Annotated in this window: 51 protein-coding genes (2 of these 51 running past the window's edge); 32 read left to right on the top strand and 19 right to left on the bottom strand. The window is 72.1% G+C overall.

Annotated features, from left to right (window positions below):
* The 7 genes from BSB02_RS25345 to BSB02_RS25315 form a co-directional block, all read left to right on the top strand.
* A protein-coding gene (locus BSB02_RS25345; protein ID WP_240506647.1) for a molybdopterin molybdotransferase MoeA crosses the window boundary here: on the top strand, positions 1–839 show its 3' portion. It extends 418 nt beyond the left edge of the window; 839 of the gene's 1,257 nt are visible here — the last part of the coding sequence; its start codon lies beyond the left edge, outside the window; its stop codon occupies positions 837–839.
* Positions 840–920: 81 nt separating this feature from the next.
* Positions 921–2,591 carry a thiamine pyrophosphate-binding protein gene (locus BSB02_RS25340; RefSeq protein WP_084962570.1) on the top strand — a complete coding sequence of 557 codons (1,671 nt, stop codon included), beginning with the start codon at positions 921–923 and terminating at the stop codon, positions 2,589–2,591.
* Between the two features lie 8 nt (positions 2,592–2,599).
* Positions 2,600–3,823, top strand: coding sequence for a formyl-CoA transferase (gene frc / locus BSB02_RS25335; RefSeq protein WP_084962568.1), 1,224 nt, complete (start codon positions 2,600–2,602; stop codon positions 3,821–3,823).
* Positions 3,823–5,982: an acetate--CoA ligase family protein gene (locus BSB02_RS25330; RefSeq protein ID WP_084962566.1), complete on the top strand. Its 2,160-nt coding sequence runs from the start codon at positions 3,823–3,825 to the stop codon at positions 5,980–5,982. The genes frc and BSB02_RS25330 overlap by 1 nt, the downstream gene beginning before the upstream one ends.
* A 171-nt stretch (positions 5,983–6,153) precedes the next feature.
* Complete coding sequence (locus tag BSB02_RS25325) at positions 6,154–7,560, top strand: Nramp family divalent metal transporter (RefSeq protein ID WP_084962564.1); 1,407 nt, start codon at positions 6,154–6,156, stop codon at positions 7,558–7,560.
* On the top strand, positions 7,560–8,021 hold the full coding sequence (locus tag BSB02_RS25320) for a hypothetical protein (protein WP_084962563.1): 462 nt from the start codon (positions 7,560–7,562) through the stop codon (positions 8,019–8,021). Before BSB02_RS25325 ends, BSB02_RS25320 begins: the two co-directional genes overlap by 1 nt.
* 4 nt (positions 8,022–8,025) lie before the next feature.
* Entirely contained in the window at positions 8,026–8,904 is an 879-nt protein-coding gene (locus BSB02_RS25315; RefSeq protein ID WP_338064359.1) for a TerC family protein, read from the top strand.
* Positions 8,905–9,026: 122 nt separating this feature from the next.
* Here the strand turns inward: BSB02_RS25315 and BSB02_RS40710 are convergent, their stop codons facing one another.
* The 3 genes from BSB02_RS40710 to BSB02_RS25300 all read right to left on the bottom strand — a co-directional run bounded on the left by BSB02_RS40710 (position 9,027) and on the right by BSB02_RS25300 (position 11,476).
* Positions 9,027–9,200 (bottom strand): hypothetical protein, encoded by a 174-nt coding sequence (locus BSB02_RS40710; protein ID WP_158088719.1) that lies wholly within the window; start codon positions 9,198–9,200, stop codon positions 9,027–9,029.
* Positions 9,201–9,293: 93 nt separating this feature from the next.
* On the bottom strand, positions 9,294–10,025 hold the full coding sequence (locus BSB02_RS25305) for a GntR family transcriptional regulator (protein ID WP_084962559.1): 732 nt from the start codon (positions 10,023–10,025) through the stop codon (positions 9,294–9,296).
* Between the two features lie 83 nt (positions 10,026–10,108).
* Positions 10,109–11,476: an MFS transporter gene (locus BSB02_RS25300; protein ID WP_084962557.1), complete on the bottom strand. Its 1,368-nt coding sequence runs from the start codon at positions 11,474–11,476 to the stop codon at positions 10,109–10,111.
* 88 nt (positions 11,477–11,564) lie between these two features.
* Here BSB02_RS25300 and sucC point away from each other — a divergent pair, with 88 nt between their 5' ends.
* The 6 genes from sucC (at position 11,565) to BSB02_RS25270 (ending at position 18,517) form a co-directional block, all read left to right on the top strand.
* On the top strand, positions 11,565–12,686 hold the full coding sequence (gene sucC, locus BSB02_RS25295; RefSeq protein ID WP_084962555.1) for an ADP-forming succinate--CoA ligase subunit beta: 1,122 nt from the start codon (positions 11,565–11,567) through the stop codon (positions 12,684–12,686).
* Positions 12,686–13,570: a succinate--CoA ligase subunit alpha gene (gene sucD, locus BSB02_RS25290; protein WP_084962553.1), complete on the top strand. Its 885-nt coding sequence runs from the start codon at positions 12,686–12,688 to the stop codon at positions 13,568–13,570. Before sucC ends, sucD begins: the two co-directional genes overlap by 1 nt.
* Before the next feature lie 61 nt (positions 13,571–13,631).
* On the top strand, positions 13,632–14,399 hold the full coding sequence (locus BSB02_RS25285; protein ID WP_084962551.1) for a hydroxypyruvate isomerase family protein: 768 nt from the start codon (positions 13,632–13,634) through the stop codon (positions 14,397–14,399).
* Complete coding sequence (locus tag BSB02_RS25280; RefSeq protein ID WP_084962657.1) at positions 14,396–15,256, top strand: 2-hydroxy-3-oxopropionate reductase; 861 nt, start codon at positions 14,396–14,398, stop codon at positions 15,254–15,256. Before BSB02_RS25285 ends, BSB02_RS25280 begins: the two co-directional genes overlap by 4 nt.
* Positions 15,253–16,974 (top strand): glyoxylate carboligase, encoded by a 1,722-nt coding sequence (gcl, locus tag BSB02_RS25275; RefSeq protein ID WP_084962549.1) that lies wholly within the window; start codon positions 15,253–15,255, stop codon positions 16,972–16,974. Before BSB02_RS25280 ends, gcl begins: the two co-directional genes overlap by 4 nt.
* A gap of 13 nt (positions 16,975–16,987) precedes the next feature.
* Positions 16,988–18,517, top strand: a complete 1,530-nt coding sequence (locus BSB02_RS25270; RefSeq protein WP_084962659.1) for an aldehyde dehydrogenase family protein — start codon at positions 16,988–16,990, stop codon at positions 18,515–18,517.
* Here the strand turns inward: BSB02_RS25270 and BSB02_RS25265 are convergent.
* Entirely contained in the window at positions 18,499–18,909 is a 411-nt protein-coding gene (locus BSB02_RS25265) for a DUF6703 family protein (RefSeq protein ID WP_084962547.1), read from the bottom strand. The two genes, BSB02_RS25270 and BSB02_RS25265, sit on opposite strands and share 19 nt — an antisense overlap.
* A 317-nt stretch (positions 18,910–19,226) precedes the next feature.
* Between BSB02_RS25265 and BSB02_RS25260 the strand changes: the two genes are divergently transcribed.
* The 3 genes from BSB02_RS25260 (at position 19,227) to BSB02_RS25250 (ending at position 22,232) form a co-directional block, all read left to right on the top strand.
* The gene (locus BSB02_RS25260) at positions 19,227–20,456 is read left to right on the top strand and encodes a BtrH N-terminal domain-containing protein (RefSeq protein WP_206184872.1); all 1,230 of its coding nucleotides are present in this window, start codon (positions 19,227–19,229) and stop codon (positions 20,454–20,456) included.
* A 12-nt stretch (positions 20,457–20,468) separates the two neighbouring features.
* Positions 20,469–20,759: an antibiotic biosynthesis monooxygenase family protein gene (locus tag BSB02_RS25255; RefSeq protein ID WP_084962546.1), complete on the top strand. Its 291-nt coding sequence runs from the start codon at positions 20,469–20,471 to the stop codon at positions 20,757–20,759.
* A gap of 87 nt (positions 20,760–20,846) precedes the next feature.
* On the top strand, positions 20,847–22,232 hold the full coding sequence (locus BSB02_RS25250) for a glycine--tRNA ligase (protein ID WP_206184871.1): 1,386 nt from the start codon (positions 20,847–20,849) through the stop codon (positions 22,230–22,232).
* 79 nt (positions 22,233–22,311) lie between these two features.
* Here the strand turns inward: BSB02_RS25250 and BSB02_RS25245 are convergent, their stop codons facing one another.
* Positions 22,312–23,235 carry a dienelactone hydrolase family protein gene (locus tag BSB02_RS25245; RefSeq protein WP_240506646.1) on the bottom strand — a complete coding sequence of 308 codons (924 nt, stop codon included), beginning with the start codon at positions 23,233–23,235 and terminating at the stop codon, positions 22,312–22,314.
* A 162-nt stretch (positions 23,236–23,397) separates the two neighbouring features.
* Between BSB02_RS25245 and BSB02_RS40705 the strand changes: the two genes are divergently transcribed.
* From BSB02_RS40705 to BSB02_RS25210, 8 genes are read left to right on the top strand one after another with little or no spacing between them, the layout of a single operon-like run.
* The gene (locus BSB02_RS40705) at positions 23,398–23,553 is read left to right on the top strand and encodes a hypothetical protein (RefSeq protein WP_158088718.1); all 156 of its coding nucleotides are present in this window, start codon (positions 23,398–23,400) and stop codon (positions 23,551–23,553) included.
* Positions 23,550–24,533, top strand: a complete 984-nt coding sequence (locus BSB02_RS25240) for an AAA family ATPase (protein ID WP_084962542.1) — start codon at positions 23,550–23,552, stop codon at positions 24,531–24,533. Before BSB02_RS40705 ends, BSB02_RS25240 begins: the two co-directional genes overlap by 4 nt.
* On the top strand, positions 24,530–25,501 hold the full coding sequence (locus BSB02_RS25235) for a DUF58 domain-containing protein (protein WP_084962540.1): 972 nt from the start codon (positions 24,530–24,532) through the stop codon (positions 25,499–25,501). Before BSB02_RS25240 ends, BSB02_RS25235 begins: the two co-directional genes overlap by 4 nt.
* Positions 25,498–26,439 (top strand): VWA domain-containing protein, encoded by a 942-nt coding sequence (locus BSB02_RS25230; RefSeq protein ID WP_084962538.1) that lies wholly within the window; start codon positions 25,498–25,500, stop codon positions 26,437–26,439. Before BSB02_RS25235 ends, BSB02_RS25230 begins: the two co-directional genes overlap by 4 nt.
* Positions 26,436–27,281, top strand: a complete 846-nt coding sequence (locus tag BSB02_RS25225) for a S1C family serine protease (RefSeq protein WP_084962536.1) — start codon at positions 26,436–26,438, stop codon at positions 27,279–27,281. Before BSB02_RS25230 ends, BSB02_RS25225 begins: the two co-directional genes overlap by 4 nt.
* A gap of 4 nt (positions 27,282–27,285) precedes the next feature.
* A complete protein-coding gene (locus tag BSB02_RS25220) occupies positions 27,286–27,951 on the top strand; it encodes a response regulator transcription factor (RefSeq protein WP_084962534.1) in 666 nt (221 codons plus the stop codon).
* Positions 27,948–29,129: a sensor histidine kinase gene (locus tag BSB02_RS25215; protein WP_143591109.1), complete on the top strand. Its 1,182-nt coding sequence runs from the start codon at positions 27,948–27,950 to the stop codon at positions 29,127–29,129. Before BSB02_RS25220 ends, BSB02_RS25215 begins: the two co-directional genes overlap by 4 nt.
* A 48-nt stretch (positions 29,130–29,177) precedes the next feature.
* Positions 29,178–29,750, top strand: coding sequence for an LGFP repeat-containing protein (locus BSB02_RS25210; RefSeq protein ID WP_084962530.1), 573 nt, complete (start codon positions 29,178–29,180; stop codon positions 29,748–29,750).
* Here the strand turns inward: BSB02_RS25210 and BSB02_RS25205 are convergent, their stop codons facing one another.
* Positions 29,751–31,103, bottom strand: coding sequence for a cytochrome b (locus BSB02_RS25205; RefSeq protein ID WP_084962527.1), 1,353 nt, complete (start codon positions 31,101–31,103; stop codon positions 29,751–29,753). It lies immediately after the preceding gene.
* A 230-nt stretch (positions 31,104–31,333) separates the two neighbouring features.
* On the opposite strand from BSB02_RS25205, the gene ppdK reads away from it, so the two are divergent.
* Positions 31,334–33,982, top strand: a complete 2,649-nt coding sequence (gene ppdK / locus BSB02_RS25200; protein ID WP_084962525.1) for a pyruvate, phosphate dikinase — start codon at positions 31,334–31,336, stop codon at positions 33,980–33,982.
* A 44-nt stretch (positions 33,983–34,026) separates the two neighbouring features.
* On the opposite strand, the gene BSB02_RS25195 is transcribed toward ppdK, so the two are convergent.
* Complete coding sequence (locus BSB02_RS25195; protein ID WP_143591107.1) at positions 34,027–34,425, bottom strand: hypothetical protein; 399 nt, start codon at positions 34,423–34,425, stop codon at positions 34,027–34,029.
* Positions 34,426–34,546: 121 nt separating this feature from the next.
* Here BSB02_RS25195 and BSB02_RS25190 point away from each other — a divergent pair, with 121 nt between their 5' ends.
* Together BSB02_RS25190 and BSB02_RS25185 are read left to right on the top strand one after the other, a co-directional pair.
* Positions 34,547–35,770: a deoxyguanosinetriphosphate triphosphohydrolase gene (locus BSB02_RS25190; protein WP_084962521.1), complete on the top strand. Its 1,224-nt coding sequence runs from the start codon at positions 34,547–34,549 to the stop codon at positions 35,768–35,770.
* Between the two features lie 69 nt (positions 35,771–35,839).
* A complete protein-coding gene (locus BSB02_RS25185; RefSeq protein WP_084962519.1) occupies positions 35,840–36,979 on the top strand; it encodes an NAD(P)/FAD-dependent oxidoreductase in 1,140 nt (379 codons plus the stop codon).
* On the opposite strand, the gene BSB02_RS25180 is transcribed toward BSB02_RS25185, so the two are convergent.
* The gene (locus BSB02_RS25180) at positions 36,951–37,790 is read right to left on the bottom strand and encodes a M23 family metallopeptidase (protein WP_143591124.1); all 840 of its coding nucleotides are present in this window, start codon (positions 37,788–37,790) and stop codon (positions 36,951–36,953) included. The genes BSB02_RS25185 and BSB02_RS25180 overlap by 29 nt on opposite strands.
* Before the next feature lie 162 nt (positions 37,791–37,952).
* Here BSB02_RS25180 and dnaG point away from each other — a divergent pair, with 162 nt between their 5' ends.
* Both dnaG and rpoD read left to right on the top strand, forming a co-directional pair.
* Positions 37,953–39,797 (top strand): DNA primase, encoded by a 1,845-nt coding sequence (gene dnaG, locus BSB02_RS25175; RefSeq protein ID WP_084962516.1) that lies wholly within the window; start codon positions 37,953–37,955, stop codon positions 39,795–39,797.
* Positions 39,798–40,122: 325 nt separating this feature from the next.
* Positions 40,123–41,226, top strand: coding sequence for an RNA polymerase sigma factor RpoD (gene rpoD, locus BSB02_RS25170; protein WP_420855883.1), 1,104 nt, complete (start codon positions 40,123–40,125; stop codon positions 41,224–41,226).
* Positions 41,227–41,279: 53 nt separating this feature from the next.
* Here the strand turns inward: rpoD and BSB02_RS25165 are convergent, their stop codons facing one another.
* The 7 genes from BSB02_RS25165 to BSB02_RS25135 all read right to left on the bottom strand — a co-directional run bounded on the left by BSB02_RS25165 (position 41,280) and on the right by BSB02_RS25135 (position 49,612).
* The gene (locus tag BSB02_RS25165) at positions 41,280–42,092 is read right to left on the bottom strand and encodes a transporter substrate-binding domain-containing protein (RefSeq protein WP_084962512.1); all 813 of its coding nucleotides are present in this window, start codon (positions 42,090–42,092) and stop codon (positions 41,280–41,282) included.
* Positions 42,089–43,432: a hypothetical protein gene (locus BSB02_RS25160; protein WP_084962510.1), complete on the bottom strand. Its 1,344-nt coding sequence runs from the start codon at positions 43,430–43,432 to the stop codon at positions 42,089–42,091. Before BSB02_RS25160 ends, BSB02_RS25165 begins: the two co-directional genes overlap by 4 nt.
* Positions 43,429–44,085 (bottom strand): FHA domain-containing protein, encoded by a 657-nt coding sequence (locus tag BSB02_RS25155; protein ID WP_084962507.1) that lies wholly within the window; start codon positions 44,083–44,085, stop codon positions 43,429–43,431. Before BSB02_RS25155 ends, BSB02_RS25160 begins: the two co-directional genes overlap by 4 nt.
* Positions 44,085–45,371, bottom strand: coding sequence for a VWA domain-containing protein (locus BSB02_RS25150; RefSeq protein WP_084962505.1), 1,287 nt, complete (start codon positions 45,369–45,371; stop codon positions 44,085–44,087). Before BSB02_RS25150 ends, BSB02_RS25155 begins: the two co-directional genes overlap by 1 nt.
* Positions 45,368–46,216: a PP2C family protein-serine/threonine phosphatase gene (locus tag BSB02_RS25145; protein WP_084962504.1), complete on the bottom strand. Its 849-nt coding sequence runs from the start codon at positions 46,214–46,216 to the stop codon at positions 45,368–45,370. Before BSB02_RS25145 ends, BSB02_RS25150 begins: the two co-directional genes overlap by 4 nt.
* Complete coding sequence (locus BSB02_RS25140) at positions 46,213–48,321, bottom strand: serine/threonine-protein kinase (RefSeq protein ID WP_084962502.1); 2,109 nt, start codon at positions 48,319–48,321, stop codon at positions 46,213–46,215. The genes BSB02_RS25145 and BSB02_RS25140 overlap by 4 nt, the downstream gene beginning before the upstream one ends.
* Before the next feature lie 118 nt (positions 48,322–48,439).
* Positions 48,440–49,612, bottom strand: a complete 1,173-nt coding sequence (locus BSB02_RS25135) for a hypothetical protein (protein WP_084962500.1) — start codon at positions 49,610–49,612, stop codon at positions 48,440–48,442.
* A 148-nt stretch (positions 49,613–49,760) separates the two neighbouring features.
* Between BSB02_RS25135 and efeO the strand changes: the two genes are divergently transcribed.
* Both efeO and efeB read left to right on the top strand, forming a co-directional pair.
* Positions 49,761–50,933 carry an iron uptake system protein EfeO gene (gene efeO, locus BSB02_RS25130; RefSeq protein WP_206184870.1) on the top strand — a complete coding sequence of 391 codons (1,173 nt, stop codon included), beginning with the start codon at positions 49,761–49,763 and terminating at the stop codon, positions 50,931–50,933.
* Positions 50,930–52,126, top strand: a complete 1,197-nt coding sequence (efeB, locus tag BSB02_RS25125; protein WP_084962496.1) for an iron uptake transporter deferrochelatase/peroxidase subunit — start codon at positions 50,930–50,932, stop codon at positions 52,124–52,126. Before efeO ends, efeB begins: the two co-directional genes overlap by 4 nt.
* On the opposite strand, the gene BSB02_RS25120 is transcribed toward efeB, so the two are convergent.
* Genes BSB02_RS25120 through BSB02_RS25105 form a run of 4 tightly spaced genes read right to left on the bottom strand, consistent with a single transcriptional unit; the run spans position 52,119 to position 56,120 of the window.
* A complete protein-coding gene (locus BSB02_RS25120) occupies positions 52,119–53,180 on the bottom strand; it encodes a LacI family DNA-binding transcriptional regulator (protein WP_084962494.1) in 1,062 nt (353 codons plus the stop codon). The genes efeB and BSB02_RS25120 overlap by 8 nt on opposite strands.
* Before the next feature lie 12 nt (positions 53,181–53,192).
* Entirely contained in the window at positions 53,193–54,035 is an 843-nt protein-coding gene (locus tag BSB02_RS25115; protein ID WP_084962493.1) for an ATP-binding cassette domain-containing protein, read from the bottom strand.
* Complete coding sequence (locus BSB02_RS25110; RefSeq protein WP_084962491.1) at positions 54,032–55,030, bottom strand: ABC transporter permease; 999 nt, start codon at positions 55,028–55,030, stop codon at positions 54,032–54,034. Before BSB02_RS25110 ends, BSB02_RS25115 begins: the two co-directional genes overlap by 4 nt.
* A 1-nt stretch (position 55,031) precedes the next feature.
* On the bottom strand, positions 55,032–56,120 hold the full coding sequence (locus BSB02_RS25105; protein WP_240506645.1) for a sugar ABC transporter substrate-binding protein: 1,089 nt from the start codon (positions 56,118–56,120) through the stop codon (positions 55,032–55,034).
* Between the two features lie 141 nt (positions 56,121–56,261).
* On the opposite strand from BSB02_RS25105, the gene BSB02_RS25100 reads away from it, so the two are divergent.
* A protein-coding gene (locus tag BSB02_RS25100) for a carbohydrate kinase family protein (protein ID WP_084962490.1) crosses the window boundary here: on the top strand, positions 56,262–56,386 show its start. 835 nt of this gene lie beyond the right edge of the window; the window shows 125 of its 960 coding nt (coding positions 1–125); its start codon is at positions 56,262–56,264; the stop codon falls past the right edge of the window.

Here is a 56,386-nt window from a genome sequence, read left to right as displayed (position 1 = left end):
GAGAGGCCCCCGAGCGATGGGTGGAGCCGCTCGACGAGCACGACCTCCAGGCCGGGCGGCACATCCGGCGGCGCGGGGAGGACATCCCCCAGGGCGAGGCCGTGCTGGGCGCCGGGGCCACAGTCACGCCCGCCGTGCTGGGCCTCGCCGCCGCCCTCGGGCACGACACGCTGGCCGTCTGGCCCCGCCCGGCCGTGAGCGTCCTGGTCACCGGCGACGAGGTGGTCCACGAGGGCCTGCCGGGCCCGGGGCGCGTTCGGGACGCCATCGGCCCCGTCCTGCCCGGCCTCATCGAGTGGGCGGGCGGCCGGGTGGCCGCAACGGCCTTCCTCCCCGACGGCGCCGACCCCCTCCGCCGGGCCCTCCACGACGCCCGAGCGGACGTGGTCGTCGTCTGCGGCGCCTCCTCCAGGGGCCCGGCCGACCACCTCCGCTCCGTCCTCGCCGAGCTCGATGCCCACGTCATGATCGACGGCGTCGCCGTACGCCCCGGCCACCCCCAGCTCCTCGCCCGCCTCGGCGGCGGCCTCGTCGTCGGCCTGCTCGGCAACCCGTTCGCGGCCCTCGGCGCGGCCCTCACGCTCCTCGCGCCGATCCTGCGCCGGATGGCCCACCGCGACGAGCCGTACGAGACGAGCACGCTCGCCGGACCCGTGCGGACGCACCCCCACGACACGCGCCTGGTCCCGGTGCGCCGGTCCGCCGGGGGCGCGGTCCCGGTCGGCCACGACAGGCCCGGCTCGCTGTGGGGAGCGGCCCTGGCGGACGCCCTGGCCGTGGTGCCGCCGGGCTGGGACGGCGGGCACGTGGAGCTCCTTCCGTTGCCCATGGGGGTCTAGACAGGCCGGTGAAGTCAAGGTAACCATTGCCTTCATACGGTATGCAGTATGCGGAAGACAGTCGCCGGGAAGGGTGGCACGATGTCGGAAACGATCTCTGGCGGTCATCTCGTGGCCAAGGCGCTCAAGGCCGAGGGCGTGGATGTGATCTACACGCTCTGCGGAGGCCACATCATCGACATCTACGACGGCTGTGTCGATGAGGGCATCGAGGTCATCGACGTACGGCACGAGCAGGTGGCCGCCCACGCGGCCGACGGCTACGCGCGCGTCACCGGCAAGCCCGGCTGCGCGGTGGTGACGGCCGGCCCCGGCACGACCGACGCGGTCACCGGCGTGGCCAACGCCTTCCGCGCGGAGAGCCCGATGCTGCTCATCGGCGGCCAGGGCGCCCTCGGCCAGCACAAGATGGGCTCGCTGCAGGACCTGCCGCACGTCGACATGATGAGCCCGATCACCAAGTTCGCCGCGACCGTCCCCAGCACCGAGCGGGTGGCCGACATGGTGTCGATGGCCTTCCGCGAGTGCTTCCACGGCGCGCCGGGCCCGTCGTTCCTGGAGATCCCGCGCGACGTGCTGGACGCGAAGATCCCGCTGGAGAGGGCCCGCATCCCCAAGCCGGGGCACTACCGGGCCTCCACGCGCCAGCAGGGCGACCCCGAGGCCATCGAGAAGCTCGCCGACATGCTGGTCCACGCCGACAAGCCCTGCATCCTGCTCGGCAGCCAGGTGTGGACCTGCCGGGCCACCGACGCGGCGATCGACTTCGTGCGCGCCCTCAACGTCCCGGCCTACATGAACGGCTCCGGCCGCGGCACGCTGCCGCCCGGCGACCCGCACCACTTCCAGCTGTCGCGCAGGTACGCCTTCACCGAGGCCGACCTGATCGTCATCGTCGGCACGCCGTTCGACTTCCGGATGGGGTACGGCAGGCGGCTGTCCCCGACGGCCACGGTGGTGCAGATCGACCTCGACTACCGCACTGTCGGGAAAAACCGGGACATCGACCTTGGCATCGTCGGCGACTGCGGCCTCATCCTCGCCGCGACGGCCCAGGCCGCCGGTGGCCGGCTCAACGGCTCGGCGACCCGGCGCAAGGAGTGGCTGGAGGAGCTGCGCGCGGTCGAGACCCAGGCGTACCACAAGCGCCTGCCCCGCCAGCTGTCCGACGCCGAGCCCATCGACCCCTACCGCCTGGTCCACGAGATCAACGAGTTCCTCACCGAGGACACGATCTACATCGGCGACGGCGGCGACATCGTCACCTTCTCCGGCCAGGTCGTGCAGCCCAAGTCGCCCGGCCACTGGATGGACCCCGGCCCGCTGGGCACGCTCGGCGTCGGCGTGGCCTTCGCGATGGCCGCCAAGCAGGCCCGCCGCGACAAGGAGGTGCTGTGCCTGTTCGGCGACGGCGCCTTCAGCCTGACCGGCTGGGACTTCGAGACCATGGTCCGCTTCGACCTGCCGTTCATCGGCGTGGTCGGCAACAACTCCTCGATGAACCAGATCAGGTACGGCCAGGCCGCCAAGTACGGCGAGGACCGCGCCCGCGTCGGCAACACGCTCGGCGACGTCCGCTACGGCGAGTTCGCCAAGCTGCTCGGCGGCCATGGCGAGGAGGTGCGCGACCCGGTGCAGATCCGCCCGGCGCTGGAGCGGGCGCGGGAGTCCGGCAAGCCCTCGCTGATCAACGTCTGGGTCGACCCGGACGTCTACGCCCCCGGAACCATGAACCAGACGATGTACAAGTGAGGCCCCGCATGAAAGCTCTCACCGGAGTCCGCGTCCTGGACATGACCCACGTGCAGTCCGGCCCGAGCGCCACCCAGCTGCTGGCCTGGCTCGGCGCGGACGTCGTGAAACTCGAGGCGCCCACCGGCGACATCACCCGCCAGCAGCTGCGCGACCTGCCCGGCGTCGACAGCCTCTACTTCACGATGCTGAACTGCAACAAGCGCAGCATCACGCTCAACATGAAGACCGAGCGCGGCAAGGAGCTGTTCGCCGAGCTGGTCAAGCAGGCCGACGTGCTGGTGGAGAACTTCGGCCCCGGCGCGGTGGACCGCATGGGCTTTCCCTGGGAGCGGTTGCGGGAGCTCAACCCCCGCCTGATCTACGCCTCGATCAAGGGCTTCGGCCCCGGCCGCTACGCGAAGTTCAAGGCGTACGAGGTGATCGCGCAGGCCATGGGCGGCTCGATGTCCACCACCGGCTTCGAGGACGGCCCGCCGCTGGCCACCGGGGCGCAGATCGGCGACTCCGGCACCGGCGTCCACGCCGTCGCGGGCATCCTGGCCGCCCTCTACCAGCGCGAGCGTTCCGGCCGCGGCCAGCGCGTGCAGGTGGCCATGCAGCACGCCGTGCTCAACCTGTGCCGGGTCAAGCTGCGCGACCAGCAGCGCCTGGCGCACGGCCCGCTGCGCGAGTACCCCAACAAGACCTTCGGCGAGGAGGTGCCGCGCAGCGGCAACGCCAGCGGCGGCGGCCAGCCCGGCTGGGCGGTCCGCTGCGCCCCCGGCGGCCCCAACGACTACATCTACGTGATCGTCCAGCCCGTCGGCTGGAAGCCGATCGCGCACATCATCGGCCGGCCCGAGCTGGCCGACGACCCCGAGTGGGCCACCCCCGAGGCGCGCCTGAACAAGCTCGACAAGGTCTTCCAGCTCATCGAGGAGTGGACCATCCACCACGACAAGTGGACCGTGCTGGACCGGCTCAACGCCGAGAACATCCCCTGCGGCCCGATCCTGTCGACCAAGGAGCTCATCGAGGACCCGACCCTCCGGCAGGAGGGCGTCGTCGTCCCCGTCGACCACCCCGCGCGCGGCCGGTTCATGACCGTCGGCAGCCCGCTGCAGCTGTCGGACTCGCCGGTCGAGGTCACCACGCCGCCCCTGCTCGGCGAGCACAACGCGGAGATCTACGGCGCCCTCGGCGTGACCGCCGAGGAGCTGGCCGACCTGAAGACGAACGGAGTCATCTAGTGACCGATCCAGTGACCGTCAGGGACGTCATCGACAAGGCGCTGGCCGAGGGCCGCACGGCCCTGACGGCCCCGGAGGGACGCCGGATCTGCGAGGAGTACGGCATCGCCACCCCGCGCGAGGCGCTGGCCGCCTCCGCGGAGGAGGCCGTCGCCCTGGCGCAGGAGGTCGGCCTGCCCGTGGTGCTGAAGATCGTCTCCCCGGACATCCTGCACAAGACCGAGGCGGGCGGCGTGCTCGTCGGCCTGAGGACCCCCGAGGAGGTACGGCGGGGCTACGAGCGGATCGTGGCCAACGCCCGCGCCCACGACGCCGGGGCCCGGATCGACGGCGTCCAGGTGCAGCAGATGGTCGGCGGCGGGAGCACAGAGGGATCGCTCGCGGGTCCCGGAAGCACCGAGGTCATCGTCGGCGCGGTCACCGACCCCACCTTCGGCAAGGTCGTCGCCTTCGGCCTCGGCGGCGTGCTGGTCGAGGTTCTCAAGGACGTGACCTTCCGGCTTGCCCCGGTTTCGGGTGAAGATGCGCTTGGGATGCTCGACGACATCAAAGCGGCCGATGTGCTGCGCGGTGCCCGTGGGGCCGAGCCGGTCGACCGGGAGGCCCTCGCGCGGCTGATCGAGCGTGTCGGCAGGCTCGTCACCGACCACCCGGAGATCACCGAGGTGGACCTCAACCCCGTCTTCGCCGACGCCCGCGGCGCGGTCGCCGCCGACGTGCGCATCCTCGTCGGCGAGCCGCCGGCCGAGGTCCGCAGGCCGCCGCGGGAGGAGATCCTGCGCCAGATGACCCGCATCTTCCGGCCCCGCTCGGTCGCCGTCGTCGGCGCCTCCAACGAGACCGGCAAGATCGGCAACTCGGTGATGCGCAACCTCGTCAACGGCGGCTACAAGGGCCAGATCTTCCCGATCAACCCCAAGGCGCCGCAGGTGCTGGGCCTGCCCGCCTACAAGAGCATCGCCGACGTGCCGCACGAGGTCGACGTGGCGGTCTTCGCCATCCCCGCCGCCCTGGTCGCCCCCGCGCTGGAGGAGGCGGGGAAGAAGGGCGTCGCCGGCGCGATCATGATCCCGTCGGGCTTCGCCGAGACCGGCAACGTCGAGGGCCAGGCCGAGATCGTGGAGATCGCGCGCAGGCACGGCGTGCGCATGCTGGGGCCCAACATCTACGGCTACTACTACACGCCCGAGAACCTCTGCGCGACGTTCTGCACGCCGTACGACGTCAAGGGCAACGTGGCGCTGACCTCGCAGAGCGGCGGCATCGGGATGGCCATCCTGGGCTTTTCCCGCACCACCAGGACCGGCGTGTCGGCGATCGTCGGCGTCGGCAACAAGGCCGACGTGGACGAGGACGACCTGCTGACCTTCTTCGAGACCGACGACAACACCAGGTGCGTCGCGATGCACCTGGAGGACCTCAAGGACGGGCGCGGCTTCGTCGAGGCGGCCCGCCGGGTGGTCAGGCACAAGCCGGTCATCGTGCTCAAGGCCGGCCGTACCGCCATGGGAGCCCGCGCGGCGGGGTCGCACACCGGGGCGCTGGCCGGCGACGACAAGGTCTACGACGACATCCTGCGGCAGGCGGGCGTGGTGCGCGCGCCCGGGCTCAACGACATGCTCGAGTACGCCAGGGCGCTGCCGCTGCTGCCGGCCCCGCGCGGCGAGAACGTGGTGATCATCACCGGCGCGGGCGGCTCGGGCGTGCTGCTGTCGGACGCCTGCGTCGACGCGGGCCTGACCCTCATGGACATCCCCCCGGACCTGGACGCCGCCTTCCGCGCCCACATCCCGCCCTTCGGCGCGGCCGGCAACCCCATCGACATCACCGGCGGCGAGCCGCCGTCGACCTACGAGAAGACGATCCGGCTCGGCCTGACCGACGACCGGATCCACGCCCTGGTGCTGGGCTACTGGCACACCATCGTGACCCCGCCGATGGTGTTCGCCGAGCTCGTCGCGCGCGTCGTCGCCGAGGAGCGCGAGCGGGGCAACGTCAAGCCCGTCGTGGCGTCCCTGGCCGGGGACACGGAGGTGGAGGAGGCCTGCGACCACCTGTTCGCACACGGCGTCGTCGCCTACCCGTACACGACGGAGAAGCCCGTGGCCGTGCTGGGAGCCAAGTACCGCTGGGCCAGGGCCGCCGGACTGCTGCGTTAGAGCCGACGCAGGCGAGGGGGCACATCGGGGCAGCTCACGAGGAACAACCACCACCCCCCAGGAGGTCCGTAGGTGGACACATCGAAACCACCGGCGGCGGCGACCGCGCCGCCGGGCGCAGGACAACCGAGCACAGACGAACGAGTGTGGAAAGCGGGCCGGCTGGAGCCGATGCCCATCAGGAAACTCCCCGACGCGCCTCCCTCGGTGCACCTTCTGGGGCCCACCGTCTTCCTCGTCGCCCTCGGTGTGGGGATGGGGGAGTCGTACATGTGGCCACGGCTGGTGCTGCTGTTCGGGCCCGAGATCCGCTGGCTGTTCCTGATCGGCGTCACCCTCCAGGCCGTGGTCATGCTGGAGATGGCCCGCTACGCCATGGCCACGGGCGAGAGCATCTTCACCGGCGCGGCCAGGGTGTTCAAGCCGCTGATGTGGTTCTTCTTCGCCGTGGCGGTCCTGGTCTACATCTGGCCGGGACACCTGTCGGCGGGGGCGGCGGCCTTCGAGGAGATCACCGGCATCCCCTGGACGGTGACGGCGGTCGCGGGGCTCATCCTCGTCGGGGTGGTCTTCAGCCTGGCGAAGGTCATCTACAACGTGCTGGAGAACGTCCTGTCGCTGCTGATCGGCACGCTGGTCCTCGGCACCGCCGTCGTCGCCGCGATGGTCGGCTCCTGGGGCGACGTGGTCGACACGATCACCGGCATGTTCGCCTTCGGCTACCTGCCGCCCGAGGCGATGTCGGCGGCGTGGTTCCCGGTCATCGTCGGGGCCTGCGCCTTCGCCGGGCCGTCCGGCATGCAGCAGATGTGGTACACCCTCCACCTGCGCGACTCGGGCGCGGGCATGGGCGTCCACATCCCGCGCATCCGCGGCCTGCGCCACGCGGGCGAGGAGGAGGCCATGCCCTCGCGCGGGTTCATGTTCGACACCGACGACCCCGCCGAGATGGCCAAGTGGAAGGGCTGGCGGCGCTGGGTCACCTTCGACGCGCTGCTGCTGTTCTGGGGCGTCACCATGCTGGTGACGATCTCGTTCACGGTCATCGCCCAGGCGGCGGTCCGGCAGAACCCGGCGGTGCGCGAGGTCATCCGCAACGAGGACCGCGAGGTCGCGCTGACCGCCATGGCCGACGCGGTCTCCTCGGCGGGCAGCTCGGTCCTGGGCGTGATCTTCCTCGGGTTCATCGCGCTCATCGGCCTCAACGCCACCCTCGGCCTGTTCGACTCCTTCTCGCGCGGCCAGGCCGACATGACCTACAACTTCGTCCCCGGGGCCAAGAAGCTGAAGATGTCGCACCTGTACGCGGCCTTCCTCTGGGGCGTGATCGTCTTCGGCATCCTCATCCTGCTGTTCGGCCCCGCCGACGGCCCCAGCGGCATCCTCGACACGCTGGCGTTCCTGTCCACCTTCGCCATGGGCGCCTACTGCGTGACGCTGCTGCTGGTCAACAACAGGATGCTGCCCAAGCCGATCCGGCCGCGCTGGTGGACCAACGTCATCATCGGCGCGGGCGCGGTCTTCTACCTGGGCATGCTCCTGTACAGCCTGTTCGCCTACGGCGTGGTCGTGGGCTGATGACGGCCCGGCACCGCCTCGAGCTCGCCCTCCCGGGGGCGTCGATCGGAGCCGGCGCCGGCGCCATGGCCGGTGGGCTGACCCTGCTCGCGGGGCAGCCCACCGGCGTGGCCGGCCTGTCGGCCCTCGCCCTGGCCGTGCCCCTGGCCCTCTTCGGCGGCATGTACGGCATGCTGCTGGGCAGGGGAGTGTTCCGGCCGGGCGCCTTCGGCCCTGTCGGGCTGTACTGGATGGCCGCCTTCCCGATGTCGCGACTCGCTCAGGAACTCCTCACCGGCCAGGGGCCGGCCGACGGCGTGCCGGCCTTCCTGGCCTACCAGGCCATGGTCGCCCTGGGCTTCGCGATCGGGTTCGTCTGGCTGCACGAACGCCTCATGCCGCGCTGGCTGATCCGCCGGGCCACGGCCAACCCGCCGGCCGCCGCGCTGCTGGAGACCTACGTACGGCACGCAAGGAGATGACCGCATGGACCTGCCCGCCTGGGTCTGGCTGGCCACGATCGGGGGCTTCTGCCTCGTCCTGGCCCTGGACTTCTACCTCGTCGCCCGCAACCCCCGCGAGCCGGGCTTCAGGGAGTGCGTCGCCTGGGTGTCGTTCTACGTCGGCCTGGCGATCGCCTTCGGCGTAGGCGTCCTGCTGCTGTCCGGCCCTTCGGCCGGCGGGGAGTTCTTCGCCGGATGGATCACCGAGTACTCCCTCAGCGTGGACAACCTGTTCGTGTTCCTGCTGATCATGAGCAGGTTCCAGGTGCCGCGGCGGTACCGGCAGAAGGTGCTGCTCATCGGCATCGTCATGGCGCTGGTCATGCGCGGGGCGTTCATCGCCGCCGGCGCCGAGGCGGTCGCGCGCTTCGACTGGCTGTTCTACGTGTTCGGCGCGTTCCTCATCTACACGGCCTGGAAGCTCATCGGGCACGAAGAGGAGGAGGCCGAGTTCTCGGAGAACCTCGCGCTGCGTGCCGTACGGCGGGTGCTGCCGACCACCGACGGCTACCACGGCGCCCGGATGACCGTGCGGCACCTCGGGCGGCGGATGGTGACGCCGATGCTGATCGTCATGGTCGCCATCGGGACCACCGACCTGCTGTTCGCGCTGGACTCCATCCCGGCCATCTTCGGCCTGACCAAGGAGCCCTACCTGGTGTTCACCGCCAACGCCTTCGCGCTGATGGGCCTGCGGCAGCTGTTCTTCCTCATCGGCGGCCTGCTGGACCGGCTGGTCTACCTCAGCAAGGGCCTGTCGGTGGTGCTCGCCTTCATCGGGGTCAAGCTCGTGCTGGAGGCGCTGCACCACGACGGGTCTCGTGGGCGCCGGAGATCCCCATCGCCGTCTCGCTGGGGGTGATCGTCGGCACGCTGGCGGTGACCACCGTGCTGAGCCTGCTCAAGTCGGCCAGGGACGCCAAGACTGCCAAGCGCGAGCCGGTCTCCGAGCCGGCGGACCGCTGAGGTGCGGCCGCGGGCGCGTCACCGCTCGCGGCTCATCTCCGAGACGCCGGCCGCCCACCTGCGCAGGTAGCGGTCGGCCTCGTCCGCCGACCAGTGCTTGCGCAGCGCCGCCGTCAGGCCCAGCCCGACGCCGCGGCCGTCCGCCGGGGAGCCCGCGGGATCACCGCACAGAAAGCGGAAGAACGCTTTCATGACCTTGTTCACCTCCCATCGCCGCCATCCTCTACCCGAGGTGTTTCGCCGCAAGCGGCCTCATGTGAACGGACTGTCAAGCGCCCGGGGCCGTCAGCTTTCCGACACGACGCGCGGGCGGCGGCGCCGTACCGGCTTGGGGGCCGGCTCGACCGGCTCGGCGGCCCGCTGCTCCATGTAGGAGGCGCGGGTGTGCTCGGTGTGCTCGCGCATGATCTGCGCCGCCCGGGCGGCGTCGCCCGCCTCGATGGCGTCGATCAGCGCCGCGTGCTCCTGCCAGGACGTCATGCCGCGCTGGCGGGCCACGGGCGTGTGGTACCAGCGCACGCGGCGCGCCACCTGCGCCGCCAGCTCGGCCAGCACCTTGTTGCCCGACAGCGCGGTGACCAGGGCGTGCAGCTCGGAGTTGGTCGCCACGGCGGCCTCGACGTCGTCGGCCTCCACCGCCGCGATGCCGCGCGCGCACAGCTCGCGCAGCCGCTTGACGCCCTCGGCGTCGGCGTTCTGTGCGGCCAGGCGCGCGGACTCGGTCTCCAGCAGCGCTCGTACGGCGAGCAGCTGGTCGGCCTCCTCCAGCGTGGGGACGTGCACGAACGCGCCCTGACCGGGGTGCAGGTCGACCCAGCCCTCGGTGCTGAGCTGCTGGAGGGCCTCGCGCACGGGCTGGCGCGAGACGCCGAGCAGCTCGGCCAGCTCGCTCTCCACCAGGTGCTGGCCGGGCTTGAGCTGGCGGGAGACGATCAGCTCCTGGATGGCCTCGATGACGCTCTCCCTGAGCGTGGCGGGGCGGGGAATCTTGGCGGTGGCCCGATCCGACACCAGCATGGCTTCACGGCTCCAGATAACGGTTTGTCGTCGACTGCGTACAGCATACCGAGAACCAGAGGGCCTCCGCCCGGTGAGCCTCGTCACACGGGGATGGTGGCGGGCCGGCCGGGGGCTCGCAGGCGCGTGCTGGCCACGGCGGGAAGCACGGCCACCAGCGCCGCCGCGAGGAGGGCCGGGGCGGGCGCGGCCAGGGACAGCGCCGCGAGCGCGGCTGCGGCGATCCCGGCGGCAGCCTTGGCGCTGTAGACGACGGCGTGGATGCGGCCCACCTGCTCGACGCCGAAGAAGTCGCGCACGAGGCTGGCCACCAGGGGATAGAACGAGCCGCCGCCGAGCCCGGCGGCCACCGCTCCCGCCCACAGCAGCGGGGGCGCGGACAGGCCGGCGGCCAGCAGCGGCTGGCCGAGGGCGAGCAGCGCCAGCACGGCGGCCAGGACGCGCTTGCGGCCCCACGCCTCGGACCAGCGCATGGCCAGCGCCCTGCCCGCGCCGTTGAGCGCGATGAGGAGGGCGAGCGGGCCCCAGGCGCCGGTGGCCGCGACGGCGACGACGTCGAAGATCGACACGGCGCCCGCGCACACGAGGATCCCGGCCAGGACGGCGAGCGCGGGCGTGCGGAGCGCCGCGGCGAGGGAGAACTGGCGCACGGCGGAGGGCGTCCTGCGCAGGATCGACGGGTCCAGGGCGTGGCGGCGGGGATCCACGGTGTCCGGCCACCAGCGGGGCGGCGGGAGGCGCAGCGCCCGGGCGGCCGCGCCGACGGCGAGGGCGGCGATGACCGCGGCCGTGGCGAAGGCCAGGGGGAGGGTCGCCGGGTCGAGGCCGGCCCAGACGACGACGGGCAGCGCGCCGTAGCCGAACGCGCCCGTGACGAGCCCCACGCGGGTCGCGGGCCGCTCGGGGTGCCAGGCGGCGATCACCTCGGTGCACACGGCGTAGACCAGGCCCGCGCCGAGACCTCCGAGGACGGCGTAGCCGAGGAGGGTGAGGAGGAGGGAGCCGGGCTCCAGGCTTGCGGCGGCGAGGCTGGAGGCGGGGAGGCCGGCGTCCGCCGTGACGATGGCGGGCGTGCCGGAAGTGAAGCTCCCGGGTGTGCCGAAAGTGAAGCTCCCGGGTGTGCTCGTGGCGACGGCCAGCGTCGCCAGGCCCAGGGCGCTCAGCACGGCTCCGGCGGCCAGCGCGGTGCGCACGCCCAGGCGGCCGCGCCGTACCAGGTGCAGGGCGGGCAGCGCGGTCACGGCCTGGCACAGGATCCAGGCGGCCAGCGTCGCCAGGCCCGGGCGGTCGCGCGTGAGCAGCGCGGCGTAGCCGTACTGCAAGGGGCCGATGGCGGCCATGGCGGCCCAGGCCAGCCAGAACAGGCGGCGGCGATCGGCGGGGACGGGGCCGACGAGGTACGTGCGGCCACGCCAGTCACGGACAGGGGTCAGCGTTTCTGCATTCTCCATACTGTATGGAATATCCAGAACACCGGCACCTGTCGAGACCTAGACGGCGGATACTCCATACGGTATACCGTCTACAAAGGAGGCTCGCATGGACCTGTACGAGTACCAAGCCAAGGAGCTCTTCCGACGTCACGCGATCCCGGTCCCGCCCGGCGGGGTCGCCTCCAATCCCGCCGAGGCCCGCGCGATCGCGGCCGAGCTGGCCACCCCCGTCGTCGTCAAGGCCCAGGTGAAGACCGGCGGACGGGGCAAGGCGGGCGGGATCAGGCCCGCTCCCGGGCCGGCCGCCGCCGAGGAGGAGGCGGCCCGCGTGCTCGGCATGGACATCAAGGGCCACACCGCCCGCTCGGTGCTGGTGGAGGCGGCCACCGTGCCGTTCGAGGAGTACTACGCCGCCTTCCTCGTCGACCGGGCGGCGGGCGGCTTCCTGGCCATGGTGTCCGGCCAGGGCGGCATGGACGTCGAGGAGGTGGCGGCCACCCACCCCGAGGCGCTGGTCAGGATGCCGGTCGACCCGCTGGCCGGGGTGGACGGGCGGCTGCTCGCCGGCAAGGCGGGGCTGCCGGAGGCGGCGGCGGAGGTGCTGGAACGCCTGTGGCGGGCGATGGTGGCCGAGGACGCGCTGCTCGTGGAGGTCAACCCGCTCGTCTGCACCACCGACCAGCGCATCGTCGCGCTCGACGGCAAGGTCACGCTGGACGACAACGCGGCCTTCCGCCACTCCTGGGACCCGCCCGAGCGGACCGGCGGCCTGGAGGACCGGGCCAGGGCCAAGGGCCTGAACTACGTCAAGCTCGACGGCGCCGTGGGGGTGATCGGCAACGGCGCGGGGCTCGTGATGAGCACGCTCGACGTCGTCGCCCTGGCCGGGGCGGCCCCGGCGAACTTCCTCGACATCGGCGGCGGCGCCTCGGCCCAGGTCATGGCCGACGGGCTGGAGATCATCCTGTCCGACCCCGGCGTGCGGTGCGTGCTGGTCAACGTCTTCGGCGGCATCACCGCCTGCGACGCGGTGGCCACCGGCATCGTCGGCGCGCTGGCCCAGCTGGGGGAACGGGGGACGGCCCGGCCCATCGTCGTACGGCTCGACGGCAACAACGCCGAGGCAGGGCGGCGCATCCTCAGCGACGCCCGGCACCCGGCGGTCCGTCAGGTCCACACCATGGACGGCGCCGCCGAGCTGGCGGCCAGACTCGCGGCAGGTGCGTGATGGCGATCTTCCTCACCAAGGACAGCAGGGTGCTGGTCCAGGGCATGACCGGCGCCGAGGGCACCCGGCACACCGCCCGCATGCTCGCGGCGGGCACCGACGTGGTGGCCGGGGTGACGCCGGGCAAGGGCGGGCAGGCGGTGGACTTCGGCGAGCGACGGGTGCCGGTGTTCGGCTCGGTCGCCGAGGCGGTGGCGGAGACCGGCGCGGACGTGTCGGTGGTGTTCGTCCCGCCCCGGTTCACGCGCGCCGCCGTGGAGGAGGCGATCGAGGCGGCGGTTCCGCTGTGCGTGGTCATCACCGAGGGCGTGCCCGTCCACGACTCCATCCGGCTGCGGGCCCTGGCCGCCGGGCGCACGCGGATCATCGGGCCCAACTGCCCCGGGCTGATCAGCCCCGGGCAGTCCTCGGCGGGCATCATCCCGGCGGACATCACCGGCGCGGGCCGCATCGGGCTGGTGTCCAAGTCGGGGACGCTGACCTACCAGCTCATGTACGAGCTGCGCGACCTCGGCTTCTCCACGTGCGTGGGCATCGGCGGCGACCCGGTCGTCGGGACGACGCACATCGACTGCCTGCAGGCCTTCCAGGACGACCCGGGGACGGACGCGATCGTCATGATCGGCGAGATCGGCGGCGACGCGGAGGAGCGGGCCGCCGCCCACATCGCCGCCCACGTCACCAAGCCGGTGGTCGCCTATGTGGCGGGCTTCACGGCGCCCGAGGGCAAGACCATGGGCCACGCGGGCGCGATCGTCTCCGGCTCCTCGGGGACCGCCCAGGCCAAGAAGGAGGCCCTGGAAGCCGTGGGCGTCAGCGTCGGGCGCACCCCGGCGGAGACGGCGCGCCTCCTCCGCTCGCTCCTGCGCGGGGCCGCCTCATGAACGCCCAGCCCACCCGCAGGGCGGGGCGCCCGTGGCACGGCGAGCACCGCCGGGAGGTCGCATGCTGAGCTTCGACGTCAACCTCTCGATCCTGTTCACCGGCCTCCCCCTCCTGGAACGCCCGGGCGCGGCGGCCAAGGCCGGGTTCGACGCCGTGGAGATGTGGTGGCCGTTCGACGGGCCCGTCCCGGCCGAAGAGCAGATGGAAGCCCTCAAGGCGGCGATCCGCGACGCCGGCGTCCGGCTCGTGGCGCTGAACTTCGACGCCGGCGACATGGCCAAGGGAGAGCGTGGCCTGCTGTCCCTGCCCGACGGCGCGGCGCGCTTCCAGGCCAACGTCGACGTCGCCGTACGGCTCGCCGCCGACCTCGGCTGCCGGGTGCTCAACGCCCTGTACGGCAACGGCCCCGGCGCCGACAGGTCGCTGGCCGTGGCCAACCTGCGCAGGGCGGCGGACGCCGCCGGGCAGATCGGCGCCACGGTCGTGGTCGAAGCCCTCAACTCCCACGAAAACCCGAAATATCCGATCACATCCTCGCAAGCCGCGTTCGACGTGATCGACGACGTAGGGAGGGACAACGTGGCCTTCCTGGCCGACCTCTACCACCTGCACCGCATGGGCGAGGACGTGCTGCGCCTCATCGACACCGCCGCCCACCGCTTCGGCCACGTCCAGGTGGCCGACGACCCCGGACGCGGCCACCCCGGCAGCGGGCGCATGCCGTACCCGGAGATCTTCACCCGGCTGGAGGCGGCGGGGTACCGGGGGCACGTCGGGCTGGAGTACCGGCACGAGGGTCCGGGCGCGTTCGAGTGGAGGAACCGGTGACCGTCGGATTCGTCGGCCTGGGGATCATGGGCGGCCCGATGGCCGCCAACCTCCTCAAGGCCGGACATGTCGTGACCGGCTATGACGTGGCAGAGGAGCGCACCGCACAGCTGGCGGCCAAGGGCGGCGTCGCGGCGCGCAGCGTGGCCGAGGCCGTCGCGGGCGCCGACGTCGTGATCACCATGCTGCCCGACTCGCCGCAGGTGGAGGAGGTCGCCCCGGTGATCCTCGAGTACGGCGAACCGGGCCTGCTGTACCTCGACATGAGCACGATCCGCCCCGAGACCTCCCGCCGGGTGGCCGAGCAGGCCCGGCGGAAAGGCATCAGGGCGCTCGACGCCCCGGTGAGCGGGGGAGAGCGCGGCGCGATCGACGGCACCCTGTCGATCATGGTCGGCGGCGCGGCCGAGGACTTCGACGCCGCCCTCCCGATCCTCCGAGCCCTGGGCACCACGGTGGTCCACGTGGGCCCGTCCGGCGCCGGCCAGACCGTAAAGGCGGCCAACCAGCTCGTCGTCGGCGGCGTCTACGCCCTGGTCTCGGAGGCCATCGTGCTCCTGGAGGCCTCCGGCGTGGACCCGGTGGCCGGGCTGGACGTGCTGGCCGGCGGGCTGGCCGGGTCCAGGATCCTGGAGCTCAAGCGCCACAGCATGGTCAAGCGCGAGTTCACCCCGGGCTTCCGCGTCGACCTGCACCACAAGGACATGGGCATCGTCCTGGCCGCCGCCCGCGAGGCCGGGGTCGCGCTGCCCATGGCGGCCCTGGTCGCCCAGCTCGTGGCCGCCGCCAGGGCCCAGGGCCACGGCTCGCTGGACCACTCCGCCCTGCTCAAGGTCGTCGAAAGGCTCAACACATGAACCGCGTTCCCTGCATGGAGGCCGTGGTCGCGGTGCTGGAGTCGGAGGGCGTGGACACCGTCTTCGGCATCCCGGGCGCGGCGATCCTGCCGCTGTACGCCGCGCTCCGGCACAGCTCCATCCGGCACGTCACGGTCCGGCACGAGGAGGGCGGCACCCACGCCGCCGACGGCTGGGCCAGGGTGACCGGCAACGTGGGCGTGTGCGTCGGCACCAGCGGCCCGGCCGGCACCAACATGATCACCGGCCTGTACACGGCGCTGGCCGACTCCGTCCCGATCATCTGCGTCACCGGCCAGGCGGCCACGGCCAAGCTGCACCAGGAGGCCTTCCAGGCGGTCGACATCGTGGAGATCGCCAAACCGGTCACCAAGTGGGCGGTGCAGCTCAAGGAGCCCGCCCAGGCGCCGTGGATCTTCCGCGAGGCCTTCCGCGTCGCCCGGTCGGGACGGCCGGGGCCGGTGCTCGTCGACCTGCCGATCGACGTGCAGCGCGGCACGTGCCTGTACGACCGCGAGCTGGACGCGCCGCTGCCCGTGCCGGTGCCCGAGCCGCATCCGCGTGCCGTACGGCGGGCCTGCGACATGCTCGCGGCGGCGAAGCGGCCGCTCATCCTGGCGGGCGGGGGCGTGATCATCGCGGACGCCTGCGAGGAGCTGCGGGAGCTGGCCGAGCACCTGCAGGTCCCGGTCCAGGTCACGCTCATGGGCAAGGGCGCCTTCCCCGAGGACCACCCCCTGTTCGCGGGCATGGCGGGCATCCAGACGCAGACGCGCTGGGGCAACGCCGCCTTCCTGGAGAGCGACCTGGTGCTGGCCGTGGGCGCCCGCTTCGGCGACCGGCACACCGGCGACCTGGACGTCTACCGGCGCGGCAGGCGCTTCGTCCACGTCGACATCGAGCCCGCCCAGATCGGCAAGGTCTTCGAGCCCGACCTGGGCGTCGTGGGCCACGCCCGGCCGGTGCTGGCCGCGCTGCTGGAGGAGGCGCGCCGCCGTACCGGGCCTGCGAACCCCGGCAAGTGGGTGCGGCGGGTCGGCGAGCTGCGCGGCACGCTGCTGCGGCGCGACGACTTCGACGACGTGCCGATCAAGCCGCCGAGGGTGTTCAGGGAGCTCAACGAGTTCTACGGCAGGGACACCACCTTCGTCACCGCGATCGGGCTCTACCAGATCTGGTCGGGGCAGTTCCAGGCCACCTACCTGCCGCGCCGCTACCTGGTCTGCGGGCAGGCCGGGCCGCTGGGCTGGGAGGTGCCCGCGGCGATGGGGGTCAAGTGCGCCCACCCCGAGCGGCAGGTCGTGGCCGTGGTGGGCGACTACTCCTTCCAGTTCCTCATGGAGGAGGTCGCGGTGGCCGCGCAGTACCGCATCCCGTTCGTCATCGTGATGATCAACAACGAGTACCTGGGGCTGATCCGGCAGGCCGAGATCCCCTACGGCATGAACTACGCGGTCGACCTGCACTACGGCGAGGGCGGCATCGACCACGTCAAGGCCATGGAGGCCTTCGGCTGCCCGGCCCGCCGGGTGGAGCTGCCCGGCGACATCCGCGACGCGCTCGCCTGGGCCACGGAGACCTCCGCGAGCGAGCGGCTCCCGGTGCTGGTGGAGGTCATGGTGGAGCGCGAGGCCAACGCCGCGATGGGCCCCGCGCTGGACGCGATCAAGGAGTTCGAGCCGCTGCCCGAGCTCGTCGCCGTCGACTGGTCCGACTGAGGGGGTGCTCGACATGCGGCTCAAGCCGGGTACGGCATGGCAGGACGCCTACGAGGGATGCGTGCGGGCCGCGCCGCAGGCCTTCCACGACGACCGCGTGCTCAACCACTGGGGCGGCTTCTGGCAGCGGGACGGCCGGCCGGTGCCCGCCTTCTCGCCGCTGGACGGCACCGCGCTCGCCGGCCCGCCCCTGCTGGACCGCGCGGGAGCGGCCCGGGCGGTGGCGGGCGCGGTCGACGAGCACCGGCGGTGGCGGCACGTCCCGCTCGCCGAGCGCAAGGCCAGGGTGGCGGACGCGGTGGAGGCGATGGCCGCCCACCGGGACCTGCTGGCCCTGCTGCTGGTGTGGGAGATCGGCAAGCCGTGGAAGACCGCGTGCGCGGACGTGGACCGGTGCCTGGACGGCGTGCGCTGGTACCTCGCGGAGATCGACCGCATGCTGGCCGGTCGCACGCCGCTCCCGGGGCCGGTCAGCAACATCGCCAGCTGGAACTACCCGATGAGCGTGCTCATGCACGCCATGCTCGTCCAGGCGCTCGCGGGCAACGCGGTGATCGCCAAGACGCCGACCGACGGCGGGCTCGCCTGCCTCACGCTGGCCACGGCGCTGGCCGTCTCGCGGGGCCTGCCGTTCACGCTGGTCAGCGGGGGCGGGGCCGAGCTGTCGCCGGTCCTGGTGGCCGGGCGGGAGCTGGGCTGCGTGTCCTTCGTCGGGGGCAGGGACGCGGGCGCCCGGGTGGCGGCGTCGCTGGCCGACCTCGGCCGCAGGCACGTGCTGGAGCAGGAGGGGCTGAACTGCTGGGGCGTGTGGGAGTACTCCGGCTGGGACCTGCTCGGGCGGCAGATCCGGGGCAGCTTCGACTACGCCAAGCAGAGGTGCACGGCCTATCCGCGGTTCGTGGTGCAGCGGGAGCTGTTCCACGAGTTCCTGGCCGCCTACCTCGGGGCCGTCGGGTCGCTGCGCTTCGGGCATCCGCTCGCGGTGGCCGAGCCCGGCGATCCGCTGCCGGAGCTGGACTTCGGGCCGCTGATCAACTCGTCGAAGGCCAAGGAGCTGGCCGACCAGGTGGACGAGGCGGTCTCCAGGGGCGCGGTGCCGGTGTACCGGGCTCCGGTGGATGCCGGACTTTTCCTGCCGGGGCAGGATATTTCCGCTTATTTCGCGCCGACGACGCTGCTGAACCCGCCGCGCTCCTCACCCCTGTTCCACGCCGAGCCGTTCGGCCCGGTCGACACGATCGTGCTCGTCGACACCGAGGCCGAGCTGCTGGCCGCCATGAACGCCGGCAACGGGGCGCTGGTGGCCACCCTGTCGTGCGACTCGGAGGAGACCTTCCGGCGGCTGGCTCCCGAGGTGCGGGCCTTCAAGGTCGGGCACAACCGGCCACGGTCGCGCGGGGACCGGGAGGAGCTGTTCGGCGGGCTGGGCGCGTCGTGGCGCGGCGCCTTCGTGGGCGGGGAACTGCTCGTGCGGGCGGTGACGGAGGGGCCGGAGGGCGAGCGCCTGCCCGGAAATTTCCCGACTTATACGCTGCTGCCGTAGAACGCCCCGAACTTGGCGGCGGCCATGAGCGCGAGGAAGGTCAGCATCGCCACGCGCATCAGCTTGCCGCCGGGCTTGAGGGAGGGCCAGGACAGGTAGGCGAGCCAGGCGACGAACGCCAGCACCGGGAGCACGGCCAGGCCGCCCAGCCAGTTCTGCACGGCGAAGCCGGTCAGCAGCAGGACCACCATCACCACGGGCACGACCCAGCGCGGCACCTGGGTGAACAGGAAGGCCATGGGAGCGGCGCTGCGCTGCTCGACGGCCTTGCGCAGGCCGGTGGCGCCGGGCGTGAAGAACCGCTCGCCCGGCGGCAGGGGCCGCTTGGGCCTGTTCGCGCCGCTTCGCGGCTGGGCCCGCGGGCGCCCGCGGCGTTCGTCTCGTGTGGCCACGGCCCGAGCCTAGCGCCGCGCCCGCCCCCTCGCCGAGGTCTCCTCCGCCGAGTCCTGGCAGGCGAGGTCTCCCCTGTGGAGGAGGGAGGATCCGGCGAAGGGGTGGGAAAGGGGCGGGCGGCGGGCTACCATGAGCCGACCGGCGACTCCCGCGCCGAACCTCCTTCAGCGGGCATCCACGCTGCCCGCCCCCAGCGGAGGCAAAGGGGACGAACGCGCCTCGGGAGAGCCCCTTCGGCATGCCTGACGACCACTGCGGCGGCCAGGGCTCACGGGCGTGGACCGGGCCCTCGGCGACGCCGCGAACAGGACCGGGCATGACCGACAAGAAGCAGCTCAAGGCCCGCATCCGGGCACGCATGGCCAAGACCGGCGAGAGCTACACCGCCGCGCGCAGGCACGTCGTCGGCGCGACGGCCGAACCCCGGGACGGCGACTGGGTCTTCACCGGCGGGCGGCACCCCGACAGCGCCGTCGTCGCGGCCCTCACCGGCCTCTCCGAGCCGCTGGTGTTCCTCGCCGGCGGCGGCATCGGCGCCGGCTACATCCTGTGGGAGTTCAAGCGGCACGACAGCGTCCACCTGACGCTGGGCTTCCGCCACCAGTGGCAGTACCCCGGCCGCTGGATGGCCCAGACCCTCGACCGGCTCGGCGTGCCGTACGAGCACCACACCACGGCCGGCGCCAAGGGCGCCGCGCGGAAGCTGGCCGAGGAGCTCGACGCCGGGCATCCCTGCGTCGTCCTCCCTGACCGCTACACCGTCGGCTACTGGCACCTGCCGCCCTACCTCGACGGCCACGGCGGCCACCCGGTGATCGCCTACCGCCGCTCCGGCGGCATGGTCCACCTCGACGACCGCGGCACCGCGCCCATCCTCGTGCCGCAGGACCGGCTCGACGCCGCCCGGGCGCGGGTCACCTCCTACAAGAACAGCCTGTTCGTCATCCGCCCGGCCGGGCAACCCGCGGACCCGGCGCCTGCCGTACGGGAAGGCCTGCGGGCCTGCGTCGAGGCGCTGTCGTCCCCCTCGGACTCCTTCTCGCTGCCCGCCTGGCGCAAGTGGAGCCGGATGATGACCGACGAGCGCAACGCCAAGGGCTGGCCGCGGGTCTTCGCCGGCGGCCGGGGCCTGGCCGGGGCGCTGCTGTCGCTGTGGGAGGGGGTCGAGCCGGTCGGCATGGACGGCGGCAACCTGCGCGACCTGTTCGCCGACGGGCTCGACCAGGCCGCCGAGCTGCTGGACACGGGCGAGCTGAAGGGCGTGGCGGAGGAGTTCCGCCGCGTCCACGGGCTGTGGCACGAGCTCGCCGAGACCGCGCTGCCGGCCTCGCGGTACGGCCGGATCAGGGAGCTGACCGCGGCCGTCCGCGAGTCCCTGCTGTCGGAGGGTACGGCGAGCGAAGCCGACGCGGCCGAGCTGTGGCGGCTGCGCCAGGAGGCCGGCAAGGAGCCACAGCAGGCGGACCTGGAGGCGATGGGGCGGCTGCTGATGGGGATCTATGAGGCGGAGTCCGCGGCCATGGCCCGGCTCGGGGAGATCGTCTGACATCCTGGAGACGTGCTCGCCGTCATCCGCTACACCGTCCCAGAGGCCCAGTCCCAGGAGTTCCTCAAGCAGGGGCAGGCCATCATCGACACGCTGGCCGCCCAGCCCGGATACGTCCGCGGGCGGCTGGCGCGGTCGGTCGACGAGCCGAACCTGTGGGCCCTGGTCAGCGAGTGGGAGGGGGCGGGCTTCTACCGCCGGGCGCTGTCGGCCGCCCGCATGGAGATGTATCCGCTGATGATCCTGATGCTGAACGAACCCAGCGCGTTCGAGGATGTCTACGTTTCCGGACAAGGCGAATAGTCGCGCGCCAGGCCGCCTCCGAGTCCCCTAAGCTGGGAGCTCATCCTGTTCACTCGCCGACCTCCAGCCGGAAAGAGATTCGATCACATGGCACGCCGGACCGACGTCATGGACACCATCGTCAGCCTCGCCAAGCGCCGCGGGCTCGTGTACCCGTCGAGCGAGATCTACGGGGGCCTGCGGGCGTCGTGGGACTACGGTCCGCTGGGCGTCGAGCTGAAGAACAACGTCAAGCGCCAGTGGTGGCTGTCGATGGTCCAGGCCCGCGAAGACGTGGTCGGCATCGACTCGTGCGTCATCCTCGCCCCCGAGGTGTGGCAGGCCAGCGGTCACGTCGACACCTTCACCGACCCGCTGACCGAGTGCCTGTCCTGCCACAAGCGCTACCGCGCCGACCACCTCGTCGAGGCCTACGAGGAAAGGCACGGCAGGTCCCCGGAGAACGGCCTGGCCGACATCACCTGCCCCAACTGCGGCACCAAGGGCGCCTTCACCGAGCCGCGGCAGTTCAGCGGCCTGCTCAAGACCTTCCTCGGCCCGGTCGAGGACGAGTCGGGCCTGGCCTACCTGCGGCCGGAGACCGCGCAGGGCATCTTCATCAACTACCTCAACGTCCAGCAGTCGGCCCGCAGGAAGATCCCGTTCGGCATCGGCCAGATCGGCAAGTCCTTCCGCAACGAGATCACACCGGGCAACTTCATCTTCCGCACCCGCGAGTTCGAGCAGATGGAGATGGAGTTCTTCGTCAAGCCGGGCACCGACGAGGAGTGGCACCAGTACTGGATCGACGAGCGCTTCCGCTGGTATGTCGACCTCGGCATCTCCAAGGAGAACCTGCGGCTGTACGAGCACCCCAAGGAGAAGCTGTCGCACTACTCCAAGCGGACCGTCGACATCGAGTACCGCTTCAACTTCCAGGGTTCGGAGTGGGGCGAGCTGGAGGGCATCGCCAACCGCACCGACTTCGACCTGTCCTCCCACTCCAAGGCCTCGGGCGTCGACCTGTCGTACTTCGAGCAGGAGAGCGGCGAGCGCTACGTGCCGTACGTCATCGAGCCGGCGGCCGGCGTCGACCGGTGCACGCTGACCTTCCTGCTCGACGCCTACACCGAGGACGAGGCGCCCAACGCCAAGGGCCAGATGGAAAAGCGCACCGTGCTGCGCCTTGACCACCGCCTGGCGCCGGTCAAGGTGGCGGTGCTGCCGCTGTCGCGCAACGCCGACCTGTCGCCCAAGGCCCGCGACCTGGCGGCCCAGCTGCGCAAGCGGTGGAACGTCGAGTTCGACGACGCGGGCGCGATCGGCCGCCGCTACCGCCGCCAGGACGAGATCGGCACGCCGTACTGCGTCACCGTCGACTTCGACACGCTCGAGGACCAGGCCGTGACGGTCCGCGAGCGCGACTCGATGGCGCAGGAGCGCATCGGGCTCGACCAGGTCGAGTCCTACCTGCGCCGGCACCTCAACGACTGAGCGCTCCTCGCCTCGCGTGGGCGCCGTCTCGCGGCGGCGTCCACCGTCCACGGGCAAGCGCCGGGCCGGGTGGTGCGCGTTAGGCCAGGTGGCGGCCGAACCAGTCGATCATCCGCTGGTAGGCCTGCGCGGCGGCGTCCGCGTCGTACCTGGGCCCCGTGTCGTTGAAGAAGGCGTGGTTCACGCCGGGGAAGGTGACGATCTCGTAGGTCAGCCCGGCCTTCTCCAGCGCGGCCCTGGCGGCCTCGCGGGTGGCGTTGACCCGGTCGTCCTGCTCGGCATAGACCCCCAGCACGGCCGCCTCGGTCCCGCCGAAGTCGGCGCCCTCGGGCAGCGGCCCGTAGAAGGGCACGGCGGCGGCCAGGCGCGGCTCGGAGCCGGCCAGCAGCAGCCAGGTCATCCCGCCGCCGAAGCAGAAGCCCACCATCCCCAGCTTGGCGCCCTGCGCCCGCCGCTGCAGCTCGCCCAGCCCCGCCTTCATGTCGGCGACGAACCGCTCGCGCGGGATCTCGCCGAGCCTGGCCATGATCTGGGCGGGGTCGGCGAAGGACTCGCTGCCGCCGTCGCGCGAGAGCAGGTCCAGCGCCAGCGCCGAGTAGCCGCTGGCGGCCAGCCGTCCGGCGACCGAGCGGATGTGGTCGGTCAGCCCGCGGTTCTCGTGGATGACCAGCACCGCCCCCTTGCGGTCGGGCGCCTCCGCCCAGGCGCCCCGCAGCGTCGAGCCCTCCGGCCCGGCGAACGTGATGGCCCGCGTGGGCAGCGGCGAAGGGCCCGCGGGCGAGCGCGGCGGGCTGGGTGAGGGGCTGGGTGACGGGCTGGCCGCCGGAGTGGCCGGCCCGGCCGCCTGCCCGCCGGCGCCGCAGGCGGCCAGCAAGGCGGTCGCCGCGGGCAGGCCGAGCCCCATCAGCCCGAGCCGGCGCAGCGCCTCCCGGCGCGAGATGAGCCCTTCGACGTGGTCGAGCGCGATCTCCTCGGCGAGGTATCGCTGGAAGGCTGTCATCATGTCCAGACCATAGACGGCCGGGGCGAAAGCCCAGGTAAAGGACCTGTTCCAGGCGCGGCGTGGGCAGGCCGTGAAACACCGAAAAATCACATAAAGTCTCGCGTTACGCCCGTTTTCGCAACGACTTGATGACATTCCAGGGAAACCGAGGAAAGGGATTCCATGGGACGCACCTGGAGAGTCATCGCGACCACGGCCGCTGTCGCCGGGGCCGCGCTCGTCTTGTCGGGCAGCGCCGCCCTGGCCGACCCCGACGCGGCGCCGTACGAGCTCAGGATCGTCGTCGACGACTGCCCGGGCGAGGCGGTGCGGCCATGACCGAGACCCAGCTGCTCGAGCGGGCGCTGTTCGAGGTCAAGCGGGTCATCGTGGGCCAGGACCACATGGTCGAGCGCCTGCTCGTGGCGGTCCTGGCCCGCGGGCACTGCCTGCTGGAGGGCGTGCCCGGCATCGCCAAGACCCTGGCGGCCGAGTCGGTCGCCAGGGTGATCGGCGGCTCGTTCAACCGCATCCAGTTCACGCCCGACCTGGTGCCCGCCGACATCGTCGGCACCAGGATCTACCGGCCCTCCACCGAGAGCTTCGACATCGAGCTCGGCCCGGTGATGGCCAACCTGGTCCTGGCCGACGAGATCAACCGGGCGCCCGCGAAGGTGCAGTCGGCGCTCCTGGAGATCATGGCCGAGCGCCACGTCAGCATCGGCGGCGTCACGCACGACGTGCCCTCGCCGTTCCTGGTGCTGGCCACCCAGAACCCGATCGAGTCCGAGGGCGTCTACCACCTGCCGGAGGCGCAGCGCGACCGCTTCCTGCTGAAGGTCGACGTGGGCTATCCCAGCGAGTCGGAGGAGCTGGCGATCGTCTACCGGATGAGCGTGGACCCGCCGCGGGCCCAGCCCGTCCTCGACCCGGCCCAGGTGGTGGCCCTGCAGCGGCGCGCCGACCAGGTCTTCGTGCATCACGCCGTGGCCGAGTACGCCGTCCGCCTCGTCTACGCCACCCGCGACCCGGACAGGTACGGCCTGCCGGACCTGCGGCGGCTGCTGTCCTTCGGCGCCTCGCCCCGCGCCACGCTGGGCCTGCTGGCCTCGGCGCGGGCGCTGGCGCTGATGCGCGGACGGGAGTACGTGCTGCCCGAGGACGTCAGGGACCTGGCGCACGACGTCATGGCGCACCGGCTGGTGCTGACCTTCGACGCCCTGGCCGACGGGGTCCAGGCGCGGGAGGTCGTGGACCGCGTGGTGGCGGCCGTGCCGCTGCCGGTGATCGCGCCCCAGCAGCAGGGGGAGGCGGCATGACGCCGTATCTGGCGGCCGAGCCGGCCCTGCGGAGGCTGGAGCTGGTGGTCACCCGCCGCCTCGACGGCCTGCTCCAGGGCGAGTACCAGGGGCTGCTGCCCGGCCCCGGCGGCGAGGTGGCCGAGGCCAGGCCGTACCAGCCGGGCGACGACGTGCGGCGCATGGACTGGAACGTCACGGCCCGTACGGCCGAGCCGCACGTCAGGGACCTCGTCGCGGACCGCGAGCTGGAGGTGTGGGTGCTGCTCGACGCCACGGGCAGCATGGACTTCGGCACGGCCAGGATGGAAAAGCGCGACCTGGCGCTGGCCGCGGTGGCGTCGATCGGGTTCCTGACGCGGCGGACCGGCAACCGCATCGGCGCCCACCTGCTCGGCGGTGCGGCCGGGGAGGTGGCCGTCGTCCCGGCCAGGACCGGCCGGGCGCACCTCATGGCGCTGCTGCAGAGGGTCTTCGCGCTGCCGCGCTCCTCGCCTGGCGCCGCCGTCCCGTCGCTCGGCGGGGCGGTGGAGCGGCTGACGCGCACGCTGGTGCGGCGGGGGCTGGTCGTGGTGGTCTCCGACTTCCTGGACCCGCCGCAGACCTGGGAGCAGGCGATCCGCCGCCTGGCGGTGCGGCAGCAGGTGCTCGCGGTGGAGGTCCTGGACCCGCGCGAGCTGGAGCTGCCGGACGTGGGGCTGCTCACGCTGGTCGACCCGGAGACGGGCCGCCGGCGCGAGGTGGCCACCGCCAGCGCCCGGCTGCGGCGCCGCTACGCCGAGGCGGCGGCCGGGCAGCGGCAGGCCATCGAGGCCGCGCTGCGCCGGGCCGGGGCGACCCACCTGCGCCTGCGCACCGACGGGGACTGGGTGCGCGACCTGGTCCAGCACGTGCTGCGGCAGCGCCGCCTGGCCCGGCTGGCCACCGCGCCGGCCGCCAGGCCCGCCCATGATCCACGCCGGGGGCCGGAGGGAGGCGACGTGGCATGACGCTGCTCTCGCCGGTCTGGCTGCTCCTGCTCGTCCCGGTCGCCCTCCTCGCCGTCACCTACGTGGTGATGGCGATGCGCAAAAGCGCCTACGCGGTGCGCTTCACCAACCTCGACCTCCTGGACAAGGTCGCGCCCAAACGGCCCGGCTGGCGCCGGCACGTCCCCGCCGCCGCGCTGCTGGCGATGTTCGTCCTCATGGTCATCGGCTTCGCCCGGCCCACCGCCGAGGTCCAGGTGCCCAGGGAACGCGCCACGATCATGGTGGCGTTCGACGTGTCCGCCTCGATGGAGGCGACCGACGTGGCGCCGGACCGCTTCACCGTGGCGCGGCAGGCCGCCCGGCAGTTCGTCCAAGGGCTGCCCGAGCGCTTCAACCTGGGCCTGGTGGCGTTCTCGGGGCAGGCGTCGGTAGCCGTGCCGCCGACCCTGGACCGCCAGGCCGTGCTGAACGCGCTCGACCGGCTCACCACGGCCTCGGGAACCGCGATCGGCGAGGCGGTCTTCCAGTCCCTGGATGCCATCCGGGCGCTGGACACCCAGGACGAGCCGGTGCCCGCGCACATCGTGCTGCTGTCCGACGGCTCCAACACCACCGGCAGGACACCCCAGGAGGCGGCGCAGGAGGCGGCCGCGCGCGGCGTGCCGGTCACCACCATCGCGTACGGCACGCCCGAGGGCACCATCACGATGCGCGGCCAGGAGATCCCGGTCCCGGTCGACGGCCCGGCGCTGGAGTCGCTGGCCCAGACCGCGGGCGGGGGCTTCTACGAGGCGGCCAGCGGGGACGAGCTGCAGGCCGTCTATGACGACATCGGCAGCTCGGTCGGCTACCGGACCGAGCGGCAGGAGATCTGGATGTGGTTCGTGGCCGCCGGGCTGATCATGGCGGCGATCGCCGCGGCGGCCTCGATGCTGTGGTTCGCGAGGCTGCCATGAGGGGCCTGGGCGCCCCCAGGGGGCCGGACTTCGTGCAGCCGCGGCTCCAGGTCGTCCCGCCGCCCGCCGTACCGCCGCAGTCTCCGCATCCGCCGGGCGCGCGGCGGACGCGGTCGGCCGGCCTGCTGGTGAGCGCCACGCTGGTGGCCGCGCTCACCGGAGGGCTGGCCGGGGTCGCGGGGGCCACGCTGGTCAGGCAGGAGCCGGTCCCCGCGGCCACCGGCCTGCCGCGAGCGGCCCCCGCGCCCTCCGGAACCCTGCAGGGCCTCAGCGCGACGGCCGCGCGGGTGCTGCCGAGCGTGGTGTCGGTCCTCGGCGACCGGGGCGGCGGCTCGGGGTTCGTCGTGGACGGCCGGGGCCACGTGCTCACCAACGCCCACGTCGTGGCAGGCTCCACCCGCGTGACCGTGGTGCTCGACGACGGCAGCCGCCGCTCGGCCTCGGTGCTCGGCCGGGACGTCGGGGAGGACCTCGCGGTCCTCGAGCTCGACGACGCCGGCGGGCTGACCCCGGCCGTGCTGGGCCGGTCGGCCGACCTGCGGGTGGGCGACCAGGTGCTGGCCATCGGCTCGCCGCTGGGCCTGTCGGGCACGGTCACCGCCGGCATCGTCAGCGCCCTGGACCGGGAGGTACGGCTGGGCGGCGCCCGGCGCACCGCCGTCCAGACCGACGCCTCCATCAACCCGGGCAACTCCGGCGGCCCGCTGGTCAACGCCCGCGGCGAGGTCGTCGGCGTGAACACCGCGATCGCCACCGGCAGGGGCGGCGGCAACATCGGGATCGGCTTCGCGATTCCCATCGACCGCGCCGCCCCCATAGCGGAACGAATCATCAGAGACTAGTGCCATGCGCCTGTTGGTGGTCGAGGACGAGGAGGACCTGGTCGACGCGCTGCGCGTCGGCCTGGTCCGGGCGGGGTACGCGGTGGACGTCGCCTACGACGCCCCCAGCGCCGAGGAGAAGCTCCAGGTCAACACCTACGACCTGGTGCTGCTGGACCTGAACCTGCCCGGCGGCGACGGCTTCCAGCTGTGCCGGATGGTCAGGGCCGCGGGCAACGGCGTGCGGATCATCATGGTGACCGCCCGCGACCGGCTGGACGACCGGGTCAGGGGCCTGGACGAGGGCGCGGACGACTACCTGGTCAAACCGTTCGCCTTCCCCGAGCTGCTGGCCCGCGTCCGCGCCCTGCTGCGCAGGGACACCGGCGCCGGGACCTCCGTGCTGGAGGTGGGCGAGCTGCGGCTCGACACGGCCCGGATGGAGGTCACGCTGGGCGGGCGGGCGCTGGCGCTCACCCCCAAGGAGTACGGCGTGCTGCACTACCTCATGACCCGGCCGGGGCACGTCGTGTCCACCGAGGAGCTGCTCGAGCACGTGTGGGACGAGCACGCCGACCCCTTCACCAACACCGTCCGCGTCACCGTGGGCAACCTGCGGCGCAAGCTCCAGGTCGAGGGGCTGATCGAGACGGTGATCAGCCGCGGGTACCGGCTCAGGGAGGCCCCGTGATCCACACCATCCGCTTCCGGCTCACGGTGCTGTACTCCACGCTGGTCTTCGGGCTGGCCGCGCTCGTCCTGGGCGGGGTCTACCTGGCCGTGGCCGCCATCACCGACCAGCGGCCGGTCTCCACCGAGCTCGCCAAGATCTACAACGAGCGCACCCACCAGGTCCTGGGCAAGGCGGAGGTCGTCCGGATGGGCGAGCTGGAGAACGCCGTCAGGGTGGAGACGCTGTCCACGCTGCGCCAGTACTCCTTCCTCATGCTCGGCGGGCTCTTCCTGGCCAGCCTGGCCATCGGCTGGGTGCTGGCGGGCCGGGTGCTGCGCCCGGTCCGCTCGATCACCCGCACGGCGGCCGAGATCCAGGCCACCGATCTGTCGCGCCGCATCAACCTCGACGGGCCGCGCGACGAGCTGCGCGACCTCGCCGAGACCGTCGACACCATGCTCGACCGGCTGGAGGAGGCCTTCCGCGCGCAGCGGCAGCTCATCGACGACGCCTCCCACGAGCTGCGCAGCCCGCTGGCCATCATCCGGGCCAACGTGGACGCGGTGCTGGCCTCGCCGGAGGCCACGGAGGAGGAGCGGGCCCGCGCCGTCGCGATCGTCGACCGCGCCACCACCCGCATGACCCGCCTGGTGGAGGACCTGCTGGCCACGGCCCGCCGCCAGGGGGACGCCTTCGCCGACGCCGACCTGGATCTGGCCAGGGTGGCCGAGGAGGCCTCGGAGGAGTTCGCCGCGCTGGCCGCCGAGCGCGGGATCACGATCAAGCGCGTGCTGGGCGCGGACCTGGCCATGTCCGGCGACCACGACGCGCTGCGCCGCGCCGTGGCCAACCTGCTGTCCAACGCCGTACGGCTCTCGCCCGAAGGCGGCGTGGTGGAGGTGGTGGCCGGCCAGCGCGGCGGCTGGCTGTGGGTCGCCGTCCGCGACGCCGGGCCGGGCATCCCGGCCAAGGACCAGCCGCGCATCTTCGACCGCTTCTGGCGCGGCGAGACCAGCCGCCGCGACCGGCACACCGGACTCGGGCTGGCCATCGTGCGGCAGATCGTCGAGTCGCACGGCGGCACGGCCCGCGTCTTCTCCGAGGTCGGCCGGGGCAGCACGTTCGTGCTGTGGCTGCCCGCACGCGACGGGGCGGACGCGCCCGTGCCCGACGGCAACCCGCTGGGAGATTTTTAGGCATCCCCTACTCATGCGGCGGGCCGCCGCCCCCGGCACCGTTGAGGCATGAAGAAGACAGCGATGATCTTAGGAGCGGCCGCGACCCTCCTGACCGGCGGCGTGACCGCCGCCCCCGCGAGCGCGGGCTCCGGCGCCTGCGACATCAAGCCGTACGGCCTGATCGGCGACTACTGGCACACCATGGGCGGCGAGGACGGCTTCTTCGGCTGTCCCACCAGCCACGAGTACGGCCTGCCCAACAGGAGCGGCCGGCGGCAGGACTTCGCCAACGGGCAGATCGCCTGGTCACCCGACCAGGGGGCGAAGATGATCGTCGCCGCCTACGGGGCGCGGATCGGCGGCAAGCCGGTCGTGGTCTTCCGCTGGGGGCCGACCGACCCGTTCCACTACGACTACTTCAAGATCGCCGTCCGCAGCGACCACCCGGCCCACAACGTCACCTGGACCGTCCGCAACCAGCCACGCACCCGCGGGCGGTTCGTGGTCCACCCGCCGGGCAACGTCAACCGCGGCGGCTCCCTGGGCCGCTACAGCTTCGCGGTGCTGGGCTGCGACGACAAGCTCACCGGTGACACCTGCCGCCAGGGCTGGAGCATCCGGGTGACGGCCGACGCCTAGTCACCCTCCGGCGCGGCGGCGGCACACCGCCAGGGTGATCGCGTAGGCGATCGGCGGCAGCACGAAGACCGCGACGCGCAGGCCGTACATGATCGCCGGCACCGCCTCCGGCGAGACGGGCAGCAGGGGCTCGTGCTGACGGCCCGGGGCCGAGAACCAGGTGGCGGCCCAGATGACCGTGAAGAACGTGAGGACCGCCACGCCCAGGGCGGTGCGGACGGGCGCGTGGGCGGGCCGTTCGAGCAGGTGGTGCACGCCCCGGTCGCCGGTCAACCGCCGCTCCAGGAACGGGTAGACCAGCAGCACCGCGAAGAACACCGCCAGCATCAGCATCGGGATCAGCAGGCCCAGGTCCAGCGGGCCGAGCTGCCAGGCGGGCATGAGCCGCAGGGCGCCGTCGAGCACGCCGTAGTACCAGAACGGCTGGAGCCCGGGCGGCTTCGCGCCGGGCGTGTACACCCCGTTCTCCCACACCGGGTTGACCACGACGAACGTGGCCAGCGCGGTGATCACCGCGAACGTGCCCAGCGACGTGACGCCCTGCTTGGCCGCGAAGTACGGGAAGAACGGCCCGCCCGTCACCCGCCGCTCGCTGGCGCCCGTCAGGCGCTTCTCGGTGTGCTTCTGCCGCCAGGTGAGCACCAGCGCGTGCAGCGGCACCAGCGCCAGGAGGATGCCGGGGATCAGCAGCACGTGGGTCACGAACAGCCGCGGGATGGCATCGCCGGGGAAGGGGCCGCCGAAGACGAACATCGACAGGTAGGTGCCGACCAGCGGGATCGCCAGCAGCAGGCTGTCGGCCTCACGCAGCCCGGCGAAGCCCATCGTGTCGCCCGGCAGCGAGAAGCCGAGGAACGACTCGAACAGCACCAGGGCGAACAGGATCACGCCGATCACCCACGTGAGCTCGCGCGGCCTGCGGAAGGCGCCGGTGAAGAACACCCGGCACAGGTGCGCCACGATCGACAGCACGAAGATCGTCGCCGCCCAGTGGTGCATCTGCCGGATCAGCAGGCCGCCGCGCACGTCCAGGCTGATCTCCACCACCGAGTCGTAGGCCTGCGACGGGGTGGCCTGATACCAGAACGTCAGGAACGTCCCGGTGAGCACCAGCAGGGCGAAGGAGTACAGCGCGAACTCGCCCAGCAGGAACGACCAGTGGCTGGGGAAGAGCTTGCGGAGGTTGGGGCGCAGCCAGCGCCCCAGGCCGAGGCGGTCGTCGAACCAGACGACCCCGCCGACGGCCGCCCGCGCCGATCCCGCCGCCATGCGCCGGCGGCGGCTGGGCGGCTTGGCGGGATGGGCGGGGTGCGTGGGCTGCGTGGGCTGTGTGGGCTGTGTGGGCACGGCCATGGCGCCTCCCGGGAGACGACCTGATTGTGCACCCGCGCGGGAAGATTCTCAAGAATTGGTGTAAACCATTGGTATAAACCAATTCCGGCCCGCTGGAATTTTCATTGGATTAGACCTCATGATAGGCCATGAGCAGCGGAAACGGGAACTTGGCGGTGGGGTGCAGTTTCGCCGCCTTTTTCGTCGGTAGAGTCCGAGCCAGAGTGGCGGAAATCCCAGAAGGAGCGCTCGTGGCCAAGTACGTTTACGACTTCACCGAGGGCAACAAGGACCTCAAGGACCTCCTCGGCGGAAAGGGCGCCAACCTTGCCGAGATGACGAACCTGGGCCTGCCCGTCCCGCCCGGGTTCACCATCACCACCGAAGCGTGCCGGCACTACCTCGCCAAGGGGGCCCTCCCCGACGGGCTGGAGGAGGAGATCGCCGGGCACCTGGCGAGCCTGGAGTCGGCCATGGGCAAGCGGCTCGGCCAGGCCGACGACCCGCTGCTGGTCAGCGTCCGCTCGGGGGCCAAGTTCTCCATGCCCGGCATGATGGAGACCGTCCTGAACATCGGGCTCAACGACGAGTCGGTGCACGGCCTGGCCAAGCAGGCCGGCGGCAACGAGCGCTTCGCCTGGGACTCCTACCGCCGCCTCATCCAGATGTTCGGCAAGACCGTGCTGGGCATCGACGGCGAGCGCTTCGAGCACGCCCTGGACGAGCTCAAGGGCTCCCGCCAGGACACCGAGCTGTCGGCCGAGGAGCTCCAGGGCCTGGTCGAGACCTACAAGGGCATCGTGCTGGAGCAGACGGGCAAGGACTTCCCCGCCGATCCGCGCGAGCAGATGCGGCTGGCCATCCAGGCGGTCTTCGACTCCTGGAACGCGCCGCGCGCCGTGCTGTACCGCCGCCAGGAGCGCATCCCCGCCGACCTCGGCACCGCGGTCAACGTCGTGGCCATGGTCTTCGGCAACTGCGGCGACGACTCGGGCACCGGCGTGGCCTTCACCCGCGACCCCGGCTCCGGCCAGCAGGGCGTCTACGGCGACTACCTGCCCAACGCCCAGGGCGAGGACGTGGTCGCCGGCATCCGCAACACCATCCCCCTGCAGGACCTCGAGCGGCTGGACAAGAAGTCCTACGACGAGCTGATGGCCATCATGGCCACGCTGGAGAACCACTACCGCGACCTGTGCGACATCGAGTTCACCATCGAGCGCGGCAAGCTGTGGATGCTCCAGACCCGCGTCGGCAAGCGCACCGCGGCCGCCGCCTTCCGCATCGCCACCCAGCTGGTGGACCAGGGCCTCATCACCATGGACGAGGCGCTCACCCGCGTCACCGGCGACCAGCTCGCCCAGCTGATGTTCCCGCGCTTCGGCACCGACGGCGAGCGCAGGCTCCTCACCAAGGGCATGAACGCCTCGCCCGGCGCCGCCGTCGGCAAGGCCGTCTTCTCCTCCGAGCGCGCGGTCGAGCTGGCCGGGCAGGGCGAGGACGTCATCCTGGTGCGCCGCGAGACCAACCCCGACGACCTGGCCGGGATGATCGCCGCCCGCGGCATCCTGACCAGCCGCGGCGGCAAGACCTCCCACGCGGCCGTGGTCGCCCGCGGCATGGGCAAGACCTGCGTGTGCGGGGCCGAGGAGCTGGAGGTCTCCCCGGCCGAGCGCCGCTTCACCGCGCCCGGCGGCGTCGAGGTGCGCGAGGGCGACGTCATCTCCATCGACGGCACCACCGGCGAGGTGTTCCTGGGCGAGGTGCCGGTCGTCGACTCCCCGGTCGTGGAGTACTTCGAGGGCAAGTTCGACGGCAGGCAGATCGACGACGAGCTGGTCAAGGCCGTGGACCGCATCATGCGGCACGCCGACTCGGCGCGCAGGCTCGGCGTGCGGGCCAACGCCGACACCCCCGAGGACGCCGCCCGCGCCCGGCGGTTCGGCGCCGAGGGGATCGGGCTGTGCCGTACCGAGCACATGTTCCTCGGCGAGCGGCGGCAGCTGGTGGAGGACCTGGTGCTGGCCTCGACCGACGAGGAACGGCAGGCCGCGCTGGACGCGCTGGAGCCGCTCCAGAAGAACGACTTCATCGGGATATTTCGGGCGATGGGCGATTTGCCGGTCACGATCCGGCTCATCGACCCGCCCCTGCACGAGTTCCTGCCCGACATCGTCGACCTGTCGGTCAAGGTCGCCCGCGGCGAGGCGTCGGACAAGGAACGCAGGCTGCTGGATGCCGTACGCCGCCTGCACGAGCAGAACCCCATGCTCGGCCTGCGCGGCGTACGGCTCGGCCTGGTCATCCCCGGCCTGTTCGCCATGCAGGTCAGGGCCATCGCCGAGGCGGCACGCGAGGTCCCCGGCGCCCGGCCGGAGATCATGATCCCGCTCGTCGGCGCGGTGCAGGAGCTGGAGATCGTCCGCGAGGAGGCCCAGAAGATCCTCGCCGACGCCGGCGTCGACGCGCTCATCGGCACCATGATCGAGGTGCCGAGGGCGGCGCTGACCGCCGGGCAGATCGCCGAGGCCGCGCAGTTCTTCTCCTTCGGCACCAACGACCTCACCCAGATGACCTGGGGCTTCTCCCGCGACGACGTGGAGGCCGCCTTCTTCTCCCGCTACCTGGAGCTGGGCGTCTTCGGCGTCTCCCCGTTCGAGACCCTCGACCGCGACGGGGTGGGCCGCCTGGTCAGGATCGCCGCCGAGGAGGGCCGCAAGGCCAGGCCCGACCTCAAGCTCGGCATCTGCGGCGAGCACGGCGGCGACCCCGAGTCGGTGCACTTCTGCCACGACGCCGGTCTCGACTACGTCTCCTGCTCGCCGTTCCGCATCCCGGTGGCGCGGCTGGAGGCCGGGCGCGCCGCCCTGGCCGAGAAGAACGACTCCGACACCCGCTGAGGGCCGGGAGGACGCTTCCAAGCCCTCCAAGACCGGAGGACGTTCTAAGGCCGGGAGAACACCGTGTGCCGGGCCGAGCAGGACGCCGTCGCGGCGCCCTCGGCCCGGTGACACGCGGCCACCGTGACGGAGGTGATCTCCTCACGGGGCTTGGCGAACTCCACCGTGTGGCCGCCGTAGAGCTCCGAGCACAGCTCGGGGGTCCTGGCCCAGGTCTTGACGTAGTACGGGTCGCCGGGCCGCTGACTGACGTACTCGATCTCCGCCCAGCCGCACCCACCCCGCGAGAACTTCAGGACCTGGGCCAGGACCGACGGCGGGCGATCCGTCAGCGAGCCGTCCCGGTAGACGCCGCTGACCAGGACCGCGCCGTCGGGGGAGTACAGCGGGCCGAAGGGGAACAGCGCCTGGCCCGCCAACGCGAGAGATGCCAACCATGTCATGAGGCCACGATCACGGACGCCCGCCGTACGCGCATGAGCATGCCCTACTCAAACCGCTTTCCCGACGTTTCCCAGCCGTTCGGCATGGGATGACCCCATCGGGGATAGGATCGCAGGTCTCATGGCCGGCTACACCGAACACGACCAGGCGCGATGGGTGCCGGAACCGCCCGGCAGCCCCGAACGCAGCCCGTTCGAACGCGACCGCGCCCGGGTCCTCCACTGCGCCGCACTGCGCAGGCTCGCCGCCAAGACCCAGGTCGTCGGGCCCGGCGAGTCCATCGGCGGCGGCCAGCACGTGCCGCGCACCCGGCTCACCCACTCGCTGGAATGCGCCCAGGTCGGCAGGGAGATGGGCGCCTCACTCGGCGTGGACCCCGACCTGGTGGAGACCGCCTGCCTCGCCCACGACCTCGGCCACCCGCCCTTCGGCCACAACGGCGAACTCGTCCTGGACCAGCTCGCCGCCTCCTGCGGCGGCTTCGAGGGCAACGCCCAGAGCCTGCGCCTGCTCACCCGGCTGGAAGCCAAGGTCATCACCGAGGACGGCCGCAGCGCCGGGCTCAACCTCACCCGTGCCGCGCTCGACGCCTCCATGAAGTACCCCTGGACCCGCGGCGAATCCCCCAAGTTCGGCGTCTACGACGACGACCTGCCCGTCTTCACCTGGATCCGGCAGGACGCGCCGCCCGGCCGCGTCAGCTTCGAGGCGCAGATCATGGACTGGGCCGACGACGTCGCCTACTCGGTCCACGACCTCGAGGACGCCATCCACATCGGCCACGTCACCCCCTCGGCCCTCCAGTCGCCCGCCGAACGCACGGAGGTCTGCGAGGTCACACGCCGCGTCTACGCCCCCGACGCCTCCCTGGCCGAGCTGGAGGAGGTCTTCGCCAGGCTCGTCGCCGACCCGCTGTGGCCGCGCCGCTTCGAGGCCACCCTCGCCGACCTCGCCGGGCTCAAGGCCCTCACCAGCGGGCTCATCGGCCGCTTCTGCCGCGCCGCCCAGGCCGCCACCAAGGAGGCGTACGGCCTGCGCCACCGCGCCGACCTGGTCGTCCCGCGCACCGCCCGGCTGGAGTGCGCGCTGCTCAAGGGCATCACGGCGCACTACGTCATGCGACGCGACGACCACCACGCCAACCAGGCCAAGCAGCGGGAACTCATCCAGGAACTGGCCGCGCTCATCACGCTCGGCGCCCCCGACACGCTCGAACCGGCCTTCCGCCCCGCCTTCCTCGCCGCCCCGGACGACGCGGCCCGCACGCGCGTCATCATCGACCAGATCGCCTCGCTGACCGACATCTCCGCCGTCGCCTGGCACCGCCGCCTCTCCCACCGCTGACCCGCCCATGCCGTACGGCGCGCCGCCGACTGTCTGGAGTCGCCGCCACCCCGGCGTGATACTGACCCCATGGCCACATTCGCGATCGTCGGCGCCGGACTCGCCGGGGCGAAAGCCGCGGAAACCCTGCGCGAAGAAGGCTTCGACGGCGACATCGTCCTCATCGGCGCCGAAACCGAACGCCCCTACGAACGCCCCCCGCTCTCCAAGGGCTACCTCCAAGGCGCCGGCGACCGCGACGAGATCTACGTCCACCCGCCCACCTGGTACGCCGACCACGCCGTCGACCTGCGCCCCGGCCGCCGCGCCGTACGCCTCGACCTCGACGCCCACGAGCTCACCCTGTCCGACGACTCCCGCGTGCCGTACGACAAACTCCTCATCGCCACCGGCGCCACCCCGCGCCGCCTCCCCGGAGCCGGCATGTACCTGCGCACCGTCCAAGACAGCGATGCGCTGAAGGAGGCGTTCGCACGCGGCGGCAGAGTGGTGATCGTCGGCGCCGGATGGATCGGCCTGGAGACCGCCGCAGCCGCACGCAAGGCCGGCTGCGACGTCACCATCGTCGAACCCCGGCCCACACCCCTGCACGCGATCCTCGGACCCGAACTCGGCGAGGTCTTCGCCCGCCTCCACCGCCGCAACGGCGTCGACCTCCGGCTGGGCACCGGCGCCGAGGAACTGTCCGAGACAGGAGTACGGCTCAGCACCGGCGAGACCCTCACCGCCGACGCCATCGTGGTCGGCATCGGCGCCACACCCAACGTCGACCTGGCCCGCGACGCCGGACTGGAGGTCGCGGGCGGCATCGTCACCGACGCCTCCCTGCGCACCTCCCACCCCGACGTGTACGCCGCCGGAGACGTGGCCGAGTTCTACCACCCGCTGTACGGCAGGCGCCTGCGCGTCGAGCACTGGGCCAACGCGCTCAACGGCGGCCCCGCCGCCGCACGCGCCATGCTCGGCCAGGACGTCGTCTACGACCGCGTGCCGTACTTCTACACCGACCAGTTCGAACTCGGCATGGAGTTCTCCGGCGACATCACCGGCTACGACAGCGTCTCCTACGAAGGCTCGGTCGACGACCTGGAGTTCATCGCCTACTGGAGGCGCGACGGCCGGGTCGTGGCCGGGATGAACGTCAACGTCTGGGACGTCGTCCAGGAGATCCAGGACCGCATCAGGGCGGAGGCGGCCACCACTGGGTGACGGTCTCGTCCTCCGGCGGCGGCGACGGCTCCGGCTTGGGCGCCTTCCGCGCCGAACACTGGACCGTGCACCTGGGCGTCTCACCCAGCCGGGCCCGCAGGGCGAGGGTCTCCTCACGCGGTGACAGCGTGGGATTGCCGTTCAGCCAGGCGTCCAGGTAGTTCCAGGGATTGACCATGCCCCGCCGTACCCACCAGTACTTCGGACCGGTCTTCCACGAGATCGCGAAGTACAGGTTCGGCGCGGTGTCGCGGGCGTTGCCCGAGTTGCCCACCGTCCCCAGCGTCTGGCCCGCCCTGACCCGCACGCCCGGCCTGATCCCCTCGGTGATCTCGTCCAGGTGGCCGCCCAGGTAGCGCACGCCGTCGTCACCGACGATCGTCACGAACCGGCCCTCGCGCGTCGGACCGGAGTCGACCGACGGACGCCACTTGTTCTGGGCGTTGACCTCGTCCACCACGCCGCCGATCGGCGCCACGAACGCGCACCCCTTCGCCGCCCAGATCGTCGTCTTCGGCAGGACGAGCAGCTTGCGCTGGTACGTCACCCGGCACCCCTTGACCGGGAACACGTAGGAGTACTTCGACAGCTTCGGCGGCGGCACCCGCACCGGATCCTGCTTGTCGGCGGCCGCCTGCGGCTGGGGCGTCGGCTGGGGGATCGTCGCGGTCACCGACGGGCTGGCCACCGCCGCCGTCGGCGGCGCCTTCGTGCTCACCCCGGCCACCCCGGTCCCCTGGGCGGCACAACCACCGGTGAGCACCAGCGCTCCGGCCACGGCCGCGAGCCCACCTCTTCGCCCCGATCGCATGATCTCCACCCGTGTCACCGTATCTGAGGACAACCTTTACCTTTCTAGCCCACCCGGCGACCCGGCATGGCCGGTTTCCACAACCCGGCGAGGCGGCAGGCACCCGGCGATGTCCTGGGGACAGGGGGGATTTGTGTCGGCCAGGAGCAATAGACTCACGGCGTGGCTGGCCGGATCCGTGACGTCGACATCGCACTCGTTCGCGAGCGCTCGCCGATCGACCACGTCGTCGGGGAGTATGTACAGCTCCGCAACGCCGGAGGCGGCAACCTCAAGGGCCTTTGCCCCTTCCACGACGAGAAGAGCCCGTCGTTCAACGTCACGCCCGAGCGCGGCATGTTCTACTGTTTTGGTTGCGGGGAAGGTGGCGATGTCATCACCTTCGTCGAGAAGATCGAGCACCTGTCCTTCACCGAGGCGGTCGAGCGGCTGGCGCAGCGGGCCGGGATCCAGCTGCAGTACGAGCAGGGCGGCTACGTGCCCAAGCGCGACCAGGGGGAGCGCGCGAGGCTGATCGAGGCGCATCGGGTGGCCGCGGAGTTCTACGCCGAGCGGTTGCTGGCGCCGGAGGCGGCGCCGGGGCGGAAGTTCCTGGCGGAGCGGGGGTTCGAGCGGGCCGACGCCGAGCGGTTCGGTGTGGGGTATGCGCCCAACGAGTGGGAGGCGTTGACCCGGCATCTGATGGGGCGGGGGTTCGCCGCGGAGGAGATCGTCAAGGGCGGGCTGGCGAAGGAAGGGCGCAGGGGGCCGATCGACCGGTTCCGTGGGCGGTTGGTGTGGCCGATCCGGGACGCGACGGGGGATGTGATCGGTTTCGGGGCGCGCAAGCTGCTCGACGGTGACGACGGGCCGAAGTATCTCAACACGCCCGAGACGCCGTTGTACAAGAAGAGCCAGGTGTTGTACGGCATCGACCTGGCCAAGCGGGAGATCTCCAAGCGGTCGCAGGCGGTGATCGTCGAGGGGTACACCGATGTGATGGCCTGTCATCTGGCGGGTGTGCCGACGGCGGTGGCGACCTGCGGGACGGCGTTCGGCGAGGAGCACATCAAGGTGTTGCGGCGCTTCTTGCTGGACCAGGCGGAGTTCCGCGGTGAGGTGATCTTCACCTTCGACGGGGACGAGGCGGGGCAGAAGGCCGCGTTGCGGGCGTTCGCGGATGAGCAGAAGTTCGTGACGCAGACGTATGTGGCGGTTCAGCCGGACGGGCTGGATCCGTGTGAGTTGCGGATCAAGCAGGGGGACGCGGCGGTGCGTGATCTGATCGCGAGCCGGGAGCCGTTGTTCCAGTTCGCGATCCGCAGCACGATCGCGCGGTATGACCTGCGCAGCAACGAGGGGAAGATCGCGGCGTTGGACGCCGCCGCGCCGATCGTGGCGGGGATCAAGGATGTGGGGCTGCGCAAGCGGTACGCGATCGACCTGGACCGGTGGCTGGGGTTCATGGACGAGCGGTTCGTGATGCAGCGCATCGCCGAGGTGAGCCATGCGCAGTCGCGGCGTCCGCAGCGGGCGCCGCGTCCGGCGCCGGTCGATCCGCACGTGAAGGTCGAGGCGGAGTTGCTGAAGCTGGCGGTGCAGCGTCCGGTGTTGCTGGGGCCGCGTTTCGACGCGCTGGACGCGCAGGCGTTCACGGCGCCCGACCATGTGGCGGTGCACAAGGTGATCGCCGAGGCGGGGGGGACCGGTTCGGCGGGGCACGGCGGGCGGGAGTGGGTGGACCGGCTGCTGGAGCACGCGGCGGACGATGCGGTGCGGGCGCTGGTGACGCGCTTCGCGGTGGAGCCGATCCAGGCGGACGCGGAGCTGGAGGAGCGTTACGCCAACGGGATGCTGGCGGCCATCGAGGCGGTGTCGATCGACCGGGCCATCGCGCAGGCCAAGTCGCGGATGCAGCGGCTGAATCCGGTGGAGGAGCAGGCGGAGTACAACCGGCTGTTCGGGGAGCTGGTGGCTTTGGAGCAGCAGCGGCGGGTGCTGAGGGAGCGGGCGGCCGGTTCGGCCTGAGTTCCGCCGGGCCGGGAGGGCGGGGGCCCTGTTTGACATCCGAAACGTCGCCGGCGTGAAATTATCGGCCCGTCATGCGTGATCACGGCATACAGAGATGACGCCCTGACCTCGGCTCTGACGTCGGGCGTGACATGGTGACCGCGCAAATATCTTTGATTTCCCGATCTTCTCCCGGCAAACCCCAATAACATCTCGATTTGGTAATGATGCAGGTCTTACCTTCTGTGACAAAAATGGGTCTGCCATTTTCGCGAACCAATACTGCAGACTGTGTCCCGTGGGTGCATCGGTGCTGCCAAGTGGACCGCCATCGGTAGACCAGGTGGCGGACCTCGTCGCGAAAGGAAGGGAGCGCGGGAGCGTAACCGTCGATGACGTCGCAGCCGCGCTCGACCGAACCGAGCTTCCCTCCGACGCGCTGGAGCGTGTCGTGCGGATGCTCGCCGAGAACGGCGTGGAGGTGCTGGAGCCGCAGGGCGACGACGACCTGTCCCGCGCCGATGAGGAAGACGTAGGCAAGCGGGCGCCGACGAGCGATCTGGTCCGCATCTACCTGCGGGAGATCGGGCGGGTGCCGCTGCTCACCGCCGAGGAGGAGGTGGAACTCGCCAAGGCGATCGAAGCCGGTCTGTTCGCGGAGGACAAGCTGGCCAACGGGGTCTCGCCGCTGGCTCATCCCGAGCTGCAGGAGCTGGTCTGGGAGGGGATCCGGGCCAAGCAGCGGCTGATCGAGGCGAACCTGCGCCTGGTGGTGTCGATCGCCAAGCGGTACGTGGGCCGTGGCATGCTCTTCCTCGACCTGATCCAGGAGGGCAACCTGGGCCTGATCCGCGCGGTGGAGAAGTTCGACTACACCAAGGGCTACAAGTTCTCCACCTACGCCACGTGGTGGATCCGGCAGGCGATCACGCGGGCGATAGCCGACCAGGCGCGGACCATCCGCATCCCGGTGCACATGGTGGAGACGATCAACAAGCTCGTCAGGGTGCAGCGTCAGCTCCACCAGGATCTGGGCAGGGAGCCCGCGCCGGAGGAGATCGCCAAGGAGATGGACCTGCCGGTGGACCGGGTCGTGGAGATCCAGCGCATCGCGCAGGAGCCGGTGTCGTTGCAGTCTCCGATCGGTGAGGAGGACTCCGACCTCGGAGACTTCATCGAGGACGCGGACGCCGTGGTGCCGATGGAGGCCGCGGCGTTCATCATGTTGCAGGACCAGCTCGACGACATCCTGGCGACGTTGTCGGAGCGTGAGCAGCGCATCATCCAGTTGCGGTTCGGCCTGGCCGACGGGCATCCGCGCACGCTTGAGGAGGTCGGCAGGGAGTTCGGGGTGACGAGGGAGCGCATCCGCCAGATCGAGTCCAAGACGCTGGCCAAGCTGCGCCACCCGACCAGGGCCCAGATGCTGCGGGACTACCTGGACTGACGGGCCGCCGCGGGGCGCCTGGTGAAGGGGCGCCCCGCGGCCGGGCCGTACCGCTAGGAGCAGCCTTCGAACTGCGGCACCGCGACGACGGACAGGTCCAGCCCGGAGCCGCCGAACCATTTCTCCAGCAGTTTCCTGGCCGTGCCGTCCTGGTACATCTCGGTGATGGCCCGGTTGAGCTGCTCGCAGCCGTCGATGTCGCCCTTCCTGATCCCGATCGAGGTGCGCTGCTCGTTGAAGGTCGCGCCGACCAGCTCCAGGTCCACGCCGGGCTGGGTGAGCAAGCCCGCCAGGATCTGGCTGTTGGTGGAGATGGCGTCGATCCGGCCGTCCTTGATCATGTCCAGGCACTCGTTGTAGTCGCCGGCCGGCACGATGACCGCTTTCACCCGGCGCTCCTCCACGATGCGCTGGGCGATGTTGGTGCCGCGCACCCAGCAGATCTTCCGTCCCTCCAGGTCACGCACATTGCGGATGGCGTCCCTGTCGGCCGGGCGCACCGCGATGTCCTGGAAGTCCACGTGGTACGGCCCCGCGAAGTCGATCTTCTCCTTGCGCTCCGGTGTGATCGACATGTGCGCGAAGACCATGTCGGCTCGCCCGTCGGTGAGCACGGTGAGCTGGTCGCCCGCCTTGATCTCCAGCCAGCGGATCCTCTTCTTCAGCCGGCCGACGAGGTACTTCGCCACGTCGATGTTGAAACCGTCGTAGCCGTGCGGCCCCCTGAAGCTGATCAGCGGCACGTCGGAGCGGATCGCGACGACCACCTCGTCCTTGTCCATGAGCGACTCCGGTCGCCCGCCCCCGCAGGCCGTCGCCAGCAGCGCGGTGACCAGCAGAGTCACGAAGATCGGCAGCCTTCTCACCGGTACTCCTTGAGTCGGGGCCAGATCCCGGCCAGCACCAGCAGCGCCGCCGCCACCAGCCCGGCGGGCACCAGCCGCCACAGCGCGCCCAGCGCGCCGTCACCTCTGTCGATGGCCGCCTCGAAGACGGACTCGTGCCGCCGGACCAGCTCCTCCAGCGCCTTGTCGTAGCTCTCGAACGCCTGGGTGAGCTCGCCGTCCCAGAACTTGATCGCCGCGTCCTTCTTCATCGTGCGCATGCGTGCGTCGGCCTGCTGGAACGCTTGGTAGGTGGCGAACAGCCGCTGCCGGTCCGGGCCGGCGACGCCGCCCAGCATGCCGCCGAAGGCGTCGTTCAGCTTGGCCTGGTAGTCGGGCAGGCTGGTGGACTTCACGGCCACCACGGTGCGCGCCTTGTCGAGGAAGGTGTGCTCGTAGGTGTCCTTGCGGCCCTTGTCCAGCAGGTAGCGGCTCTGGTCGCCGAGCATGTTCATGCTGAGCGCCCGCGCCCTGGTCAACGTCAGCACCTGGTCGAAGCCGTGGCGTTTGGCCTCGTTCAGCGACTCCGTCTGCCGGTTCAGCAGTGTCACGCCGGCCGCCAGCCCGGCGACTGTCAGCACTGTCGCCGCCACCAGGGCGGGCGCGAACACCCGGCGGAAACGGCGGGTCAGGTAGACCTGCAGCGACAGCAGGCAGCCCAGCGCCAGCAGCCCGGCCACCACGACACTCGCCCTGGCCAGCGCGGTCGCCGACCGCTCGGCGTCGTGTGCGCGCCGCACGATCGTGCCGGTCTCCAGCGTCAGGTTGTACGCCTGGGGCAGCAGCTCGCGGTGCATGAGGTCGGTGGCCTTGCGGTAGACCTCCACCACGTTGTCCGGCGGCCCGCCGGTGGTGTGCCCCGACTGCGCGTTGAGCAGCCGCGCCTGGGCGGCCAGCCGCTCGTAGCGGCCCAGCCCCTCGACGAGCGCCTCCACCGTGCGCTGCTCGGTGACGTTGTCCAAGGCCAGCTCATAGGCCTTGAGCAACTCGTGGGCGACCTCCTTGCGCAACTGGTCGTAGGCGGTCAGGCCGGCCTGCTGCTGCGGGCCGTACTCCTTGCCGAGCAGCAGCGACTCGGCGACCAGGGCGTCCATCTGGGACAGGTGCCTGTGCAGGCCGATGGTGGCGAGCACCTGCGGGCCGGCGTCGTGGCCGATGGTGCGCAGCCCGGCGCCGGTGAAGCCGGCGCCGGTCACGACCGCGCCGAGCAGCAGCGCCATGGCCAGCAGCGTGGCACCGGCCAGGGTGCGCACCCGGCGGGGCGTGGAGACCCGGGCCGCGGGTGCGGGCGTGGGCGCGGGCGGGGCCTGGAGGGCGGTCACGGCGCGCTCCCGCGGATGGTGATGACCGTCCAGGCGCCCAGGTGGACGCGGTCGCCGTCGCGGATCGGCACGGGCACGTTGACCTGGAGCGGCTTGCCGTTCAGGCGCGTGCCGTTAGAGGAACCGGGGTCCACGAGCGTCCAGGTGCCGTCGGGCTGGGCCAGCAGGACGGCGTGCAGGTGGGACACGCCCGGATCGGGCGGCGGCTCGCCGAGGTCGATCTCCGGTTTGGTGCCGCGCGAGCGGCTGCCGCGGCCGATGCGCACCTGGGGGCCGGACAGCGCGTAGGAGCGTTCGGGGCAGTAGGGCGGGAACACGACGGCGCCCGCGTCGGGGCCGCCCTCGGCGATGACCTGCTCGAAGTAGGCGCGGTCGGCGGCCACGACGGCCTCCCACGCCGTGACGGGAGGCGGCTCGACGACGGGGGCGGTGGAGTCGTGGCCACAAACCTCGCAGTACTGGCCGGTCAGCGGCGTCTGGCAGACCGGGCAGGCGGCGGGCCCCGTGGCGGGCGCACCGGCGGATGCAGCGGCGGACTCTGGGGAGGCCTGGGCCGAAGCGCCCGGCTGGCCACCGATCTGGGCGCCGCAGACGTCGCAGTAGTCCGGGTCGGCCGAGGTGTGACCCTGGGGGCAGGAGGACGTCGCCGTCATCACGCGGCCCCCGAGTCCGGTCCCGAGCGGAGCCTGCTGGTGCGGACCGAGCCGGTATCCAGCTCGATCTCGTCGGCCTTGCTGACGCCGCGCCGCAGCCGGGCGGTCCCGGTCTCGGCGTCGACCTCGACCATCTTGTCCAGCAGACGGGCGGTGTCCTCCCTGCCCGACCGGTCGGCGATCTGCCTGGCCTTCACCAGGCGGGCGGTGGCGGTCTGCTCGTCGCCGGCGTCCCTGGCCCGCAGGCCCTCCTGGATGAGCTGGTGCAGCTCGGCCTGGCCGGTGTAGTGGGCGACCTTGGCGTTGATGCGGGTGGACTGGGCCAGGTCGTCGGTCCACTCGGCCAGCACCTTGCCCTCGGCCAGCACCTCCTGGGTGTCGGGCAGCAGCAGCTTGACCCAGCCGACGCGGAACTCGTGGCCGGCCTGGTTGGGCGGCAGTTCGACGCACAGGTGGTACTCGCGCTCCTCGGCGCCCCACGAGCCGGTGGGGTAGTCGCCGATGAGCTCGTTGACGTCGGTCCGCTTGCCGGTCAGGTCGAGCAGCGTGGGGGAGACCTGCTTGAGGAAGGCGACCCTGGCGCCCTTGGGCGTCCACACGCGCAGCACCAGCTCGGCCACGGTCTTGGCCATGGCGGTCTGGGTGAGGCGGGCGAAGAAGTCGGCCAGGTCGCGCTGGTCACGCACGAAGTCGAAGGTGCCGAGCAGGGCGTCGGCGACCTTGCGCAGCTCGGCGGGCACCCAGTCCTCGCCCACGCCGAGGCTGTCGCAGGTGAAGCGGCCCTGGCACTGCCGCAGCACCTGGTCGAAGACGTGGGGGGACTCGTTGTTCTGCCCGTCGGTCATGAGGATGGCGTGCCTGATGGCGCCGGGATGCCGGTCGAGCAGCTGGCCGGCGAGCCAGAGCCAGCGCCCGATCTCGGTGCCGCCGTTGGCGCGCAGCCGCTCGATCTCGCGGACCGCCTCGGCGCGGGTGGCGGCGGAGGCGCGCACGAGCCCCTTGCCGCGCGGGTAGACCAGGCGGGCGGTCTCGGTGCCGGCGACGACGCCGAAGTGCACGCCGTCGCGCAGGTTCCGCACGGCGGTGGCGGCGGCCTGGCGGGCCTCGCGGATCTTGCCGCCGGACATCGAGCCGGAGGTGTCCACGATGATCACCTCGGCGGCCTCGGCCGGCTGCGGCGCCTGCGTGGTCATCGCCTCGGTCGAGGCCACGGTGAGGATGGCGTGCACCTGGGTGCCGTCCACCGGCAGGTACTTGTTCTGGTCCACGTGCAGGGTGAAGCTCATCGGTCCGGGCCTCCCGGGATCAAGACGATGGTGACGTTGTCGCGCCCGCCGCGGTCCAGCGCGTGGCCCAGCAGGGTCCTGGCGCGCTCCAGCGGGGTGCCGGCGGCGTCGGGGAAGCCCTCGGCGAGGTACTCCCACAGCCCGTCGGAGCAGGCCAGCAGCAGGCCGGGCGAGTCGGGGGCGAAGGTGTGGACGTGCGGGTCGACGGGCTCGGCGTCGGCGCCCAGCCAGGAGCTGAGGACGCCCTTGACGGCCACGTCGTCCTCGGTGAGCCGGACGGGTGGGCCGCCGTCGGGCAGCCAGTAGGCGCGGCTGTCGCCGATCCAGCCGACGGTGATCTCGCCCGGCGTGACGATGGCGGAGACGTAGGTGCAGGCGGGGGCGTCCTCGGGGGTGCCCATGCCGGCGACCAGCCGCGCCGCGGCTCGGGCGGCGCGGACGGTGGCATCGTGGTGGGCGGCGCCGCCGGACAGCTCCTCCAGCAGCGTCCTGGCGGCCAGGCCGGCCGCGGAGACGGCCGCCTCGTCGCCGCGGGGCGAGGTGGCCACGCCGTCGCAGACGACGCCGATCGTGACCTTCTCCCCGGCGAGGAGCGCCATGGCGTCCTCGTTGCGGTGGCGCCTGAGCCCCTTGTCGGTGACGCCCGCCGCGCCGCCCTCCAGCTCGATCTCGTGGTGGTCGCGCCCGGCGGGCACGCGCAGGCCGCACCGCAGGCAGTAGCGCTCCTCGTCGACGTCGGCCGAGCCGCACGCCGGGCAGGCGGAGGGGTCGGCGAGCCGGTGGCCGCAGTTCTCGCAGAAGGTGTGCTCGGGCAGCACGGGGGCCTGGCAGGAGGCGCACGTCATAGCCACGTCCTGGGTCGTACGGCGTTGGCCCGGTCCACGTAGGCGTGGCGGTCCTGCCGGGTGGCGGCGGCCTTGGCCAGCCTGCGGTACCGGTTGGACAGCTCCTGGCGCAGGCCGGTGTCGGTGAAGGGGACGCCGGCCAGCCGGAGGCCCTGCGCGCCCGGCCCGGCCAGGGGCAGGGCGGCCTCCAGCAGCGCGGCGGTCAGCAGGTCGCGCCGCCGGGCGTCCAGGTCGGGCAGGTCGTCCAGCCGCTGGACGGCCTGGGCCAGCTCCTGGGGCCCGGCCGGGGCGCGGGCGACGGTCTCGACGATGGTCAGCTGGGCGGCGGCGTGGTGGCTGGAGCTGCGCGGCACCTGCTCCAGCACGGCGATGGCCTCGTCGCGGCGGCCGGCCGCCAGGTGGGTCCTGGCCAGGCCGAACGCGGCGCCGACGTAGGCGTGGTCGGTGTGCCAGACGACCTGGTACCAGCGGGTGGGGTCCTGGCCGGCGTGCTCGGCCGCCAGGCCCAGGGCCAGCTTGGGCGCGAGCTCGCCGGGCAGGACCGACAGGCACGTGTCGAACAGGTCCATCGCCTCACGCGCGCGGCCCTCGGCGAGGGCGTGCACGGCCATGCACCAGGTCACCCGCCAGTCGCCGGGTAACGCCGCCGCGGCGGCGGAGAGCGCCTCGCCGGTGCCGGGCAGGCCGTTCTCGGCCAGGATCCGCGCCTTGGCCAGCAGCGCCTCCGGCGTGGGCGGCAGCGCCTCCAGCTGGGCGGCGAGCTCGGCCGGGTCGCGGGCGATCAGCCCGGCCAGGGCGGCGGCGGCCGGGTCGTCGGGGTCGGCCGGCGGCGCGGGCAGGCAGGCGGGCCCCGGGGGCTCGAGCACCTGGCCGGGCGTGAGCCGTTCGGGGCCGAAGCGCTGCGAGGGGGCCGGGTACGGCACGCCCTCCTGCGCGGCGGTGATCTCCCGCAGCACGCCGGTGAGCTGCTCGGCGAACTCCTCGGCGCTCTGGAAGCGGCGCAGGGGGTCGGGGTCGGTGGCGCGCAGCAGCACCCGGCGGAAGGAGTCGTTGCCGCAGTCGGCCGGGATGGGGTTGACCTTGCCGCGGGTGGTCGGGCTGAAGCCGGGGACGCTGAGGGCGGCCAGCGTCCTGGCGACGGTGTACAGGTCGGTGGTGACGGTGGCGGGCTGGGTCTCGATCTCCGGGGCGCTGTAGCCGAACGTGTGCCAGGAGGTGCCGGGCGGCGAGCCGAGGCGCTGGACCGCGCCCAGGTCGATGAGCTTGAGCTGCTTGCCCACGCGGATGGCGTTGGGCGGCTTGAAGTCGCAGTACACCAGGCCGTTCTCGTGCAGGTAGCCCAGCGCCTTGAGGATCTCCAGCCCGTAGCGGATGGACTCGGTCAGCGGGATGAGTCCGGCCTTGCGCAGCTCGGCCAGCGACGGGCCGCCGACGTACTCCATGACGATGTAGCCGGCCGACAGGTGCCGCACGAAGTTGATGATCTTGACGATGTTGGGGTGGTCGACCGTGATGAGGAAGCGCCGCTCGGCCTCGGCCGCCGCCAGCGCCTCGGCGTCGCCGGCGTTGAGCAGGCCCTTGAGCACCACCCACTTGCCGTCCAGGTTCTCGTCGGAGGCCAGGTAGATCCAGCCGAGGCCGCCGTGCGCGAGCGGGCCCTCCACCCGGTACTGCCCGCCGATCAGGTCGCCCTTGGCCAGCTTGGGCTCGAAGTCGTAGGGGTGGCGGCAGTGGGGGCAGAAGCCGCGGGTGCGTCCCGGCTGCCCGCCCGCGCCGCGGCCCACCGGCTTGCCGCAGCTGGAGCAGAAGCGTTTCTCCTCGGCGACCATCGGGTTCTTCAGCACGACCTCATGCGGGTCGCGGACGGGGACCGGCGGCAGGTCCTCCAGCCCCTCGCGTAAGACGCCCCTGCGGCGGCTGGAGGTGCCGGCGCCGCTGGGCCTGGTCACCGGTCCCGACACCGGCGTGCCGACCGGCACGCTCGGCGGCGCCGCCTGCGCGGACTGGGCGGCCTGGGCGGACTGGGCGGCCTCCTGGTGGCCGCAGTAGTCGCAGTAGCCGTCGTCGTACTGTCCCGGGCAACCAGGCTGCGAGCAGTTCTTCATGGCCTCACTCCGTTCGGCGGCTCCGGGCGCCAAAAAGCCCGCCCTTCCCTCGTCACGCTTTGGGCGCTGGGGGCGCCCAAAGCGCTCCTCAGTCCAGAGCGGGCGCGCCCTCCGCGCTTCACCGGGTACCTCCAATCGCGCGGTGGTACTGCTCGACGGCCCGCGCCGCCTCGGCCAGGTCGCAGGGTGCGGTCCACAGCAGGTCGTGCGCCCTGTCGTACAGGCCGGCCACCGCGGGGTCCTCGGCGAGCTTCTTCCGTACGGCTTTCGCCTGGCTTGCAAGGAGCCTGCCGCGCAGCTCGTCGCGCCGGTTGACCAGCCCGAGCAGCGCACCGGCCGCCTGCCTGGCGCGTCCCTCGGCCTCGGCGGCGGCCTGCTCCAGCCGCGCCAGACCTTCGGCGCGCTCCAGCCAGCCGCCGGGGGAGACGTCGATCGCCTCCAGCTCGGCGGCGAGCTCCTCGGCCCTGCTCGCCGGCCGGGCCGACGCGGGAAGGGCGATCTTGGCGCAGACCTGCGTGTGCGCCAGCCTGGCCTGCTTCTCGGCCTCGCCGACGCGGGCGATCAGGCCGGTGAGCGTCTCCTTGCGCCTGCCGTACTCCTGCTTGACGGCCAGGGCGCGCTCGAGGCCGGCGAGCAGGCCCCGCACGCGGGTGAGGAGGCGGTCCAGGCGGTCGGCGGGCGGGGCGGCGCCGAGGGGGTCGCACAGCGTGTCGTCCCGCAGCCGCCGGACCTCCTCCTGGAGGTCTGTGACGTCGGGGCCCTCGCCCAGCTCGGCGGCCAGGCCGGCGATGCGGCGCAGGGCGGCCTCGGCCTCGTCCAGGCGGGGGAAGACGGCCGACCAGACGGCGTCGACGGCCTCCAGCTCCGAGGCGATCTCGCGGTAGGCGGCCTCCATGCGGACCACGACCTCGTCCAGGCTGATCCGGACCTCGGGAGGCGGCAGCAGGGTCGGGGTCGCGGGGGCGGGCGGCTTGACGGCGACGGACCGCCCGGCCAGCAGGTCGGTCAGCTCGGCCAGCTCCTCGGCGCCGGGGCGGGCGCGCCTGGCCCTGACCTCCTCGGCTAATCGCAGGGTGGCCCGGTAGGCGTCGTTGAGGGCCCACAGCGTGGCGGCGGCCTGCCGTACCCCGGCCCATCGCCGCTGGGTGGCGCCGCGCAGCGGGGAGGTGTCGAGCAGCCGGTAGGTGGTGCCGGCCTCCAGCGTCAGCAGGCTCTCGGAGATGCGGTCCTGCTCGGCTCTGCGGGCCTTGAGCGCATGGTCGGCCCCCTCCCTGCTCATGGGCGTGCTCATGGCGCCTCCTGGAACCCCCGTCATGAGCTGATTTATCGGATCAACGCCTGGTTTGTCGACAGGGTTCCGTCTCCCCCTGATGTGGACCGTGAGGTAAGGCAAAGCTAAGTTAGGAGCACCTAATGGTTCTTCTGAGGAGACCGTGCCGATGCAGTCCATGCGTGCCCTCGTCCTGTGTGGAGCCCTGGTGCTCGCCGTGTCCGCCTGCGGCGGCGACGACGGCGCGGACGGCGGCTCGGCCAGCGGCAGCGGCAGCGCCGCCCTCCAGGCCACGCCGACCGAGCCGGCCAAGGAGAGCGTCGCGCTCACCGCGACGGACACCAGCTGCGTCGCGGCCAAGACCGACCTGCCGGCGGGCGTCGTCAAGTTCGTGATCAAGAACGACGGCTCCCAGATGACGGCCGTCTACGTCTACCGCTCCGACCGGACCGTCGTCTCCGAGCGCAACAACATCCAGCCGGGCACGACCGCCGACTTCGTGGTCCAGCTCGCCGCCGGCAGCTACCAGCTGGCCTGCAAGCCCGGCCACAAGGGCGACGGCATCCGCCAGGACATCAAGGTCACCGGCGAGGTCGCCGCCCAGCAGGATCCGCGGGTGACGCGGGCCGTCCAGGAGTACCGGGCCTACGTCGCCGCCCAGGTCGACGACAGCATCGCCAAGACCGAGCAGTTCGTCGCGGCGGTCAAGAAGGGCGACGTGGCCAAGGCCAAGGCCCTGTACGCGCCCAGCCGTGTGGGGTGGGAGAGCGTCGAGCCGGTCGCCGAGGCGTTCGGCGACATCGACCCCAAGGTGGACCTGCGCGAGGCCGACCTGGAAGAGGGGCAGGAGTGGACCGGGTGGCACCGCCTGGAGAAGGCGCTGTGGAAGGCCCCCGGCACGCTCAAGAAGGAGGCCAAGTACGGCGACCGCCTCCTCGCGGACCTGGCCGAGCTGAAGGCCAAGCTGCCCGGCGCCCAGATCGACGCCCCCTCCATGGCCAACGGCGCCAAGGAGCTGCTCGACGAGGTCGCCACCAGCAAGATCACCGGCGAGGAGGAGGCGTTCTCCCACACCGACCTGTGGGACTTCGACGCCAACGTGGCCGGCGCCAAGAAGGTCTACGACCTGCTGACGCCCATCCTCATGGAGAAGAACCCGGCCCTGGTCACCACCCTGGACACCGAGTTCGCCGACGTGGCCGCGCTGCTGGACAAGCACAGGAAGGGCGACGGCTTCGTCTCCTACACCGAGCTGTCCAAGGACGAGGTCAAGGAGCTCGCCGACGCGGTCAACGCGCTCGCCGAGCCGCTGTCCGGCCTGGCCGCGGCGGTGGCCTCGTGAGGCTCACCCGCCGCCGGCTGATCGCCGGGGCGGGCGTGGCGGCGGGCGCGGGCGTCGCCACCGCCGTCGCCGTACGGCACGACGCCGGGGAGCCCGCCCGCGCCGCCTCCTCGGTCGTGCCCTTCCACGGCCCCCACCAGGCCGGCATCGCCACGCCCGTCCAGGACCGGCTGCACTTCGCGGCCTTCGACCTGGTCCAGCCCTCGCCCGCCAAGGTGGCGGCGCTGCTGCGCGCCTGGACCGACGCCGCGGCCCGCATGACCGCCGGGCAGGAGGTGGGGCGCGGCGCGGTGGGCGCCCCGCTGGCCCCGCCCGACGACACCGGCGAGGCGCTGGGCCTGCCCGCCTCCCGCCTGACGCTGACCGTCGGCTTCGGCCCGTCGTTCTTCGAGAAGCTGGACCTGGAACCGCCCGCCAAGCTGCGGAAGTTGCCGCACTTCCCCGGCGACAAGCTGGACCCGGCGCGCTCCGACGGCGACCTGTGCGTCCAGGCGTGCGCGGACGACCCGCAGGTCGCCGTGCACGCCGTACGCAACCTGGCCAGGCTCGGGTTCGGCGCGGTCTCGGTGCGCTGGTCGCAGCTCGGCTTCGGCAAGACGTCCTCCACCACGCCGCAGGAGCAGACCCCGCGCAACCTCATGGGGTTCAAGGACGGCACCAACAACATCGCCGGCGCCGACACCGCCGCGCTGGACAAGCACGTGTGGGTGGGCGAGGAGGGCCCGGAGTGGATGCGGGGCGGCTCCTACATGGTGACCCGCCGCATCCGCATGCACATCGAGACCTGGGACCGCACCTCGCTGAAGGAGCAGGAGGACATCATCGGCCGCACCAAGGCCGAGGGCGCCCCCTACGGCGGCGTCCGCGAGCACGACCCGGTCGACCTGGCCAAGCAGCCCTCCGACCCGCCCTCGCACGTACGGCTGGCCAACCCCGGCTCGCTGGGCGGCGTGCGGATCCTGCGCCGCGGCTACTCCTTCACCGACGGCTCCGACGGGCTGGGGCGGCTGGACGCCGGGCTGTTCTTCATCGCCTTCCAGCGCGACCCGGAGACCGGCTTCATCCCGATCCAGCGGGCGCTGGCCGCCTCCGACCCGCTGAACGAGTACATCCAGCACGTCGGCTCGGGCATCTGGGCCTGCCCGCGCGGCGTGCGGCCCGGCGGCTCCTGGGGCGACGGCCTGTTCAGCTGACCTGCCCGTCTGAGCGCGGCCCTGAGCGCGGCGCCAAGGGGCCGGGGATCTCGCCCGAGCCGCGCGCGATCAGCCGGGCGGGCAGCCGGACGGTGCGCGCCCGGCTCCTGTCGCCCGCCAGCCGGGCCAGCGCGCGTTCCGCCGCGATGACGCCGAGCCGGGCGGTGTCCTGGGCGAGCACGGTCACGCCGGGGTCGAAGGCGTCGGCCAGGGCGAAGTCGTCGAACCCGACGAGCGCCACGTCGCGCCGCCGCGCCCGGCTCAGGTGCGTCAGGGCGCCCATGCACACGAAGTTGTTGGCCGCGAAGATCGCGGTGGGCGGGTCCGGCAGGGCGAGCAGCTCCCCGGTGACGCGGGCGCCGTCGTCCTGCCGGTGGGCGTCGGCCACCAGCGCCGGGTCCACCCGCAGCCCCGCGGCCTCCAGCGCGGCCCGGTAGCCGCGGAAGCGCTCCTGCCGGGTGTAGAGGTCGGCGGGGACGTCGCCGACGAAGGCGATCCTGCGGTGCCCGTGCCCGATCAGGTGGGTCACCCCCTCCCTGGCGGCCTCGAAGTTCTCGGTGACCACGCAGTCGGCCGCCATCCGCACGGGGGGCCGGTCGATGAAGGCGATCGGCAGGCCCCGCCTGCGCTCGGCCCGCAGGTACTCGTGGTCGCTGGCGGCGGTGGGCACGACGAGCAGGGCCGTCGGCTGGCGGTCCAGGAAGGAGGTCACCAGGAACCGCTCCCGCTCGGGGTCCTCGTCCGAGGGGCCCACGACGAGGGTCAGCCCGTGGTCGCGGATGACGCTCTCCACGCCGCCGGCCACCGAGCCGAAGAACGGGTTGGCCAGGTCGGGGATGACCAGCCCGACGGCCCTGTCCCTGGCGCCGGCCCGCATGTGGCGGGCCAGGACGTTGGGCCGGAAACCGAGGGCGTCCACCACCTGCAGGACCCTGCGCCGCGTCTCGGCGCTGATGCGCGGCTCGTCGTTGAGTGCCCGGGAGACCGTCTTGATGCTGACACCGGCCTCCCTGGCCACGTCCTTGAGCGTGGGGCGCTGCACTCGTGCGCTCATGGCTTCGCGATCTTACGCCGTCCCCTTCGGCCCCTGCTCGCCGGATACCCCCGCGGCCTGGGCCGCCTGGGTGTCCACCACCACGGTCCGGTCGCGCTCGTCGACCCGCAGCGCGCCGGTCATGATGGCGACGACCTCGGACATCGCGTGGTCGCCCGGCTTGACCACGGCCACGCGCCTGCCGAGGCGCTGGATGTGGATGCGGTCGGCGATCTCGAAGACGTGCGGCATGTTGTGGCTGATCAGCACCACCGGCAGGCCGCGGTCCCTGACCCGCCGGATCAGGTCGAGGACCTGGGCCGACTCCTTGACGCCGAGCGCGGCGGTCGGCTCGTCCATGATGACCACGTGCCGGGCCCAGGCGGCGGCCCTGGCCACGGCCACGCCCTGGCGCTGGCCGCCGGACAGGTTCTCCACCGGCTGGGTCAGCGACCGGATGCCGATCTTGAGGTCCTGCATGTGCCGGGCGGCCTCGGCGCGCATGCCGGGCTTGTCGAGCATGCGCAGCACCGACCCCAGGACGCCCTTGCGGCGGCGCTCCCGGCCGAGGAAGAGGTTGCTGGCGATGTCCAGGGCGGGCGCCACGGCCAGCTCCTGGTAGACCGTCTCGATTCCGGCCCGCCGGGCCTCCAGCGGGGAGCGGAAGGACACCGGGCGGCCGTCGAGCAGGATCTCGCCCTCGTCCGGGACGATGGCGCCGGTGAGCGCCTTGATGAGCGTCGTCTTGCCGGCCCCGTTGTCGCCGATCACGGCGAGCACCTCGCCGGGCAGCAGCTCGAAGTCGGCGCCGTCCAGCGCGGTCACGTGGCCGTAGCGCTTGACCAGGCCGCGGGCGGCCAGCACGGGTTCGGTCACTTGACCCTCCTGCGCGAGATCTGGTCCACAGTGACGGCGAGGATCACCAGGATGCCGGTGATGAGGATCTGGTAGATCGACGGGACGCCGATCAGCTGCAGGCCGTTGCGGATCACGCCCACGATGAGCGCGCCGATGAGCGTGCCCAGGATGAGGCCGCGCCCGCCGAACAGGCTGGTGCCGCCCAGCACCACGGCGGTGATGCTGTCGAGGTTGTCGGTCTGCCCGGCCTGGGGGTCGCCCACGCCGGTCCTGGCCACCAGCAGCAGGCCGGCGATGCCGTACACCAGGCCGGCGGTGGCGTACACGCCCAGCAGCACCCGGTTGGTCCTGATGCCGGTCAGCCGGGCCGCCTCGGCGTTGTTGCCGACGGCGTAGACGTGCTTGCCCCAGGCGGTCTGGCCCAGCAGGTAGGCGAACAGCAGGAACAGCGCGATCGTCACGACCGAGCCGTAGGTGACCTGGGTGTCGCCGATCGCGAACGTGTTGCCCAGCGCGGTCAGCTCCGGCGGCAGGCCGGTGACGGTCTGCTCGTCGGAGTACAGGTGCGTCAGGGCGAAGGCGATGTTGAGCATGCCCAGCGTCACGATGAACGGCGGCAGCGGCACCCTGGTCACCAGCAGCCCGTTGGCCAGGCCGAAGGCCGTGCACACCGCCAGCCCGGCGAGGACGGCCAGCAGCGGCGGCAGCCCGGACTCCACGGCGAGCTTGGTCATGACGATCGTGCCGAACGCCATGATCGCGCCGTTGGCCAGGTCGATCCCCGCGGTGAGGATGATCAGCGTCTGGCCGATGGCGAGCGTGCCGACCACCATCACCTGCTGGATGATCAGCGACAGGTTGCCGCCGGTGAGGAAGCGGTCGGTCTGCGTGGCGAAGAAGGCGCAGGCGATGAGCAGCGCCACCAGCGGCCCGACGACCGAGCCGGTGAGGAGGCGCTGACGGATCGCCGTGGCGGCGGACCGCTCGGGAGGGGCGATCGTCGGGGCGGTCATGTCAGCCCCAGCAGTTCTGCAGGCCGTACTGGACGTCCTTGGACTCCACGCCGGGCACCGGCTTGGCGGTGATCAGCGTGGTGCCGGTGTCGACGTAGCCGGAGGCCTTGGTGCCGCTCTGGGCGTAGGACACCACGGCGTCAACGCCCTGCGTCGCCATCTTCAGCGGGTACTGCTGCGAGGTGGCCGCGATCTTGCCCTCCTGGATCGCCTTGACCCCGGTGCAGCCGCCGTCCACGGAGACGATCATGACGTCCTTGTCCTTGCCGGCCGCCTTCAGCGCGGTCCAGGCGCCCAGCGCCGCGGGCTCGTTGATCGTGTAGACCAGGTTGATGCCCGGGTCCTTCTGCAGGCAGTTCTCCATCGCGGTCTGGCCCTTGGCCTGGTCGCCCGCGGTGTCCTGGCTGCACACCACGCGCGGGTCGGTGGCCTGCTCCTTGGTGTCCTGGGTGATGCCGGGCACGCCCAGGCCGGACAGGAAGCCGTTGTGGCGCAGGACGCCGACGGTGATGCCGGGCGCCAGGTCCAGCGTGGCGATCTTGAGCTGCTTGCCGGCGTTGGCCGCGGCCGCGTACTTGCCGATCAGCACGCCCGCCTGGAAGTTGTTGGTCGCGAACAGCGCGTCCACGGCGCTCTGCGGATCGGTGGGCGTGTCGAGCGCGATGACGAGCACGCCCTGGCGGCGCGCCTTCTCGATGGCGGGGACGATCGCCTTGGTGTCGCTCGGGGTGATGAGGATGCCCTTGACCCCGGCCGCGACCATGTTCTCGATCGCCGTCACCTGGCTGGCGTTGTCGCCGTCGAACTTGCCGGCCGCGCTCATCAGCTCGGCGCCCTTGGCCTTGGCCTCCTGCTCGGCGCCCTGCTTCATCTTGACGAAGAAGGGGTTGGTCTCGGTCTTGGTGATGAGGCCGACCTTGATCGCGCCGCCGCCCTGCCCGCCGGGGGTGGTCTGGGCGCCGGTGTCGGAGCCACCGCCGCAGGCGCCCAGCGCCAGCATCGCCCCGGTGAGGGCCAGCGCGCCAACGGTCTTGCCGTACTTTGCCATCATGTGCTTCTCCTGCTGAAACGTCTGCGCTAACGTTGTCATGCGCCAACGTTGTCGCGCGTTCCTCGACTGTGGCCGCTGAAGCTCACCGCGTCAAGACTTGAATGTGAAATAAGCCGCAAAAGTCGGACTAAGCTCGCGGACGGGTCACGCCCGCGGCCCCCGGAAGGTAAGGACTCCAGCGTGATCGTCGTATGCGGAGAAGCCCTCATCGACCTCGTCCCCGCGGACGCGGCGGACACCTGGCGGGCCGTGCCCGGCGGCGGGCCGGCCAACACCGCCCTCGCCGCGGCCCGGCTGGGCACCCG

The organism is Thermoactinospora rubra (assembly GCF_002093975.1).
Classification (GTDB): domain Bacteria; phylum Actinomycetota; class Actinomycetes; order Streptosporangiales; family Streptosporangiaceae; genus Nonomuraea; species Nonomuraea rubra_A.
The sequence above is the reverse complement of the archived record's forward strand: the minus strand, read 5'-3'. Positions and strand labels throughout refer to the sequence as shown.

Coding starts and splice junctions, on each gene's coding strand:
- BSB02_RS25340 (WP_084962570.1), top strand. CDS start 921: ATGTCGGAAACGATCTCTGGCGGTCATCTCGTGGCCAAGGCGCTCAAG.
- frc (WP_084962568.1), top strand. CDS start 2,600: ATGAAAGCTCTCACCGGAGTCCGCGTCCTGGACATGACCCACGTGCAG.
- BSB02_RS25325 (WP_084962564.1), top strand. CDS start 6,154: ATGCCCATCAGGAAACTCCCCGACGCGCCTCCCTCGGTGCACCTTCTG.
- BSB02_RS25320 (WP_084962563.1), top strand. CDS start 7,560: ATGACGGCCCGGCACCGCCTCGAGCTCGCCCTCCCGGGGGCGTCGATC.
- BSB02_RS25315 (WP_338064359.1), top strand. CDS start 8,026: ATGGACCTGCCCGCCTGGGTCTGGCTGGCCACGATCGGGGGCTTCTGC.
- BSB02_RS40710 (WP_158088719.1), bottom strand. CDS start 9,200: ATGAAAGCGTTCTTCCGCTTTCTGTGCGGTGATCCCGCGGGCTCCCCG.
- BSB02_RS25305 (WP_084962559.1), bottom strand. CDS start 10,025: ATGCTGGTGTCGGATCGGGCCACCGCCAAGATTCCCCGCCCCGCCACG.
- BSB02_RS25300 (WP_084962557.1), bottom strand. CDS start 11,476: ATGGAGAATGCAGAAACGCTGACCCCTGTCCGTGACTGGCGTGGCCGC.
- sucC (WP_084962555.1), top strand. CDS start 11,565: ATGGACCTGTACGAGTACCAAGCCAAGGAGCTCTTCCGACGTCACGCG.
- sucD (WP_084962553.1), top strand. CDS start 12,686: ATGGCGATCTTCCTCACCAAGGACAGCAGGGTGCTGGTCCAGGGCATG.
- BSB02_RS25285 (WP_084962551.1), top strand. CDS start 13,632: ATGCTGAGCTTCGACGTCAACCTCTCGATCCTGTTCACCGGCCTCCCC.
- gcl (WP_084962549.1), top strand. CDS start 15,253: ATGAACCGCGTTCCCTGCATGGAGGCCGTGGTCGCGGTGCTGGAGTCG.
- BSB02_RS25270 (WP_084962659.1), top strand. CDS start 16,988: ATGCGGCTCAAGCCGGGTACGGCATGGCAGGACGCCTACGAGGGATGC.
- BSB02_RS25260 (WP_206184872.1), top strand. CDS start 19,227: ATGACCGACAAGAAGCAGCTCAAGGCCCGCATCCGGGCACGCATGGCC.
- BSB02_RS25250 (WP_206184871.1), top strand. CDS start 20,847: ATGGCACGCCGGACCGACGTCATGGACACCATCGTCAGCCTCGCCAAG.
- BSB02_RS25245 (WP_240506646.1), bottom strand. CDS start 23,235: ATGATGACAGCCTTCCAGCGATACCTCGCCGAGGAGATCGCGCTCGAC.
- BSB02_RS40705 (WP_158088718.1), top strand. CDS start 23,398: ATGGGACGCACCTGGAGAGTCATCGCGACCACGGCCGCTGTCGCCGGG.
- BSB02_RS25240 (WP_084962542.1), top strand. CDS start 23,550: ATGACCGAGACCCAGCTGCTCGAGCGGGCGCTGTTCGAGGTCAAGCGG.
- BSB02_RS25235 (WP_084962540.1), top strand. CDS start 24,530: ATGACGCCGTATCTGGCGGCCGAGCCGGCCCTGCGGAGGCTGGAGCTG.
- BSB02_RS25230 (WP_084962538.1), top strand. CDS start 25,498: ATGACGCTGCTCTCGCCGGTCTGGCTGCTCCTGCTCGTCCCGGTCGCC.
- BSB02_RS25225 (WP_084962536.1), top strand. CDS start 26,436: ATGAGGGGCCTGGGCGCCCCCAGGGGGCCGGACTTCGTGCAGCCGCGG.
- BSB02_RS25220 (WP_084962534.1), top strand. CDS start 27,286: ATGCGCCTGTTGGTGGTCGAGGACGAGGAGGACCTGGTCGACGCGCTG.
- BSB02_RS25210 (WP_084962530.1), top strand. CDS start 29,178: ATGAAGAAGACAGCGATGATCTTAGGAGCGGCCGCGACCCTCCTGACC.
- BSB02_RS25205 (WP_084962527.1), bottom strand. CDS start 31,103: ATGGCCGTGCCCACACAGCCCACACAGCCCACGCAGCCCACGCACCCC.
- BSB02_RS25195 (WP_143591107.1), bottom strand. CDS start 34,425: ATGACATGGTTGGCATCTCTCGCGTTGGCGGGCCAGGCGCTGTTCCCC.
- BSB02_RS25190 (WP_084962521.1), top strand. CDS start 34,547: ATGGCCGGCTACACCGAACACGACCAGGCGCGATGGGTGCCGGAACCG.
- BSB02_RS25185 (WP_084962519.1), top strand. CDS start 35,840: ATGGCCACATTCGCGATCGTCGGCGCCGGACTCGCCGGGGCGAAAGCC.
- BSB02_RS25180 (WP_143591124.1), bottom strand. CDS start 37,790: ATGCGATCGGGGCGAAGAGGTGGGCTCGCGGCCGTGGCCGGAGCGCTG.
- BSB02_RS25155 (WP_084962507.1), bottom strand. CDS start 44,085: ATGACGGCGACGTCCTCCTGCCCCCAGGGTCACACCTCGGCCGACCCG.
- BSB02_RS25150 (WP_084962505.1), bottom strand. CDS start 45,371: ATGAGCTTCACCCTGCACGTGGACCAGAACAAGTACCTGCCGGTGGAC.
- BSB02_RS25145 (WP_084962504.1), bottom strand. CDS start 46,216: ATGACGTGCGCCTCCTGCCAGGCCCCCGTGCTGCCCGAGCACACCTTC.
- BSB02_RS25140 (WP_084962502.1), bottom strand. CDS start 48,321: ATGAAGAACTGCTCGCAGCCTGGTTGCCCGGGACAGTACGACGACGGC.
- BSB02_RS25135 (WP_084962500.1), bottom strand. CDS start 49,612: ATGAGCACGCCCATGAGCAGGGAGGGGGCCGACCATGCGCTCAAGGCC.
- efeO (WP_206184870.1), top strand. CDS start 49,761: ATGCAGTCCATGCGTGCCCTCGTCCTGTGTGGAGCCCTGGTGCTCGCC.
- BSB02_RS25120 (WP_084962494.1), bottom strand. CDS start 53,180: ATGAGCGCACGAGTGCAGCGCCCCACGCTCAAGGACGTGGCCAGGGAG.
- BSB02_RS25110 (WP_084962491.1), bottom strand. CDS start 55,030: ATGACCGCCCCGACGATCGCCCCTCCCGAGCGGTCCGCCGCCACGGCG.
- BSB02_RS25105 (WP_240506645.1), bottom strand. CDS start 56,120: ATGACAACGTTAGCGCAGACGTTTCAGCAGGAGAAGCACATGATGGCA.